The organism is Sphingosinicella sp. LHD-64 (assembly GCF_031157375.1).
GTDB lineage: Bacteria > Pseudomonadota > Alphaproteobacteria > Sphingomonadales > Sphingomonadaceae > Allosphingosinicella.
On record NZ_JAVIFV010000007.1, the window covers coordinates 53963 to 106240 of the forward strand.

Sequence of the window (52278 nt, forward strand, 5' to 3'; positions counted from 1 at the left end):
GCCCTTCGCGTTTCTCGATCTGCGGAGCCTGCGCGGCACGCCCGACCATCCGCTTCGTCCGCCGCTTTCGATGCGCTTGCCGAAATATGAGGAGGAGATGATCCCGGACCTCACGATCCCCTATGATGGGATCGTTTTCATCGACCGAATGGCGCGAGCGACCCGGATCGCCGATGCGTAGGGAGCGAAATTCGGAAGGGCCGGTGGCAAGCTACCCACTTTCGGAGGCGGGCCTCAGGCACTCAGCCGCTGGCGCACCTGCATGCCCGTGATCAGCTCGCTCGCGCGCTCGAAGGTCATCGGGCGGCCGAACAGATAGCCCTGGATCTGCTGGCAGCCGAGCTCGCGCATGCGGGTGAAGTCGTCGGCGGTCTCGACGCCTTCGGCGGTCACCGTCATGCGGAAGGAGCGGGCGAGCTGGACGATCGCCTGGATGATCGCGACCGTCTCCTTGTTGTTGGCGGATTCGCGCACGAAGCTGCCGTCGATCTTCAGTTTGTGGAACACCGCCTTGTTCAGATAGCCGAGCGATGAATAGCCGGTGCCGAAATCGTCGAGCGCGATGCCGACACCCAGCGCGCGCAGGCGCTTCAGCACGTCGAGCGCGGCGGCGCTGTCGCCGAGGAAGATCGATTCGGTGACCTCCAGCTCCAGCCGGTTGGCCGGCAGCCGGTGCCGGCCCAATGCCTCGTGGATCGTGTTGGGCAATGCGGGGAAGATGAGCTGCTTGGCCGAGATGTTGATCGCGACCGAGATATGTTCGGGCCAGCAGGCCATCGCCCGGCAGGCTTCGTCGACGACCCAGTCGCCGAGCTCCAGGATCAGGCCCGATTCCTCGGCGATCGGGATGAAATGGTTGGGCGGCACGATGCCGCGGGTCGGGTGGTGCCAGCGGATCAGCGCCTCGAAGCCCATCAGGCTCTGGTCGGCGGCATTGATCAAGGGCTGGTAGAGCAGCCGGAACTGGCCGAGCGCGATGCCGCTCTTGAGATCCTGCTCGAGCTTGATCCGGTCCTCGGCCTCGCTCGCCATCTCGGCGTTGAAGAAGCAGCAGGTGCCGCGGCCCCGGGCCTTGGCCTGATAGAGGGCGAGGTCGGCCTTCTGGATCAGGTCGTCGACGCTCTGGCCGTCGATCGGCCCGAAGGCGCAGCCGATCGACACGCCGATCCGGACCTCGGCCTTGTCCATGTGGAACGGCTCGGCCACCGCTTCGATCACCCGGCGGGCCAGCGTCTCCACCATCTGGCGGCTTTGTGCGTCCTTGATGACGATCGCGAATTCGTCGCCGCCCATCCGGCCGACATGGCCGATCGTCCCGACTTCCTTCAGCAGCCGCTGCGCGACCGACTTCAGCACCGCGTCGCCCTTGGGATGGCCGAACGTGTCGTTGACCGGCTTGAAGCCGTCGAGGTCGAGGAACAGGATCGCGCACGGCGTGCTGCCCTGGCTCGCCCCCGACAATGCCTCGCCCAGCAGCTGGCGCACCCGGCCGCGGTTCGGCAGCGTCGTCAGCACGTCCATATTGGCGAGGTTGGTGAGGCGCTCCTGGGTCTTGCGGACCTCGGTCACGTCCTGCCCGACACCCCGGAAGCCCTGATACTGGCCGGCGACGTCGGAGATCGGATCGCCCGACAGGCTGATCCAGCGCGTGCCACGCTGCGTCTTGAGTTCCATCTCGAGGTTGGCGAAGGGCTGCCGCGCGAGCAGGGTGCGGCCGAGCGCACTGTTGCCGCCGAGCGCGGCGGGGAGCGAATGGCCCATCACCTGGTTGGTCGATCGGCCGAGCAGCGCCGTCATCCGCGCCGAGATGTAGACGACCCGGTTCTCCGCATCGACCTGCCACAGCCAGCCGACGCCGCGATGCTCATATTCGTTGAGCAGGTTGCGCACCGTTTCCCATTGGGTGCGCACGCCCGCGTTGCTCTTGAGCTGAGCGAAGGTCCAGCGGGTAAGCCGCGTCACGCCGAACACGCAGACGCCCGCGACGAGCACGAAGGTCAGCGCGTGCTTCAGGTCGAGCGAGCCGCTGCCGAGCATATAGGCGACGCAGAAGGACAGGGTGAGCGTGCCGACCCAGGCGATCGCGGCGGCGGGAATGGCCGCCAGCGCGATCGCGGCCGCGATCATGGCGGTCATCGCGCCGCCGATCACGACCTGCACGGCCGGCGGCTGGGTGGCGAAGGCGTAGGTGGGCAAGGCCGACCAGAGCCCGGCCAGGATCATGGCCTCGGCGATGGCGAGCCATTTCGAGCGGGGCCGCGCGGTGCGGCTGCCGGCCCAGGCGGCGACGTCCATCGCCCGCCGGCACGAGGCATAGTTGGCGAGCACGATGAGCGCGACCCAGGCAATCACGAGCTCGGTGCGCACCGATCCGAACATCGCCCAGGCGGTGATCGCGGCGGCGACGCTGGCGGTCACCGCGAAGAAGGGCGCGAACAGGGCGCGCGCCTCGACCTGGCCGTTGTGGAGATGGGCGTCGCGCAGCCGCCCCGTCGCCAGCGCGAAGGCCGGCGAGTCGACGTCGACCTCGGCGGCGCCGAAGTCGTTGGGATCGTCGTGGAATTCGGAGGCTGGGCTCATGGCGATCCGAAGTGGCCGGGCGAGGAGTCGCCTCTACGCCCGGACGCTTGACGGATCGTTAAGTCTGCCGGTTTTTCACGGGGCCTGCCGGCCTTGCGCCCCGAGCAGCCGGTCGACCGCGCCGGAGGTGACGCTGTGATAGGACGGCCGGGTCCGCACGTAGATGCGCCTGGCGATCGGCCGGCCCCAGTCTTCCGCCCCCCACAGCGTCTCGAACAGCGGCAGCACGAACTTGCGCCGCCCCTGCCCGGCCAGGAACCGCTCGACCGCCGGCACGGCCGGCGGGTAGCGGTTGGCGAGCGCCAGCTGCAGCCAGGCGAACAGCGTCTCCGAATTGCCGCTCGCGGTCAGGTTAAACGCCCGGTCGAGCGCGGCCAGACGCTCCGCCGGCATCTCGCGTGGCAGGCCGTTGAGGAAGCGCAGCCGCTCCGCCGTCGTCCAGCCGGAATAGGGCACTGCGCCCACATCCCCGCCGGCATTATAGGCCGCGAGCGCCCGGTCGACTGCCGCGAACGCCGCCGGATCGGGTCGCGCGACATTGTCGGGAAGGCCCGGCTGGTAGGCCCAGCGGTCGAGCTGGAGCCGCTGCTCCAGCGCCGCATCGCCGCGGATCAGGTTGGCGCGCAGGTCGCTTAGGAACCGCGCCGTCGTCATCGGCTGGAAGGCGTGCCGGTCGAAATAGGAGGTGAGATAGGCGTCGAACCGCGCGCGCCCCACCGTCCGCTCGATCGTGCGCAGGAAGGCGGCGCCCTTGTCGTAGACGATGCCGCTCGACTCGGCGCCGCTGTCGTCGCGCAGCCGCGTCCCCGGCGCGTCCGCCCCCAGCTCCACGAGCGCCTTTTCGATCTCGGCGAAGCTCAGCGCCTCCTCCTGCGCCGCCCGCTGTCGCCCGTAGAGCGCCTCCATGATCCGGTTCTCGAAATAGGAGGTGAAGCCCTCGTTCAGCCACCTGTCCGGCCAGGTCGCGTTGGTGACGAGGTTGCCCGACCAGCTGTGCGCCAGCTCGTGCGCGACAAGGCCGTTGAGGCTTCTGTCGCCGGCGAGGAAGGTCGGCGTCAGGAAGGTCAGGGTCGGATTCTCCATCCCGCCATAGGGGAAGCTCGGCGGCAGCACGATCACGTCGTAGCGGCCCCAGCGATAGGGTCCGTTGAGCCGCTCCGCCGCCTCGACCATCCGCTCGGTGTCGGCCAGTTCCGCCGCCGCCCGGTCGAGCATCGCCGGCTCGGTCCAGACGCCGGTGCGCGGGCCGAGCTCGCGGAACGCAATGTCGCCCGCCGCGATCGCGATCAGATAGGGCGCGACCGGATGGTCCATGCGGAAGCGATAGGCGCGCCGCCGGTTCCCGGCATCCTCACCCTCGGGCGTCAGCCGCTCGCCCGACATCACCACCTTCATCGGTTCCGGCGCGGTGATCCGCGCCTCCCAGGTCTGGCGGATGCCGGGGCTGTCCTGGGTCGGGATCCAGGTCCGGTTGAGGATCGCCTGCCCCTGGCTGAACAGGTAGGGATGCCGCCCGCCCGCGGTCTGCTGCGGGGTCAGCCACTGCAGCGCCTCGGCGTCCGGCGCGCTCCTGTAGCGGATGCGGACCTGCGTCGGCGCCGCGCCCTCGCCGAACCGGATGGTGAGCGGCTGCCCCTTGGCCGCGTCGTTGGCGCCCAGTGCATATTGGAGCGGCTGCCCGGCCGCATCGGTCACCGCCTCGATCTCCAGCCCCCTGGAATCGAGGATGATCTCGTGCGCGCCCTGGGCGGCCTGGATGTCGAGCGTCGCCGTCCCCGCCATCCGCCGGTTCGCGAAGTCCGCGTCGAGATCGAGCGCGACACGGGTCACCCGCGCCACCTCCGGGCGGGCATAGGTCTGCGTGTCGCGCGCATCCGCCCCGGTCAGGATCGGCGCCACCTCCCGCGGCCCCCGCGCCTCGGCCGCCGCGTTCTGGTCGTTGCCGGTCCCGCTCGTGCAGGCGGCCACGGCAAAGGCGAAAGCGAGAGAGAGCAGGCGGCGCATGGGGAAAACTCCGGAGCGGGACACGGGCAGGGCAGGCCTGGCTAGCCCAACGCCGCCGCCGGGAAAAGGCCGCATCGCCCGCCGCTTAGGCTCCGGCGGGATGCAAAACGGGCGCTGCGGGCCGCCCCCCACGCCCCGCAGCGCCCGCCTCCGGCCGGCCGCAAGCCACTGGACCCGCACGCATCCTCCCCGGACGCGCGTCCCCGCGGGAGCAGGGCCGGCCGGAGCCCTGCGCTTGCGCCCATCAGTGCCGGTGGCGCCGCGCAGGCTCGCTTGCACACGATTGCGCCCCAGGCCGCGCCGCCGCTCAACGCAGCCGCGACGAATCTGCACCCCGGTGCGACGAAGCCGTAGCGCCCGCGGCTAACTGCGCCGGCGCGCAGCGACGCCGCAGTTAGACAAGAGAGCGCGAAGGCCGGACGGCCCGCGTCCTGAGCGAAGTCGAAGGGCGACAGGACCGACGTCACGAATTCACTTCGTGACGGCCCTCCCGCCCTCAAATTTGCAAAATAGGATTTGTTCTGTCTTTGTTCCAGATTTTGGAGGAACTGATGGACGAACAGACCCCTTTCCCCGCCGGCGAGTCGGACCCGGCACCGGCCCCCGAGCGGACTGCACCGCCCGCCGATCCGCGCCATCCCGATCCCGAGATCGCCGCCCTGCTCGATTTCGCGCCGGTCCGCCGCCGCTGCCGGCGTCACGACGGCTGGTCGGAGCAGGTGCAGCGCGACTTCATCGTCGCGCTCGCCACGCACGGCAATTCCGAGCGCGCCGCGCAGGCAGTGGGCCGGACGATGAGCGGCGCCTACAAGGTCCGCACCTCGGCCGGCGGCGAGGGCTTCGGCGAGGCCTGGGACAAGGCGGTGGCGCTCTACCTGCAGCGCCATCCGGCCGAGCCCCGGACCGGCCGCTGGCGACCCGCGGATGGCAAGGCGCCGCCACCCCCCGAGCCCGAGCCTGAGCCTGAGCCTGAATCCGATCCCTCGCTCTGCCCGGACGGCCGCACCAAGGCGGAGGTGTTCGAATCGATCCTCCAGAAATACTGGCGCAAGGTCGCGGCGGAGCGCGAGGCGCGGCTGGAGGGCCGGATCACCGAGGCCGATTTCTACGTCCGCCAGCTCACCGTCATCGAGATCGCGCTCGATCTCGGCGGCTATGCGCGCGATCTGCTGGGTGAGCTGGAGCGCCGCGGCCTCAACGTCTTCCGGATCGCCGCGACGCCGATGAGCGTGCTGCTCGATCGCGTGCGCCTGGAATGTTGGGCGGAGATGGGCGAGCCCGAGCGCCCGCCCCTGTCGCCGCTCGGCGAGCATGACGACGAGGTCGCGACCGGCGTGCCCACCTCCTACTTCCCGCTGCGCGACGGCGACCATGAGGGCTGGCAGCAAAGGCAGGACGCGCAGCACGCGCGCGCCGCCCAGGCGCAGACGGCGTGGGAGGAGAAGGCGCGGGCGGACGCGGCCGCCTGGGCGGCGCGCGAAGGCGCGGCGGAAGGCACCCGGCCATGAACTTCTATGTCCCCCATCATGCCGGCGCCAGGGGCGACCGGCTCTGGCACTGGGCGCGCGCCGATCTCGCCAAACACGGCCTCGCCACCACCCGCCGGCGCATCCGCGCCCTCATCTGGTATGACGACGAGGGCGAGGAGCACTACGTCATGGTCGGCGGCGAGACCCCCGGAGGGGAAGACGACGATCCGGTCATGACGATCCTCGAATCCGGCGATCTCGACGATCTCGTCTTCGTCTGCACCCTCTCCCGGCTGGCGAACGGCGAACCGCCCTTCGCGCTCAGCCTGGGGCGGGATTGGAAGGTGGTGGATTTCGATGACGGGGCTTCGGCTTAAGCATCTGGAATTCACCGCCCGCCTGGCCTTCGTCATGCTGGACCTGATCCAGCATCCCCTTCTTCGGGCGCCGACGAACTTGTCTCACGTCAATGTCTATGTTATAACACACGTATGAACACGCAGCTCAAGATCACGAAGATCGGCAACTCGGCTGGCGTCGTGCTGCCCAAGGATATCCTCGCGCATCTCGATGTCGACGTAGGTAGCGTCGTCGAACTGACCCGCACTCCGCGCGGGATTGAACTCAGTGCGCCCGAACCCGACTTCGATGCGCAGATGGCGGTCGCGCGCGCGGTGATGGCGCGGCGCAAGCGCGCGCTGCGCGAACTCGCCAAGTAGGAAGGTGGCCAAAGACTGGCTCTGGGTCACCGTCGAGGTGGCCATGGCGGCACATGCCGAGCAGTTGGCCGAACATGGCGGCGGCGAAGGCGTGCGCGACGCGACCCTGTTGGAAAGCGCGATGGCACGGCCGCAGAATCTCGCGGCCTATGGCGAGCCCGACGCGGCCGATCTCGCCGCCGCCTATGCGTTCGGTATCGCCCGCAATCATCCCTTCGTCGATGGCAACAAGCGGACGGCGGCGGTGGTCAGCGAAACCTTCCTGGTGCTGAACGGCTACAGCCTCGGCGCGAGCGACGCCGAGTTGGCCGTGGCTTTCATTGCTCTGGCGGCGGGTGAATTGAGCGAGGCGGAGACGGCGGATTGGTTTCGTAGGCACATAGGTGGAGATAAGCGAGAATATTGACTAGATATCGGGTCCTGAACAGTATGACAGCACGCTGAGGTTCGTCGCATGGGAGAGCGAGGCACAAGTCCAGCTAAGGCGGCCAGAAATGTCATTCAGCGTTTGTTGCAGATGCGCCAGCTATGGGAGGACGCGTCCAACCATTATTTTGATCCGGATCGATTCCAACTTGCACTTCAGAACTGCATAACGACAAGCCGCACCGTTACCTTTATTTTGCAATCAAACAAGGCCGCCATGACTGGCTTTGATGAGTGGTACGCGGAGCATGTCAAACGGTGGAGCGCTGATCCCATCATGTCGTGGGCCCGTGACGCGCGTAACTCAATTGAGAAGCGGGGCGATCTAGAAACCTACAGCCAAGTTCGTGCAACAATCATCGCCAGCTATGTTGGGAACCCGGAGTCGGCCTGGCTTAAGCAGTCTCTATTTGCGACACCTCAGCATATTTATCGCGGTGTACCGAAGAAATACATGGTCCCGCATGTAATAGAGAATGGCACACTACTTATCGAACGCCGTTGGGTGGATAGTGCCCTTCCGGACATGGAGATACTTGAGGCACTCGCGCATGTGTACGGTCAACTCGCCGATACAATAATAGACTACATTAAATGCAATCGACTTCCCGCCCCTCCCGAATTGGGAAAGACGCGTCCAACCGCCATGCAAGCGCTGGCGATGGACAGGGCTATCTACTTATCAATGATGGATGGCTCGGTTAGGGGCTTTCGCTACTATAAACGCCCATTGAAGCTGCCCGATAAACAGACCAGAAAGAAGGTGCTCGAACGCTATGGCGGCGCCCAATGGAAAGGGTTGCATGAAGCAAGAACTTTCAAGGAAATTGCTGGAATCTATTTCAAAAATGCGCGGGCCATCCTCAAGCGCGATGGCCACCACCGCAATTTCATGTTCTTCCTTGAAGGAGAGAAGATCATACAGATGATCCCATATGATCACCCCGATAGGGCATCCCGATATGTCCTTATGCACGATCTTTCGAAGCTCGCGAAAATTTCGGGTGCGGATGGGATGATGATGATTGGAGAAGCATGGACCGCGGAAGCCAGTAGATTGCCCCCTTCTGGCTTTGCGGTCGACGCTGATGAGCGCGGCGAAGCTCTGGTCATGCACTGTGCAAACGCGGAGGGCGCGTCGTTCAGCTATCACGCTGACTTCCAGCGAAAGCGGCCAGGTTCGAAGAAGGTCAAGAGCATTGGCGAGACGATTTATATGGAGGATGAAGCGGCTTTCATCGTTCTGCCGTTCCTTCGGGAATGGGGTGTACTGGATATGGATAAGGTCGCTGCGGCTGCAAATCGGATGAGCGAGGCCGGCATCAGATCGCCGATGGACGATCCTCGTTCGCCTTGAACGATATTCTCGCACGGCCTATGTACGATAATGTCGTACAGGAGACCCAAATGCCCGCACGCGCTAACAAGCCGGTCAGCGTCACGCTTGGCCCTCTCGGGGCACGGGCGGAGGCGCGTGTGAAGGCGGGGGACTATTCCTCGCTGTCCGAAGTGGTGCGCGCGGGCTTGCGCGCGCTGGAGCGCGAGGAGGCGCTGCTCGATCGCCTCTTCCAACCGATCGATCATGATGATCCCGCCGATCTGGCCTGGGTGAGGGCGAAGATCGACGAGGCGCTGAGCGACCCGCGCCCGCCGATCCCGGCGGAGGAAGTGTTCGCGCGGCTGAACGACCGGATCGCGGACTACAAGGCCAAGCGTGGCGCTTGAAATCGTCTTCGCGCCGGGCGCGGACGACGATCTGTTCGCGATCTATGTCTATGTCGCCGAGGCCGCGGGCTTCGTGGTGGCCGACAGCTACGACACGCGCCTGCGCGCCGCCGGCATGAAGCTCGCCGATTTCCCGGCGCGGGGCACGCCGCATGACGATCTCTCGCCGGGCCTGCGCAGTGTGCCGTTCGAGCGGCGCGCCACGATCTACTATCGGGTCACTGCGAAAGCGGTCGAGATCGTGCGGGTGCTGCATTCGGGCCGCGACGAAGGGCGGGCGTTCAGGAACTAGCCGCCAGTCCCGGGACACGGCTGCCAGTTGGCGCGCCCCCTTCCCCCTGCTAAGCGCGCCCGCGACATGACCGAACTTTCCCGCATCCGTAATTTTTCCATCATCGCCCATATCGACCATGGCAAGTCGACGCTGGCCGACCGGCTGATCCAGACGACGGGCGGGCTGACCGCGCGCGAAATGACCAGCCAGGTGCTTGATAACATGGAGATCGAGCAGGAGCGCGGGATCACGATCAAGGCGCAGACGGTGCGGCTCGACTACACGGCGGGCGACGGCGAGCGCTATGTGCTCAACCTGATGGACACGCCGGGGCACGTCGACTTCGCCTATGAAGTTTCGCGAAGTTTGGCGGCCTGCGAAGGCGCGCTGCTGGTCGTCGACGCGGCGCAGGGGGTGGAGGCGCAGACCCTCGCCAACGTCTACCAGTCGATCGAGCACGACCACGAGATCGTCCCGGTGATCAACAAGATCGACCTGCCGGCGGCCGACGTCGAGAAGGTCAGGAAGGAGATCGAGGACATCGTCGGCCTGCCGGCGGGTGGTGATTGGCGAGATGGGGGGGCGGTGCTCACCTCGGCGAAGTCGGGCATCGGCATCGACGAGGTGCTGGAGGCGATCGTCGCGCGTATCCCGCCGCCCGCGGGCGACGCGGCCGCGCCGCTGAAGGCGATGCTGGTCGACAGCTGGTACGACCCCTATCTCGGCGTCGTCATCCTGATCCGCGTGATCGACGGCACGATCAGGAAGGGCCAGCAGATCAAGTTCATGCAGGCCGGCACGACGCACCTGGTCGACCGCGTCGGCGTCTTCCGCCCGAAGATCGAGAACCTGCCCCAGCTCGGCCCGGGCGAGATCGGCTTCATCACCGCCCAGATCAAGGACATCGGCGAGACCCGCGTCGGCGACACGGTCACCGACGCGCGGCGGCCGGTGGCGCAGGCGCTGCCGGGCTTCAAGGAGGTCCAGCCGGTCGTCTTCTGCGGCCTCTTCCCGACCGACGCGGCCGATTTCGAGAAGCTGCGCGACAGCCTCGCCAAGCTGCGCCTCAACGACGCCAGCTTCTCGTTCGAGATGGAGACGAGCGCCGCGCTCGGCTTCGGCTTCCGCTGCGGCTTCCTCGGCCTCCTCCATCTCGAGATCATCCAGGAGCGGCTGACCCGCGAATATGACCTCGACCTCATCACCACCGCGCCGTCGGTCGTCTATGAAGTCCATCTGAGCAAAGGGAAGGACACGACTTCGACAGGCTCGGCCCGAACGGTGGGGCAGGATGCGGCGGGGCTGGACGTGGTCGAGATCCACAACCCCGCCGACTGGCCGGACCCGACCCGCATCGCCGAGGTCGAGGAGCCGTGGATCGAGGCGGTGATCTACGTCCCCGACGAGCATCTCGGGCCGATCCTGAAGCTCTGCCAGGACCGGCGCGGCATCCAGAAGAACCTGACCTATGTCGCCGGCCGCGCCCAGCTCACCTACGAGCTGCCGCTGAACGAGGTGGTGTTCGACTTCTACGACCGGCTGAAGAGCATCAGCCGCGGCTATGCGAGCTTCGACTATCACCAGATCGGCCACCGCGACGGCGACCTCGTCAAGATGAACATCCTGGTCAACGGCGAGCCGGTCGACGCCCTCTCGATGATCGTCCACCGCGGCGCCGCCGAGGCGCGCGGCCGCCAGCTCTGCGAGCGGCTGAAGGACCTTATCCCGCGGCATCTGTTCAAGATCCCGATCCAGGCCGCGATCGGCGGCAAGGTCATCGCGCGCGAAACGATCGCCGCGCTCCGCAAGGACGTCACGGCGAAATGCTATGGCGGTGATATCACCCGCAAGAAGAAGCTGCTGGAGAAGCAGAAAGAGGGCAAGAAGCGGATGCGGGAATATGGCTCGGTGAGCATCCCGCAGGAGGCGTTCATCGCGGCGCTGCGGATGGGGGAGGAGTAGCTTCCTCCTCGCCACTTCTTATCAGCCGCGAGACCAGGTCGCTTAGCTCGCTTGCGCGCTTGGATTGGCGGAAGCCAAGTTCATTCTTGATGATCAGCAACTCTTGGCGGTCAAATCGGCCCTGGCGAGCGTGGACTTCAAGCTGGTCTATCGAGAGGTGCGCCAACGGCCGGCCAATCCTGCCTCCGCTGCGCTTCATCTCACCCCGCCACCCAACCGGCTTGCCGGAATGAGTGGGCCATCGATGACGCGCTTCAGCAGATCGGCCTGCTTCGGCTCCAACTCCACGAGCAGGGTCAGCACGTTGAGCACGTTGATCAGCTCGCTCGTATATTCGGGCAACCAATGCTCGGGCTGGAGGTCACCGAGCGGCGAAGGCTTGCGCTTATCGCCGATCAGCGGGCGCTCGCGGTCCTTCCTACGATAGCTGAACCATTGGCGCAGCACATTCTTGCCCGAAACCTCATAGGCCCAGACCTCCGGCGCGACATTGTCGATATGGCCGGTGCCGACCTTCAACCGGCGCGCGGCGGCGTCATAATCGAGGCTGTCAGGAAAGCCGTCGGGCGTCGAGGGGATCGCGCCGCCCTTGGGAACGGTGGGCGGGTTCGTGGCCACGCGCGGCGCCCCGGCCGGATGGCCGCCGGCGAAACGGTCGCCGAACGTATGGAGCCAAATCACCTCGCGACCCAGCTTCGCGGCTTCGGCGAACAAGGCGGCGTCGGCGGTCAGCGGCACGCGCAGGCCGGGCTGGATCAGGTCGTCCCGGAAGCGCTCGACATAAGCCGGATGCGCCAGCAGCGCGGCGACATAGGCGAAGACATCGACCGGATCGACCGGTGCGCCATAGGTCTTGGCGAGCTGAGTGAGCACGGTGGGCGAGATGTTGGGATCGGTTGCTGCGGCGTCTTTCCAGAGGGCGAAGACATGGCCTCCACGACCACTATAATGATGCTTGTCAGGCGGCAGCGCGGTCATCGTCAAAGCTGGGCCAATCGATGGAGCCAAATCCATTGGCGCGGTCAGATAGACTTGATCTTTGCCCCACGCATTCCAGATTTTCGGTCGCGGATCGCTGATGACTCGCGCGTCTGCGATCAGAAATTGCCGGTCGAAAGACCGGAAGCCATATCGAGCAAATTCCTTTTGTGGCTCCGTTTCATTGATGATTTGGACAAGACGGGCAGGTCGATTGCCGAGTGCTTCGCTTACGACTTTTCGGATGTATCGACCCGCAACCTTGTATTCACCTGTCTTCTTGTCCTCCGCATCGTAGGATGGAACAAAAGTTCCTTTCTGGTCGGATCAGACTCCGACAGAAGTGTGTGCCAGCGACGCTCCAAAGTACTGGCATCCGACGCGATTACCCAGGTTCTTCCAGCTGTAACGCCCGGCCCGCTATAACCAACAATGGTATCGAGAGACGCAAAACTCCCCCAAGCGCCTTCAGCGATTGGCAGGAACGGCGCGCGCCAGTCAGCTAGACAGTCGCGCCAGCCTTTGCTGTCTAGCGCGATCCCCTCTAGCTGGTCGAATTTCTCCTCCCGCCGTCCCTTGGCAAGTGCCCGGAAGCGCACCTTGGCCGAAATATTGGGGTCGCTGGCCGGTGAGCGGGAGGCGAGGACGATGCAGACTGGGTGCTGAACGCCCTGAAAAATGCGGGTCGAAACCTCTGGCTGATGACCTTCCGGCGAGCAATCGATCACCCAGATTTCGTCGCACTGACGCCGCAGGCTCTCGCGCATCTTCTGGAAACCCGGACCGTTCAAATAGCCCGTCACGGTGATGTAGCAGACCATGCCTGACAGCGTTTCCTCGACTGGCGGCTCCCTATCGCGCGCGCCGCTGCCCTGTTCGAACACCTTCCACGCCGCCCAGCGCCAGAAGTAGATGTAAAGATTGCGCAAATGCTTGGCGTGGGCGCTTACCTTCCATGCGGCGGGCGGTATCCAGTCTTTAAACGGGGCCGCCTTGTTGCCGCTGCCGTTCTCGATCCAGCTTCCCTTGCCCTTGGCCTTCTCCTTGTACGGCGGATTGCCGATCACGACCGTGATCGGCTGCTCGCGCTTGATCTTGTTCGCCTCGGCGCGAGACTTCGAGATTTCCTTGTAGATGCCGGTGCCGGCTTCGATGTCCGCATAGGGATCGCTCAGCGTATCGGTGACGAACAGGCCGGGGGTGCCCTCCGCTTCCAGCGCGATCATCTCGGCGAGCAGGCGCAGCTCGGCGACGGCATAAGCGCCGAATTGCAGCTCGAAACCATAGATGCGTTTCGCCGCGCTGCTGATCGCGCCCGGCACCGCACCCGCGCCTTCATCCTTTTCAACGCTTTTGGCGATAGCGCGCAGGATGGCGAGCAGATAGGTGCCCGATCCCATCGCCGGATCGGCGACATGGACCTGATTGCTCGCCAGCCCCTGCGCGATGCCGAACCGTTTCGACGATCGCAGTGCCTCGTCGCACAGACGGACCATTGCCTGAACGACCTGCGGCGGCGTGTAGTAGGAACCGGTAAGCTTGCGCAGCCGGTTGTCGTAAATCTCGAGGAAGTCCTCGTAGAAATAAAGCCAGGCTTCGGGATCACCCTTGGCGATGACGTCCCAATCGACCACGTCGAGCACCCGCACCATCGTGTCGAGTGACGGGCCGAGCGACAGATCCTGTTCGGTCAGCAGGCGCAGCGCCGTGCCGATCAGTGTGTCGGTCTTGCCGAGCGCCTTGGCGACGCCGTCCAGCCCGTCGGCGAGGGTGAGCTTGCGTGACTTGGCCATGAGCAGGCCGAAGGTGATGGCCTGCGCATAGCCGTCAGCGAACTTGGCGTCGTCGGCATCGGGGAAGAGGAGAGCTTTCCAGTCCTCCTTCAGATCGGAGAGTTTGGCATTCCTGATGCCGAGCTGTTCGATCACCTCGTCGCGCAGGAATCGGCAGAGGCGCGCGGCGGTGGAGGCCAGCTCCTTCGGGCCCTTGGGCGGGATCGGGTGCCAGCTCAGGAAGTCATCGATCAATGGCAGCAGCGATTGCGGCGCGCCGAGCTGGTTGCCGGAGGTTTCGACGTCGCCATCCAGCTTGACGACCTCGCCGATCAGGCCGCCGTTGCGCCACAGCGAGAAAGCGTTGCCATCGGTGTAGATCAGGTTGGGCAGCGCCTTGAGCTTGTCCCACTGATCCTTGTCATGCTTGTCCCTGAACTTGCGCGGATCGGCGCCCTTGCCGGGTGCCTTCACCTCGACGAAGCCGATCAGCGCCTTGCGGCACTGGACGGCGAAATCGGGCCGGGTGCGTAGATCGGACAGAGATTTCTCGCCGACAAGCACGATCGCACCGGTCGTGTGGCCGCATTCGGCGGACAGCGCCGCGAACAATTGCTCGATGGGGTTACGTAGCTGATCCTCGGGCTGGCCGCCCTGATTCAGCTTGGCCCGGGCCGCGTCCCCAAATTCGCCCACAGCTTTTTTGATGCGCTCGGCTTGCGTCATCTGCCCTCCCAGATAGTTTGCTTCTTACAGGGGAGCGGGATGACCGCAACAGCGTGACGGGCCGAGATGCAGGCGACAGACGACTTCACCGCGGGACCGAGCCAGCTCGGTTTCGACCTCGGCGACAAGCCGGCGCCGGCGACCTACGAGCCGAACCTCGACGAGATTCGTGAGGACTTGGCCGCGATCCTCGATTCCGCCCGGAACGTCACCTCCGATGAACTGTGGGACGAGCGCACCTATCGTTACAACAAGGTGGTGTTCCCGCAAATGTCGCGCTGGCTGCCGGACGAGGAGCGTGACCAGCTCTGCTTCGAATTCGCTCAGGAGATCGAGCGGATCGAGCAATTGATGGCGGCCTAGCCGAGACTCAGGCTCGGCCACCCGCCCTCGTGCGGTGACGGGAAGGAAGAATCTTACGACGCCCCGTCTTCCCCACCCTCGCGCAGGACCCTCTCCCTCCACGCCGCTGCCTCCCGCGCCGCATCCTCCTCCCACGCCACCTGCGCGGCGGCATCCGCCGCATGCCGCTCCCGATACGCCTGCTCCTGCGCCTCGACATACTCCTTGTCCCCGCCGCGGATCGCCTCGCTGCGGCCAACGCTGACCAGGCCGAGGTCGACGAGGAGGTCGCGGGCGGTGGCGCGGGGGCGTTCGGGTTCGCCGGCGTTGTCCCAGAAGGCGCGGCGGGCGTCGTCGAGCAGGCGGGAGAAGGGGGTTTCGGCGATCTGCGTGAGGCTGAGGCCCTCGTGCCGGAAGCCCATGACGGCGTCCCAGCCCTCGCCGCCGCTCATCAGATCGAGGCTGACCTCGATATGGGTGAGCTGGCGCGCGTAGAAATCGGCCGCGGCGATCCGGCCTTCGAGCCGCGCCTCGCGCTCGGCGGCGAGCTTCAGGATATATTTGCGCACGATCGACCGGATGGCCTCCGCGCTCAGGCGGACCTCTTCCGGGGTCAGCGAGTCGGGGCCCGGCGCATCGGCATCGCGCGCACCGGGATCGGGCGACGGGGCGTCGGCGGCCGCGGCGGCGTTGAGGCCGGCGCCCATCCGCATCCGGCCCTTCTCGCGGGAGATCGCCATCGCCTTGTCCCAGGCGGCGCTGAAGCCCTCGGCGCCCTTCGCCTTGCGCAGCTGCTCGGCGCCGTTGACGCTCCGGCTTACCACCTTCGCGGCGCGGCGGGGCGAGCCGGTGATCGCGAGGGCGGCGATGAAATTGCGCTGCACCTCCGCCGTCCAGCCGTCGACCCGCTCGATCCGGCGCGGGACCGGCGGGAAATCGAGCAGGTCGCCGAGATCGGTGAAACCCTCCGCGCCGGCCTCGCCCAAGGCGCGGCAGCGATCGCAGATGACGGGGATGGGGACGGGATCCATGGCCGGTTCCTTCTCGGGAAAATGGGAACAGAACCAGAACAAATCCTATTTTGCAAGTTTGGGGAATCGGGGGGTGAAGCCGCAGAAAACGGCGCGGGAGTAAATCCCGCGCCGTCAGCCGTGTCGCCTGCGGCGCACGCTGGCCGGCCTTCGCCGGCTCTTCGCCCAGGCACGGCGGCGTTGCACGCCGGCGCGCTTGGCCTCGGCGGCTGCGGCTACGGCCCCGCCCGTTTCCGGTCCCGCCAGTCCAGCACCTCCCACCCCGCGTCGGTGGCGACGCGGACGAGGCGGTCGTGGGGGTTGGTGGCGAAGGCCTCGTCGGACCAGGCGTGGACCGGCGCGTCCGAGACATGATCGGAATAGAAGCGGATGTGGACCGCCTGGCGCTCCAGCCCCTCGCGCTGGAGCCAGGCCTCGATCATGTCGAGCTTGCCGAGCCCGTAGCAATTGGCGCCGTCGATCTTCGCCACGATCCGGCCCTTGCGGTCGGGGAGCGTGTCGGTGGCGATGACGTCGTCGAAGCCGAGTCGCTCGGCGATCGCGGCGGCGTAGAGGCGGTAGGAGGCGGTGGCCAGGACGAGACGGCGGCCGGCCGCCTTGTCCTCGGCGATGCGGGTGCGCGCGCCGGCGAGGATGTTGGTCTCGACCTGCCGGTCGGCGAAGCTGCGGACCACCGGCTCGAGCTGCTGCGGCGTCGGGCGGCCGACGAGCAGGCGGTAGTTCCATTCCTTCAGCCGGCCGCGGTCGACCAGCTTCAGCGCATAGGGGATGAGGGTGAGGCCGACCACCGGCAGGAAGACAAGGCGCCAGGGCGACAGCTGGCGGACGGCATGGGCGAGGAACAGGCCGAAGGTCGGCCGGCGCGTCACCGTCTTGTCCATGTCGTAGATGGCGAGCGTCGTCGTCATGGAACTCCCGTCAGCATAAAAGCGTAACGACTGTCCATGGTTGCTTGCCGCCTCCCGGGAATTAAAGCAGTCTCCCGCCGATGAGCGAGACTGCGGACATCAGCCATGACGCGGGGGGCCGCCGCCGGGTGCTGCGCTTCGCTGGCAACCTGACGCTGCTCCGGGTCCGCAAGGTCAGCGAGGAGCTGAAACAGGTCCAGGACGAGGCGCTCGACGTCGACATTTCCGACGTCGAGCGGATGGACACGGTCGGCGCCTGGCTGATCCACAAGCTGCAGCGCGACCATGGCGCGCGGGTGATCGGGGCGAGCGCGGAGCAGCAGCTCCTGCTCGACCAGGTCGCCAAGGCGGACACGCCGATGCAGGTGCGCGCCGAGCACGAGCAGCCGATGCTGCGGCTCGTCGCCGAGGTCGGCGAGGCGACGAAGACCGCCATGTCGACGATGCTCGGCCTGATCGGCTTCTTCGGATCGCTCTGCATGTCGGCATGGCACCTGATCCGCCATCCGCGGCGGTTCCGGTTCAACGCGGTGGTGACCAGCTTCGACATGGTCGGCGTGCGCGCGCTCGCGATCATCGGGCTGATGAGCTTCCTGGTCGGGGTCGTCATCGCCCAGCAGGGCGCGGTGCAGCTCCGCCAGTTCGGCGCCGAGGTCTACACGATCAACCTGATCGGCCGCCTCACCTTCCGCGAGCTCGGCATCCTGATGACCGCGATCATGGTCGCCGGCCGATCGGGCAGCGCCTTTGCCGCGCAGCTGGGCTCGATGAAGCTGGCCGAGGAGGTCGACGCGATGCGCACGATCGGCGTCTCGCCGATGGAGGCGCTGGTGCTGCCGCGGGTGCTGTCGACGGTGCTGCTGATGCCGCTGCTCGGCTTCTACGCGTCGATCGTCGCGCTGATCGGCGGCGGCCTGCTGTGCTGGATCTCGCTCGACATTCCGCCGATCACCTATGTCCAGCGCATCCGCGAGGTCGTGCCGATGACCGATCTGTGGTCGGGGCTGATCAAGGCGCCGGTGTTCGGCATGATCATCGCCATGGCCGGCTGCTATCAGGGCCTGCAGGTGCGCGGCGATGCCGAGGAGGTGGGCATGCGCACCACCGCCGCGGTCGTCCAGGGCATCTTCCTGGTGATCGTGCTCGACGCCTTCTTCGCCGTCTTCTTCACCGAGATCGGGTGGGTCTGATCTTGGCGAAGGGCGATCCGGTCATCGAGGTGCGCGGCCTCAAGAACGTGTTCGGCGAGCAGGTCGTGCACGAGGGGCTCGACCTCGACGTGCGGCGCGGCGAGATTCTCGGCGTGGTCGGCGGCTCGGGCACCGGCAAGTCGGTGCTGATGCGCTCGATCATCGGCCTGCAGACGCCGGCCGAGGGCGAGATCCAGGTGTTCGGCGAGCAGATGGTCGGCCGCGACGAGGAGGAGGCCAAGCATATCCGCCGGCGCTGGGGCGTGCTGTTCCAGGGCGGCGCGCTGTTCTCGACGCTGACCGTCGCCGAGAACGTCCAGGTGCCGATCAAGGAGTTCTTCTCGGGGCTCGACCGGCAGCTGCTCGACGAGATCGCCGCCTACAAGATCTCAATGACCGGCCTACCGCCACTGGCGGCCACACGCTACCCGTCGGAGCTGTCCGGCGGCATGCGCAAGCGCGCCGGCATCGCCCGCGCGCTGGCGCTCGATCCGGAGCTTTTGTTCCTCGACGAGCCGACCGCGGGCCTCGATCCGATCGGCGCGGCGGCGTTCGACGAGCTGATCGGCGAGCTTTCCCACGCGCTCGGCCTCACCGTCTTCCTGATCACCCACGATCTCGACACGCTCTACGCGATCTGCGACCGGGTGGCGGTGCTCGCCGACCGCAAGGTGGTCGCGGTTGGAACGATTCCGGAATTATTGGCTTTGGATCACGAATGGATTCAGGAATATTTCCGCGGACCGCGGGGGCGCGCCGCCGCCGCGGGAGCGCATGAGGAACAAGAGGCGGGAGCCTGATGGAGACACGTTCGAACCAGATCCTCGTCGGCAGCGTGGTCCTCGGACTGATCGCGGCGCTCGTGGTGTTCATCGTCTGGCTGAGCTCGCTCGGCGAGGGCGGGCAGAAGGTCTATGACGTCTTCTTCCAGCAGTCGGTCGAGGGGCTCGCCAACGGCTCGGGCGTCACCTTCCGCGGCGTGCCGGTCGGCCAGATCGAATCGATCAACCTCGAGCCGAACAGTCCGCAGTTCATCCGGGTGCGCATCCGGGTGAGCGACACCACGCCGGTGCTGCAGGGCACGACCGCGACGATCCGCGGCGTCGGCTTCACCGGCGTCTCGCAGATCCAGCTCGATCCGCCCGAGCAGCAGGCGGGCCAACGGGGGCAGCCGGCCGAGATCCGTTGCCCGGAGCAGAATCCCGAGTCCGAATGCCCCTACGGCTTTCCGGTGATCCCGACCCGGCCGGGCGCGCTCGGCCAGCTGCTCAACACCGCGCCGGAGCTGCTCGAGCGGGTGAGCACGCTCACCGAGCGGCTGACCGAGCTGCTCTCCGACCGCAACCAGGAGAGCTTCGCGGCGATCCTCGACAATGTCGAAGGCATCACCCGTTCGTTGGACGAGCGTTCGCCGGAGATCGCCGCAACGCTCGCCGAAGCACGGGTCGCGATCCAGCAGGCGGGCCGCGCGGCAGAGCAGTTCGGCCAGCTCGCCGAATCCGCCAACACCCTGGTCAACGAGGATGGACGGCCGCTGGTGACCGACCTCAGGCGGACGCTGCAATCGGCCGACCAGAGCATGCAGCAGCTCCAGTCGGCGATCGGCGAGGCGCGGCCGGGGATCCAGAACTTCTCGACCCAGACCCTGCCCGAGGTCGGCCAGCTGATCCGCGACCTGCGCGCCACCTCGCAGTCGCTGCGCGACATCACCGACCGCCTCAACCAGCAGGGCGTCGGCGGCGTGATCGGCGGCCAGCGCCTGCCCGACTACCGGCCCGGAAGAGGAAACTGACCATGCGCCTGAAGCCCCTCGCGGCCGCCCTCCTCCTGCTCCCCCTCGCCGGCTGCTTCGGCGGCGGGGGCGGGCCCGACCAGCTCCTGACCCTGACCGCGGCGGAGAGCCGGCCGCCGGCAAGTCCGCGCACCGCCGGCCAGGGCGCTGCGGTCACCGTCGCCGAGCCGAGCGTGCCGCAGGCGCTGCGGACCAACCGCGTGCCGGTCTATGTCAACGAGACGACCATCCAGTACCTGACCGGCGCCGCCTGGGTGGAGTATCCGGGGCCACTGTTCGCGCGGCTGCTCGGCGAGACGATCGCGGTGCGCACCGGCCGCGTCGTGCTCGATCCCGGTCAGTACAGCCACGATCCCGGCACGCGCGTCACCGGCAATCTCGTGAAGTTCGGCCTCGATCCCGCGGCAATGGAGGCGGTCGCGATCTACGACGCCGCGATCGCTCAGCAGGGCGGGGGTGTCAGGACGAACCGCTTCGAGGCGCGGGTCCAGGTCTCGGAGGCAACCGCCGAGGCGGTGGCGCCGGCGCTCAACCAGGCGGCGAACCAGGTCGCCGAGCAGGTCGCGGCCTGGGTGGGGCAATAGCCTCCCATCACCCTGTTCCCTTTTCGTCACCCCGGCGCAAGCCGGGGTCTCGTCGGGTGAAGAACCCGGCGTTCGTCCGTCCTGAGATCCCGGCCTGCGCCGGGATGACGGTCAGGCCAGGCTCTTGCTCGCCTGTTCGAACACGTCCTTGCTGAGGCCCGGCGTCGCGACGATCCGTTCCAGTTCGGCCTTCATCAGCCCGGCGCGACCGTGGTCGAAGCGGCGCCAGCGGCCGAGCGGCGGGACCAGCTTGGCCGCGGTCTGCGGGTTGAGCTTGTCCTCGGCCAGGATCATGTCGGCGAGGAACCTGTAGCCGCGACCGCTGACGTCGTGGAAGGCGCGCTGGTTGACCGAGAAGGCGCCGACCAGCGCCCGCAGGCGATTGGGATTGGCGAGGGTGAAATCGGGGTGGTTCGCCAGCGCCTCGACCTCGGCCGGAGCATCGTCGCGCGTGGAGAGCGCCTGCACGGTGAACCATTTGTCGATCACCAGCGCATTGCCCTTGTAGCGATCGTAGAAGGCCGCCAGCGCGGCATCGCGCTCGGCCGAAACGCCGTTGACGAGCACGCCCATCGCGCCCTGACGGTCGCTCATATTGTCGGCCTCGTCGAACTGGCGCATGGCGAGCTCCGCCGCGTCGTCCGCGCCGGCGGCGGTGATGTAGCCCAACGAGATGGTGCGCAGCCGCCGCGCGCCCTTGGCGGCGGGGTTGTATTCGTACCGATTGGCCGTGCTCGCCGCATAGGCGCCGCGCCACAGATCGTCCAGCTCGGTGCCGAGATCGGCGCGCAGCGCCTCGCGGGCGCGGTTGATCGCCTCCGGGTCGACCTGCGCCATCCGGTCGCCGATGAAGGATTCGCTCGGCAGCAGCACCGCCTCGGCGATGAAGGCGGCTTCCAGCGTCTCGTTGGTGAGGGTGCGGCGCACCGCCTCGATCACCGGGCCGTGGTCGCCCGCGCCTGAGCTCACCGATGCGATCAGCGTGTCGAGCATCAGCTGCTGCATCGCCTCGTAGCGCGCGAAGGGATCATTGTCGCAACCCGAGAGGAAGGCGAGATCGGCGGCGCTGCGGTCGGTCTCCAGCACGATCGGCGCGGAGAAGTCGCGGTTGATCGACAGCACCGGCCTGGCCGGCGCCCCGTCCAGCGCCACCTCGGCGCTGGCATCCTCGAAGATGATCAGGCGTTCGTCGACGGCCTTGCCGGTGTCGCCGTCCATCAGCGCGACCTTGAGCGGGATCGGCATCGGCCGCTTGGCCGGCTGGCCCGGCGTCGCCGGCACTTCCTGCTCGAGGTGCAACGTCAGGCCGTCGCCGCCATTGGCGAGGCGCGCCTTCACCTTGGGCGTGCCGGCCTGGCTGTACCAGGCTCGGAAATGGGTGAGATCGACGCCGGACGCGTCCTCCATCGCCTTGACGAAATCCTCGCAGGTCACCGCCTGGCCGTCATGCCGGTCGAAATAGAGGTCGCAGCCGGCACGGAACTTCTCGGGGCCGAGGATGGTGTGCATCATCCGGATGAGCTCGGCGCCCTTGTTGTAGACGGTCGCGGTGTAGAAGTTCGAGATTTCGATATAGGAATCGGGCCGCACCGGATGGGCGAGCGGACCGGCATCCTCCGGGAACTGGGCGGCACGCAGCATCCGCACGTCCTCGATCCGCTTGACCGCGCGGCTGCCCATGTCGGCGCTGAACTGCTGGTCGCGGAAGACGGTGAAGCCCTCTTTCAGGCTAAGCTGGAACCAGTCGCGGCAGGTGACGCGGTTGCCCGACCAGTTGTGGAAATATTCGTGCGCGACCACGCCGGCGATGCCGTCATAATCCTGGTCGGTCGCGGTGTCCGGATCGGCCAGGATGTAGCGCGAGTTGAAGACGTTGAGGCCCTTGTTCTCCATCGCGCCGAAATTGAAGTCGGCGACCGCGACGATGTTGAACACGTCGAGATCATATTCGCGGCCGAACACCTCCTCGTCCCACTTCATCGCCGCCTTGAGGCTGGCCATGGCATGGTCGGTCCGCTCGAGATCGCCATCGCGGACCCAGATGCCGAGATCGACGGTGCGGCCGGAGCGGGTGGTGAAGCGGTCGCGATTGGCAACGAGATCGCCGGCGACGAGGGCGAACAGATAGCAGGGCTTGGGGAAGGGATCGTGCCATTCGGCCCAGTGCCGTCCGCCCTCGGATTCCCCCGAAGCGACAGGATCGCCGTTGGCGAGCAGCACCGGGAAGCGCGCCTTGTCGGCGGTCATCTTCACCTGGTAGCGGCTGAGCACGTCGGGCCGGTCCGGGAAGGGCGTGATCCGCCGGAAGCCTTCGGCCTCGCACTGGGTGCACAGCATCCCGCCCGACTCGTAGAGACCCATGAGCTGGGTGTTGGCGCGCGGGCTGATCTCGACCTCGGTCTCGATCACCGCGCTTTCGCCGTTGACCGGCACCTTCAGCACCTCCTCCTCGAACCAGTAGTTGACCGGCGCGCCGTCGACGGCGACGCGGAGGATGCGCAGGCCCTGGGCGTCGAGCCGGACCGGAAGATTGTGGTCGCCCTGCCGCGCGACGGTCAGACGGGAGCGGACCACCGTCCGTTCGGGGTCGAGATCGAAATCGAGCGCGATCTCCGGCACCAGCCAGTCGGGCGGACGATAGTCCTCGCGGCGAATCGTGTGCGGGGCGGCGGGTGCGGAGAGGGCATCGGGCATGGGCCGAACTTAGGCCGCCCGCCCCGCCGGCGCAATCGAAGGGCCGTTAGACGGTGCCAGGCTAGCGGGCAGCGGTCGCGGGCGCCGCCAGGCCGGTGCGGCAGCCGCGGCTGCGGTGCAGCCCGCGCAGGAAGCCGCGCCGGGCGATACCGGCGTCGACCGCGGCCTCGAGCCGGCGCTGCTGATCGGCGGCGCCGCTCAATTCCCGGATCAGGCTGCGGAACGGCACGACCGAATTGACAACCATTCGGCCGCCCGCGGCGGCGATCCGCCCGGCCTCGCTCCCCTGCGCTTCGGCCGGCATATCGAAATCCGTGCCGAGCACGCCGCTGAGCTCGATGATCGCCGCCGAGATCTGTGCGCAGGTCCTCGCGCCGTCGAGCCCGTAAGGATCGGCGGCCGCGCGTTCGAGCACGGGCGGGACCTCGGTCCGCTGGATTCCGACATCGCGCGCGGGCTGGGTCGCGATCTGCCCGGCGGAGTTCTGGTTGGGCCGGTTCTCGTGGGTTGTCTGGGCGAGGCCGGCGGCGGCGAGGGGCAGGGCCAGGACGGCCGCAGCGATCTTGAAGCCGGATCGGAACATGGGGCGACTCCCTGTCTGGATTCGCCGACTATTCGTTGCGGAGACGGATTTTTCCAGCCGTTTCCGCCTGGGTCAGCGGCGCTTCAGCCAGGCGATCAGCTCAGGGAGCGGGATGACGTCATTGAACGAGATGCCGCACGCACGCCCGCTCTGCCACCGGACCACGCCCGGGACCGGACGGAAATCGTCGAGCGTCACGACCACCGCCGCCCCGGCCTCGAACGCGCCGTCGGTCTCGATCTTGAGGCCGCTCTGGGAGATGTCGCGGGTCTGGACGCGGAAGAGCCGCGCGCCGGCGCGCAACGTCGCCGAGCGATCGACCTCGATGCGCGGCGCGCGGGTGCGCCAGCCATTGTCGAGCACGGTCGGGTTGGCGAGCAGCTCCTCGATGTCGACCTCGGTGTCGAAGGCGATACCGGCATTGGAGTCGCGCACCCAGGCGATCTTGCCGCTGACCTGCTGGTTGGTCTTGAGCTCGACCGTCACTGCCTGGCCGATCGCGACCTGGCTGTAGACATGGGCCATCAGGCCGCCGGCGGAGATGTTGCGGATGAGGCAGAGCTCGCGGCGGCCGTCGACCATCAACGTGCCGACGCGCAGGATCTTGAGATGGCGCTCCGCGTGCCGCCGCTCGGGCGGCGACGGAACCTGGTTCGAGAAGGAGAAGCTCGTCTCCACGATCTCTTCTTGTGCCAGCATCTGATGACCCACCTGATGACCCGCCCTGGGCGCGATTGCCCATCTTGCACGGACACACTTCCGCCCTTCCTCCCACCTTGGCCGGAAACATATTTAAGAAGTCCTTACCGATACCCTCGTTTTTACCGCATTCCCTGGAGGCGCCGCATCGCGGCGACCGGGGAAAGCGCGGCATTCCAGGCGGCTGCAATCTTCACGGCTTGCTTACCACTGCTGCGCTAGGCCGGCCCGGCGATGACTGCCCAACCCGAGACCGCGCCGGCGGCGCGCCATGATCCGCGGCCGCGATCCGCGGTCAGCACCGGCGTGGGGCTTGCCGGGCTTGCCGGGCTGGCGGGCTGGACGGCGGTGGCGCGCGCTTACGGGATGCAGGGGCCGCTGGCGGCGCTGACCGCGCTCTTCGCCTGCGGCGTGCCGATGGTGCTCTGGTCGCTCCTCGTCGACAAGGTCCACCGCAATCCCAGCACCGGAATCGACTGGGCGCGCGCCCCGCGAGCGCTGAAGGAAAGCCTCGACGTCAGCCTGGTGAAGATCGCCGGGCTCTGGGGCATTTGGGGGGTGATCGGCGCGCTCTACTGCATCGCGCGCTGGTATTGGGACGGCGCCTATCTCTTCGCCATGCAGGTGATCGGGGTCGCGGCAATCCCGATGGCGCTCCTCTCGATCCCCTATGTGATCTGGCTCGATCGCCGCCTCGCCGAGCCGAAGGACGGCGCCTGGCATTTCGGCCAGCTGCTGATCGGGCGCGTCGATCTCGTCGACCGGCAGGAGCTGCACGACTTCTTCCGCGCCTGGGCGGTGAAGGGCTTCTTCCTCGCCTTCATGATCTCGATCGTGCCGGGCAACTGGCAGCAGGCGGTCGCGGCGGAATCGGGCTGGATCGCGGCCAATCCGGTCAACCTCGCCCACTGGCTGATCTCGGCCATGTTCATGATCGACGTGACCTTCGCCACGGTCGGCTACGTTCTGACGCTGAAGCCGCTCGACGCCCATATCCGCAGCGCCAACCCCTATGCCGCGGGGTGGACGGCGGCGCTGATCTGCTACCCGCCGTTCATCATGATGAACTCCGGCGGGCCGCTCGACTATCATATGGGGACGGCGGGCTCGGACGGCTGGACCCACTGGCTGGCCGCCTATCCGCTGGCCACCGCCCTGATGGGCCTCTGGTTGGTCTTCCTCACCGCCGTCTATGCCTGGGCGACGGTGGCGTTCGGCCTGCGCTTCTCCAACCTCACTCATCGCGGTATCCTGACCCACGGGCCCTATGCCTGGACCAAGCATCCGGCCTATGTGTCCAAGAACCTCTACTGGTGGTTCGCGGTGCTGCCGTTCCTCGCCGTCAGCGGCAATCCGGTCGACATGATCCGCAACACCGTCGTGCTCGGCCTGGTGAGCGGCGTCTATTACTGGCGGGCGCGGACCGAGGAGCGCCACCTGATGGCCGATCCCGCCTATCGCGACTATGCCGAATGGATGGCGCGCAACGGCCCGATCCCGCGCCTGATCAGCCGCCTCAGGCCGCGCCGGGCGCCGCCGGCGCCGGTCGCGGCGGAATAGTCGCCGGGCGCATTGCGGGAAGCGGGCGTGCGCCGTAAACCGCCGCGATGAGCGATCCCGTCCCCCCGAAGCGCGTCTTCCACCCGGCGCGCGAAGAAGCCGAAACCGCCGCGCAGGCGACCGTAAGCCCGCAGACGGTTGATCCGGCCTACCGTCTCGCCTTCCAGGACATGGACTTCCTGCTGCGCGAGGATCTGAGGCCGGTGCGCTTCCAGCTCGAACTGCTGAAGCCCGAGCTGCTGCTCGAGGAGGCGAACATCGCCTCGACCTTCGTCTTCTATGGTTCGGCACGCATTCCCGAGCCGTCCAAGGCCGACGCGCTGATCGCCGCGGCGTCCACCGAGCACCAGAAGCTCGTCGCCGAGCGGCTCAAGGCCAAGTCGCATTATTACGACGAGTGCCGCACGCTTGCGCGGATCGTCAGCCGGGTGAAGCCGGATGCGGAGGGGCGGCGCCAGTTCGTCGTCTGCTCGGGCGGCGGCCCGTCGATCATGGAGGCGGCCAATCGCGGCGCCCATGACGAAGGGCAGGAGACGATCGGCCTCAACATCGTCCTGCCGCACGAGCAGGCGCCGAACGAATATGTGACGCCGCAGCTCTCCTTCCGCTTCCATTATTTCGCGCTGAGGAAGATGCACTTCCTGCTGCGCGCCCGCGCGGTGGCGGTGTTCCCGGGCGGGTTCGGGACGTTCGACGAGGCGTTCGAGCTGCTGACCCTGGTCCAGACCGGCAAGGTGAAGCCGATGCCGATCCTGTTCTTCGGCCGCGACTATTGGAACCGGGTGGTCGACTTCCAGGCGCTGGTCGACGAAGGCGTGATCGCCCAGGCCGACCTCGACCTCTTCACCTTCTGCGAGACCGCGGACGAGGCCTGGGGCCATGTCTGCAATTATTATTCGGCGATGGCCGAGGATCTGGGCTGCTGCTAGCCATGGGGCTCTCCTCCCTGTTCGGGCCGAAGCTGCCGATCGACGGGGAAGAGCTCGAATTCCAGCTCGCGACCTTCAAATGGCTGCTGCGCGAATTCGGCGCGCCCGCGCAGGACGGGTTGATCACGGCGACGCCGGCCTTCTTTCCGTCGGCCGGGCGGCGCGGGGTCGAGGTCCTGTTCGAGGAGGTGCGCGCGGCGGCCGGCATGGCCGACTGGCCCTGCGACCTGCGCGAGGGTGACCGCGACCGGGAGGTCGATGCAGGCAATGCCCATCTGATTCGGCACGCGGCCGCGCCTGCGCCCTGCGGTACGTTCCACATTGCGGAAGATCTGCCCGGACGGCCCGCGGTCATCACCTACAATCCGGGGCTGGTGAACGACACCGGCGCCATGATTGCGACCTTCGCCCACGAGCTCGGCCACTATCTGATGGCGACGGCCGAGGGCACGCCGCCGGGCGGCTGGGACCTGCACGAACTGCACACCGATCTCGCCGCGGTCTATCTCGGCTTCGGCATCTTCCTCGCGAACAGCGCCCGCAACTTCAGGCAGTTCCACGGCGCCGGGGAGATGGGCTGGTCGTCTGGCGGTCAGGGCTATCTGAGCGAGGGTGCGCTGGTGACGGCGCTGGTCATCGCCGAGCGGCTGGCCGGCCGCGATGCGACGGCGGCGGCACCCCATCTCAAGACCTATCTGAAGGGCGAGCTCAAGCGCGCGGCCAAAGCGCTCGCCAGGAGGCATCCGGACATGGCCGGAGCGGTCGCGGCGATCGACCTCAGCCAGTTCGCCGGCGATTAGGACGGATCGACATTCAGTTTTGTACCCTCTCCCTTGAGGGAGAGGGAGTTTCATGCTGAATGTCGATTGGTCCTAGATCTCATTGCGCGTTGCCCGGCGCGGCTTCGGCGGCGTTGCCCGCGGCCGGGGCGGCCGCATTGTCCGCGGGCGCGGCCGCGTTGCCGGCCGGTGCGGCGGCATCGCCGCCTTCCGCCGGGGCGTCCGCGGCCGGAGGCGGCGGGATGGTGAGCCGGCCGCCATGCTGGTTGAGATACAGCATGATGTCGGCGCGGTCCTGCGGGTCGGAGAGGCCGGCGAAGGTCATCTTGGTGCCCTGGGCGAAGTTGCGCGGCGACTTCAGCCACGCGCTCATATTCTCCCAGTCCCAGGTGCCGCCATGGTCGGTCAGCGCAGAGGAGAAGGCAAAGGCACGGCTCGGGCTGGCGATCGCCTCGCCCATCACGCCGAAGAGATTCGGACCGAGGCCGTTGGCGCCGCCCTGGTTCGTATTGTGGCAGGCCGCGCACTTGCGGAACACCGCCTCGCCGCGCGCCGCGTCGGCGGTCTGGAGGAAGTGGGCGATCGGCTGCTCGGCCTCGCCGGCCTCGCCGCCTTCTTCCTCGACGCCCGCAATCGGATAGCCCATCGTCTCGGGGCGTTCGGCCTTGAAGATCTCGCCGGTCACGAGGGTGCCGCCCAGCAGGACGATTCCGGCACCCAGCGCCCAGCCCGCAATCGTGTTGAAACGATCGTTCATGCCCCTCTTTGGACCTCCAGAAGACGCGCGTGCTCCCCGCCGCGCTCGAACAAGCAATGGCGCCCCTTTATGCGGCGATTGCGCGCACCGCAAGCCGGGGCTTGGCGCCACCGCTTTCGCGGCCCGATTCGCCTCTGGCAAGAGGGGCGGCGACCTGTGCGTGCCGGCGTGCACTTATGCCCGTTATCCTCGTTATCCACAGCGCGAATCCGCTTGGTGCGACTCGGATTCCATGACAGCTTCGTGTCGTGGCCAAGGGCGATCCGCCGGCAACGGTTCGGAGCGTTTCGAGGCTGCAGCCCGAGTGAACGGGCCTCCTGTCCCACCAGACGTGGAGGTTCTGGCCACGAAGGCGGGGCGGCTGACGAAGCCGCCGCATGGCGGAAGCTGCGGGCTTGCCCTTTGGCGGATGCGAAGGCGGCAGGCTTCGTGAAGCGCCCGATCGGAACCGGACGCCTTCGGGCGGACGGAACCGATTTCAGGCCGGCCCTCGAACCTTCGGGATCGAGGCCAGCCCGGCGGAAGGCGGGACTTCAACGTCCGCGCACCGTCACCGGGATGAAAGGAACTTCGGTTCCGGACATGTCGGGCAGGACCGGGCCTCAGAATCCGGGAGCTGCGAAGCGACAGGACCCGAGGCTTCGGCGGAGGGACTTGTCAGGCGGACCCGAGGTTTCGACCGAGGGCCTGTCGGAACCGCACCAAGGCTTCGGCGGCGGCGCGGGGTCGGCAGTGAAGAGCGGGAGCGCAGGTTTCCGGTCATCCGCCAAGCGGCGAACCGCCAGGGCTTCGGCCCTGACGGGGAGCCCGAAGGGAAAACCGAAAGGGAGCCCGGTCTCCCGGAAGGACCCCTGAAAGCCGATGTTCGGGCCCCCGGCCCGGCGCGGTTTTTCGAACCAGCCCGCGCGGACTGCCTCGCCTCCCAGGCTTGGTTTTCCCCCGCGACGGGACCGTGGGGGCCGGCGGCGACGTCGGCCCCCATTGCTGTCAAACAGGTTACGCCGTTTCACCGTATTCGCCCGCGCTTGATCCGGTGCGCCTGGCGCGCGATAGTCGCGCTGCGCACGAACAGGGGGCAACATGTTCTCACGCAAGGATTCGGTGCCGGCGGTCCGGCCGGGCAAGTCTTCGCAGACCGGGCTGTCCTTCATCGGCCCGGAAGTGGTGATCGACGGCAATCTCACGACCGGTTCACAGCTCCATGTCGACGGGCGAATCGACGGCCATGTCCGCTGCGGCCAGCTCGTCCAGGGCGCAAGCGGCACCGTCGCCGGCGACATCGTCGCCGACGAGGCCCGAATCGCCGGCCTGGTCGAAGGCACGGTCAACGCCAAGACGCTCATCATCGAGGCGAGCGGGCGGGTGACCGGCGACGTGACCTACGAGACGATCAGCATCGCCGCCGGCGCGCAGATCGATGGCCGTCTCGCCCGGCGCTCCGCCCTGGCGGGCGATGCATCGACGATGCTGATCGCGACGCCGACGGACCTGCCGCGTCCGAAGGGTGCGGCTTCGACGACCGACATGTTCCCGGGCGGCGACAAGCCGGCGCTGGTCGTCGACTAGACACCCGGAGGGAGGCCACCACTCCGTTCGCCCGAATGGTGTTTAAAGGTGAAAGGAACGCAATGGCGAAGCATGTCGCGACGATTGAGTGGCGGTCGGACGGCCAGTTCGCCAGCGGTCGCTACAGCCGCCGCCATGAATGGCGCTTCGACGGCGGTGCGGTCGTCCCCGGCTCGTCGTCGCCGGACGTGGTGCGCATCCCGATGTCCGATCGGGCCGCGGTCGATCCCGAAGAGGCGCTGGTCGCCTCCGCGTCCTCCTGCCACATGCTCTCCTTCCTGTGGGTCGCCCAGCAGGCGGGATTCGAGGTCGAAAGCTACAGCGACACCGCCGAGGGGACGATGAGCCGGGTCGCGCCCGGGCGGATGGGCATCACGCGGATCGCGCTGAGGCCGCGCATCGCCTTTGTCGGGCGGGCGCCGACGGCGGAAGAGCTGGCGCACCTCCATCACGAGGCGCACGTGCAATGTTTCATCGCCAACTCGCTCAAGACCGAGATCGTGATCGAGCCGGCGGACTGAGCCGCTTCAGGCTCTCCCTACAGGCCCCACCAGGGCAGCCGCTCATAATAGCCGGCGACTTCTTCATAGTCGCGCGGCTGCGGCCGGTCGGCGCGGTCGAGCCGGAGCGTCGGCGCCTGCTGGAATTGCTCCGGCGTCACGTCGATCACATAAGCGTCGAGGTCGACGTCATAATGGAGCATCTCCCACGGCAAGGGATGCACCCGCTCGCTGAGCCCGATCAGGCCGCGCAGCGACAGGACGGCATAGGCGACCTTGCCGCTCTGCTTGTCGATCATAACGGAATGGATGGCGCCAAGCCGCTTCTCCGCGCGGTTGTAGACCGGCGTCCCTTCCACCCGACGGGACGAGACCAGCGCGTGCCGCTGATCGAGCGCGTCCGTCTCATTGAGCAGGGTGTTCGTCTGTTGAGACATGGTCCGTCTCCTTCGTTCCCCCAGCGTTCGCCAGTATAGCAAGAATGCCGTCCGAAGGCACGGATTTTCAACGATTTGTTCGCGCGGTCCGTTCAGGCCCCGGCGTCGGCGAGCATGCGGGCATCCGCCCCGTCCCAGAGCATGCGCAGCCCCTTGGGCAGGGCACCACGCACCTTGGCGATCTGGCCGTCCGAGAGATGGCGGCTCAGTACGCCGAATACCGCGGCCACCGCCTCGTCGGGATCGACCGGCCGGATGTCGCTCAGCCATTCGGCGACCTCGGCGGTGAACTCCTCGGGCGTCCGGCAGTCGCTCGGCTGCCGGCCCGGCGAGAACTGGTCGTAATAGACTCCGCGCACCAGCAGCGGCAGCTGCGCGCCCAGGTGGGCGGCGAGCTCGAGCGGCAGCCGGTCGCGCAGCTTGTGCAGCACGGTCGACAGGACCTTCCAGGCGACCTGCCGGTCCGGGCCGAGCCGCTCCATGATCTCGCCGAGCCAGATGTTGGTGGTCTGCAGCGTCTTGTCGAAGACGTCGAGGCCGGTGGCGCTCATCATGAGCCTCCTTCGCTAGTCCTCGCCGGCATCAACGAGACAGCGGACGGCCCGTTCCGGCCAGGGTGCGCGCGCCAACCCTGTTCGCACACGCCTGCGCGGAAAATGGTCAGGCGGGCATCAGCTCGGGATGGGCGCGCAGGCGCACGATGTCGCGTGACGGCGGCAGGCCGAACAGGCGGCGATATTCGCGGCTGAACTGGGACGGGCTTTCGTAGCCGACCTCGAAGCCGGCGCTGGCGGCGTCGAGCGCCTGGCCGAGCATCAGCCGGCGCGCTTCCTGCAGGCGCATCTGTTTCTGATATTGGAGCGGGCTCATCGCGGTGACCGCCTTGAAATGCGCGTGCAGCGCCGACGGGCTCATCCCCGCCTCGCGCGCCACCGCCTCGACGCTGAACGGGGTACGGAAATGGCGCTTGATCCAGGTGATCGCGCGGCTGACCTGGGCCAGCCGGCTTTGCATCGTCGCGATGTGGCGCAGGACGAGGCCTTCCTCGCCGGTCAGGAGGCGGTAGAGTATCTCGCGTTCGGCGAGCGGCGCCAGCACGCCGATGTCGCCGGGCCTGTCGAGCAGCCTGAGCAGCCGCACCGCCGCGTCGAGCAGCGCGGGATCGGCGTCATGGACGACGAGGCCGGGCGCGAAGCCGGGCGGCGGCGCGCTGACCCCGCACTCGATCATCAGCTGGCCGAGCGTGACGAGATCGAGGTCGAGCCGGACGCAGAGATAGGGCGCGTCGGGCGTCGCCTCGATGACATGACCGAGCACCGGCAGGTCGACCGTCACGATGAGGTAGCGCGAGGCATCGTAGCAATAGATTCGGTCGCCGAGGGTCACGCGCTTGGCGCCGCTGGCGACGAGGCAGAGCGACGGCTGGTAGATGCCGGGGCTGGGCAGGCTCGGCCCGGAGGATCGGATAAGGGTGAGGCGATCGACCGGCGTCGCGTGGATGCCGTCCACGGGGGCGTGGCGCGCGATCAGGCCGGCCATTTCAGAGAGCGTGTCCATGAATGCGCCCTTCCGCCTTCCGCCTCGCGCGCGCAAGCGGAAAGCACCCGCTTCGGAGGATCGTGCAAGGATCGCGGCGCATCCGGCTACCGCTGCCGATCGCCGCGGCACCACATCACGCCCATCGCATTCCAGGGAGACGAATCATGACGGACATTTCCGACAAGGTCATTCTGATCACCGGCGCCTCGAGCGGCATCGGCGAGGCGACGGCGCGCGAGCTGGCCGCCCGCGGCGCCCGGCTCCTGCTCGGCGCGCGGCGCACCGACCGGCTGGAAAAGCTGGCCGCGGAGCTTGGCGGCGCGGTCGCCTTCCGCCGCCTCGACGTTTCGGACCGCGCCGATTTCGAAGCGTTCGTGGCGGACGCCGAAGCGCGCTTCGGCCGGGTCGACGTGATCGTCAACAATGCCGGCGTCATGCCGCTGTCGCCGCTCGCCGCGCTCAAGACCGACGAATGGGACCGGATGATCGACGTCAACGTGCGCGGCGTGCTGAACGGCGTCGCCGCCGGCCTGCCGCGCTTCGTGGCGCAGGGCTCCGGCCAGTTCGTCAACGTCGCCTCATTGGGCGCGCATTATGTGGTGCCGACCGGCGCCGTCTATTGCGCCACCAAGTTCGCGGTCTGGGCGATCACCGACGGCATCCGCCAGGAGCACAAGGACGTGCGCGCGACGATCATCTCGCCGGGCGTCGTCGAAAGCGAGCTGGGCAGCGACATCACCGATGCGACCGCATCGGCGGCGATGGAGGAGTTCCGCGCCGTCGCGATCACCCCCGACGCCATCGCCCGCGCGATCCGCTTCGCGATCGAGCAGCCGGACGACGTCGACGTGAGCGAGATCATCGTCCGCCCGACCCGCGGCGACTTCTGATCAACCGGTGTCCGATCGGGCGCCAGTCCGGCTCCGGGGTGCCCGCTCCGGAGCCGGAGGATCGTGCAAGAATGGCGGCGCATCTGTCTACCGCGGACGCACGGGCGCAAGGCATAAGCAGGATGACGGTCCAAGTCCGGACCGGGCGGCCCCGACAAGGCCGCGATACCCGACATCGACAGGCATCGAAATCCTTGCGCGGCGCCGTGCCGCGCTGGCGGGCGGGTGGGGACAAAAAGGGAGACGGGACGATGAAGCAGCGTCATCTGGGCAGCACCGGGCCGGTGGTTTCGGCGATCGGGCTGGGATGCATGGGCATGTCCGATTTCTACGGGCCGGCCGATCGGGGCGAGAGCCTCGCCACCCTTGCCATGGCGGTCGAGCGCGGGATCACTCTCATCGACACCGGCGACTTCTACGGCATGGGCCATAACGAGATGCTGATCGGCGAGGCGCTGAAGAGGCTCGAGCGCGACCGGCTGACGCTGAGCGTCAAGTTCGGCGCGCTGCGCGATCCCGACATGGGCTGGTTCGGCTATGACGGCCGGCCCAAGGCGGTGAAGAACTTCGCGGCCTATTCGCTGAAGCGGCTCGGCACCGACGTGATCGACATCTACCGGCCGTCGCGGCTCGATCCGGAGGTGCCGATCGAGGACACGGTCGGCGCGGTCGCCGAGCTGATCCAGGCCGGCCATGTCCGCCATATCGGCCTCAGCGAAGTCAGCGCCGAGACGATCCGGCGGGCCCATGCGGTCCATCCGATCAGCGACCTGCAGATCGAATATTCGCTGATCTCGCGGGGGATCGAGACGGAGATATTGCCGACCTGCTGGGAGCTCGGCATCGGCATCACCGGCTATGGCGTGCTCTCGCGCGGCCTGATCAGCGGCCATTGGTCGAAGGACCGCGCCGGGCAGGACTTCCGCGCGATGTCCCCGCGCTTCCAGGGCGGAAATCTCGACCACAACCTCGCCCTGGTCGAGGCGCTGCGGCGGGTCGCCGAGGAGAAGGGCGTCAGCGTCGCCCAGATCGCCATCGCCTGGGTGCTCTCGCGCAGCGGCTGCATCGTGCCTTTGGTCGGCGCGCGGCGGCGCGAGCGGCTCGACGAGGCACTGGGCGCGCTCGAGGTCAGGCTGACCGAGGAGGATCTCGCCGCGATCGAGACGGCGGTGCCCAAGGGCGCGGCGGCGGGCGAACGCTACCCCGCCGCCCAGCTCGCGCACATGGACAGCGAACGCTGACCCCTTTTCCGGACAAGGAACCGACCAATGAACACCGACTATTACACGCTCGGCCGGACCGGCCTTCGGGTCAGCCGGCTGGCGCTCGGCACGATGACCTTCGGCACCGACTGGGGCTGGGGCGCGGACAAGGAGACGGCGCGCGCGTTGTTCAACGCCTATGCGGACGCCGGCGGCAATTTTTACGACACCGCCGACGGCTATACTGGCGGGATCAGTGAGACCTGGCTTGGCGAGTTCATCGCCGAGCGGTCCTTGCGCGACCGTGCAGTGGTGGCGACCAAGTTCACCTTCAACGGCGAGCCCGGCAACCCCAATGCCGGCGGCAACGGGCGCAAGAACATCCTGCGCGCGGTCGACGCCTCGCTGAAGCGGCTCGGCACCGACTATATCGACCTCTACATCCTCCATTGCTGGGACCGCCTGACGCCCGCCGAGGAGGCGATGCGCACGCTCGACGATCTCGTCCGCGCCGGCAAGATCCGCCATGTCGGCCTCTCCGACGTGCCGGGCTGGTATGCGGGCCGGGCGCAGGCGGTGGCGGAGCTGAGGGGCTGGGAACCGGTCTCGTCGATCCAGCTCGAATATTCGCTCGTCCAGCGCAACATCGAGCATGAGTTCGTGCCGTTCGGCGCCGCCCATGGCGTCGGCGTCACGGTCTGGAGCCCGCTCGGCAGCGGCCTGCTTTCCGGCAAGTACAAGCCGGGCGCGCAAGGCCAGGGCCGGCTGGAGACGCTGCGCGGCTCGACCAATCCCGGCTTCCAGAAGTTCACCGAGCGCAACTGGCGGATCGTTGCCGAACTGGAGGCGGTTGCGAAGGAGGCCGGCCGGTCGATGGCGAGCGTCGCGCTCAACTGGGTGGCGAACCGGCCGGGCATCGCCTCGGTGATCCTCGGCGCGACGAAGGTGGATCAGCTCCAGGCCAATCTCGCCGCGCTCGACTTCACCCTCGATCCGGCGCTGACGGCGCGGCTCGACGAGGTGAGCCGGCCGGACACGCCCTTCCCCTACAGCTTCTTCGGGGACGAGACGCAGGGCATGATCACCGGCGGCGCGGCGGTCGGCGACAAGCCCGACGGCTATCGCGCCAATGTGCGCATCCCGGCCGGGGCGGGCGCCGGGGTCACCTAGCGCCCGACGGGCGGATTGGCCGCGGTGATTGCCTCTCCGGCGACGAGGAACTCGCGCGGCGGATCGCCGGCGGCGACGCGCAGGGGGCGGCCGCTCCACAGCGACAGGAAGGCGTGGATCTCGGTGGGCAGCGCATCATCGGGCGCGGCGACGTCGAGCGGTTGGCGCGCCTGGCCGGCCGGAGCGGCCGGCGCGGCGAGGTCCGTACAGCCCTCGGCGAAGCTGCGTGTGTCGCCGACGGTGCCGTCGGCGGCGACGGTCGATCTGAAATGGCCGCCGAGCGGGAAGCGGTCGCGCTGGGTCGCGGGGCTGATCTGATAGACGTCGACCGGCGCGCTCGCCGACGCCGGCGGGATGACGAAGACGTTGAACGGCTGGCCGCCGCAGGCCTGGTTCTCGAGGCCGTCGGTGGCGTCGCGCGCGGCCGCCATCCGCGCCTCGAGCGGGTTCAGCGCTGGCCGGTCGGCGCCGAGGAAGACATCGCGCGAGGTGACGCGCGTGCCGAGGATGTCGGCGCGGTAGACCGCGACCGGCCCGCTCTCGCCGCGGGCGTAGAAGATGATCCTCATGCCGTTGCCTTCGGGCGTGGCGATCCAGCCAGCGATGCCGGCGCCTTCGGGATCGGAGACTCGGCTCAGCATGTCCTGCGTGCCGATGATGCCGGCGCGGGCGAGTGCGATGAGCAGCTGGCCGCGCTGGCCGGCGGCGGCGAGCTCGGCCCGTTGGGCGCCCGTCAGCGGCCCGGCGGGCGGCGTCAGGCGCGGCCGTTCCGGCTGGGCGGCGGGTTCGGCGGCCGGCGGCTCGGCGGGTTCGGTCTCCGGCGGGTCGGCCGGTGCCCCGGTGGCCGGCGGCTGCCCGGCAGGCGCGGCTGCGGGTTCCTGCGATGTGTCTTCAGGGTTGTCGTCGAGCTCGGACACCGCGGCGTTGAGATCGGAGAGACCCGTCGCCGGCGGCGTGTCCTGGGCGGGCGCGGCCATCGGCACGAGTGCGGCGGTGAGGAGCAGGGGAAGGAGACGCATGCACATCCTCGAAGGCGGTGAACCATCGACGGGATGGACCTCGGCGGCGTGCCGATCAAGCCGCGTCCCGCAGGCGCCTTCAAAGCGCGGGTTTGAGGATGGTTCCGGTGGGCTGCTTAACCGACGGTGAGCTCACCGCCGAAGTTGAGGCCGATGCGACCGTCGCGGATCCAGCGGACGAAGGCCTGGATCGGGCTGCACGCCTCGAACCGGATCGTCACGTTCTCGCCGAGGCGCGGCAAGAGGTCGCTCTCGATCATCGTGCCGCGGCTGGAGATGTTCACCACCGGCACGACATAGACGGCGCCGCGGAAGAAGAGCGTTGCGCAGTCGACGAGGCCGCCATGCCGTTCCTCGCTGCGGTGGTCGGCGATGCGCGGCTCGAGCCGCGTCACCATGTCGCCGGACAATTGAAAAGCGTGTGTCGCCATCGTCCCATCCCAGGCTGATCGGGACAGTATCCGCAAAAACATTTACCGAAAGATGAGCGCGACTCCCCGCGTTAACCCTGTTTTTCCCGGGTGGCGGCGGGCGCATCCAGCGGATTCCAGCGTGGCGCGTGCTTGTTCAAGACCACCTCGTCATTGCGAGGAGCGAAGCGACGAAGCAATCCAGTCTGGGTCGGAGGCGCCACTGGATTGCTTCGCGGAGTTTATCCTGAGCGCCGCCGCAGGCGGCGTCGAAGGGCTCGCAATGACGTTGGTTCAGGTCAAGCCCGCCGATCAATCCTCCATGTGGCCGACGGTCGCGGCGGCCGGATTGCTGCCGGCGCCGTCCTGTTCCCAGAAATAAGGCTGACGCTGGCGGTTGCCGGTGACCGTCTCGTCGAGCGTCGCGGCGTCGTAAAGCCGGCCGTTCAGCATGATCTGGACGATATTGTCGGTGTTCTGGATATCCTCGAGCGGATTGGCGTCGAGGATGAGGAGGTCGGCGAGCTTGCCGGCCTCCAGGCTGCCGATGTCGGAAAAGCCGTACATCCGCGCGCCGTCGATCGTGCCGTGGCGCAGCGCCTCGAGCGGGCTCGCGCCGCCGCGGACGTGGCTCCAGATCTCCCAGTGGGCGGCGAGGCCCGGCTGCTGGCCGTGGCCGCCGATCGCGATCGGCACGCCGGCCTGGTACAGCCGGTGCGATTCCCGGGCGCTGTACTGGTCGGAGAACTGGTCGGCCGGAGCGATCACCGCGCGCACGCGGCCGGCGAGCGCCTCGGGCGGCGAATGGCGGGTGAGGAGCGGATGGTTCCACACCTGCTGCGCCTGGCTCCAGTAGGGATCGCCGGCGAGCCCGCCATAGGTGACGACCAGGGTCGGGTTGTAGCCGACGCGGGTCTGGCTGAAGAGGCTCACCAGATCGTTGTAGAGGCGCCGCTGCGGGATATTGTGCTCGACGGTCGAATTGCCGTCCTGGATCAGGGTGACGTCGAGCTGGAACAGCGAGCCGCCCTCGGGGACGACGAGGATGTTCTCGGCACGGGCGGCGGCGGCGACCTGCTGGCGCTGGTTGCGACGCGGCTGGTTGTAGTTCTTGATCGAATGCGCACCTTCGATGCGCAGCCGCCGGATGTGGCCGAGCGCGTCGTCGTAGCTGTCGATGAGGGCGTAGCGGCCGGGCGAGCGGGCGCCGTAGACGATCTCGCCCGAGGAGAAGGTGCGCGGGGCGAGGATCACGCCGGCGCGCTGCATCTCGCCGGCGACGAAGATCTCGCTCGCCGTGCTCGACGGGTCGTGGACGGTGGTGACGCCGAGCGCGAGGTGGGAGAGCGCCGACCAGTTCTGCTGCGGGATCAGGTCGTCCTCGCCCTGGCCGCCATGGGCGTGGCCGTCGATCAGGCCGGGGATGATGGTGCGGCCCGCGACGTCGACGGTGCGCGCGCCGGCCGGGATCTGGACCGAGGCGCGCGGGCCGACGGCCTGGATGCGGTTGCCGTCGACGACGATCACGCCGTCCTCGATCACGCCGCCGTCGTCGCCCGCCATGGTGACGATGCGCGCGCCGACGAGCGCGGTGACCCCCTGCGGCCGGTCGGCGGCGACGGTGATGGCGAGCGAGGTGCCGTCGGTCGGCACGCGATAGGCCTCGCCGCCCGGCGCGGTGCGCAGGAGGGAGGAGGCCACGGCGCTGTAGAGGTTCGGCCCCGTCGTCCAGGTCAGCGTCTGGCCGCCGCGGGTCCAGCCGGCATAGCTGCCGCCGTTGGCGGTCGCGCGGGTGACCGGCATCTGGTTGCCGCGCGCCGACAGGTTCAGCATGCCGACGCCGTTGAAGAAGGGCGTGACGAAGACGTTGTAGTCCTCGATGAAGGCGAGCGTCCCGCCGTCCGGCGAGATTTCGTAGCCGGTGACCATCTCGCCCTGCGCATGGTTGCGCCGGTTGCCGCCGGAGAGGTCGACGCTGATCAGCTTGCGCTTCTGTTCCTCGTTGACCTCGACGAAGACGCGGTCCGAGGCGGCGCCGAACTGCGGGTTGCCGCCGCTGGAGAGGATCCGGGTCAGTTCGCCGCCATTGGCGGGCACGCGGTAGACGCCGGTGGTCTCGGACCAGCGGTTCGACGTCAGCCCCTGCGACGCGCTCGATTCGAACACGATGGTCGATCCGTCCGGCGAGAAGCGCGGGCGGCGGTAGTGGCCGGGTTGCCGCGTCACGGTGGTGAGCCCGCTGCCATCGGCGGCGACGGTGCGGACTTCGCCGAGCCGCTGGTCGTTCCACGACACGAAGACGATCCGGCTGCCGTCGCGCGACCAGGACGGGAAGAGCTGGAAGTCGCCGTCCTCGGCGGTGAGCAGGCGCGGGCTCGCATTGCCGGCCATGTCGCGGATGTAGAGCCGGCCCAGCGTTTCGAAGACGACGCGGCTGCCGTCCGGCGACACCGAGGCGAAGCGCGGCATCCGGGTGGTGAAGCTGTCAGGCGCGACCGCGACCGACGGGATTTGCGGATCGATCACGACGCGGGTGTCATTGACCTGGAACGGAATCTCCGCCGCAGCCGAGCCGTCGACGTTGACGCGGCGCAGCTTGCCGCCGGCCCAGAACACGATCGTGTTGCTGTCCGGCGTCCAGCCCATGTTCGGATAGACGCCATGGACCGCCCAGGTCTCCTGCACGTCCTGGTCGAGATCGGCATAGACCTGGCGCTGCTCGCCGGTGCGCAGGTCGCGGACGAACAGGCGGCTGAGGCCCCCCGTGCGATGGACGAAGGCCAGCCAGCGCCCGTCCGGCGACGGCTCGGGCCGGACCGCGCCGCCGGGACCGCCGGCCACCTGGGTGCGCTCGCCGGAGGCCAGCTCGTAGCGCTCGATCGCGAACACCTCCTGGTTGGCGTCCTGCGCATATTCGAAGATGTTGCCGGGCGTCGTGTTGCGGCTGAAATAGATGTAGCGGCCGTCATGGCTGAACGCGGGCTCGCCCAGCTCCTTCTGGAACTGCGGGTTTGGGCGTTCGATCAAAGCGACGCCCTCGCCGGTGCCGCTGGCATGATAGAGCCAGATCTCGCCGGTGCCGAGCGAGCGCTGGGTGGTGAAATGCTTGCGTGCGGCGATGTAGCGGCCGTCCGGGCTCCAGGTCGGGTTGTTGAGCAGGCGGAAGGTCTCGCTGGTGATCGCCCGGGCGCCGGTGCCGTCGGTCGCCATCACCCAGATGTTGTCGCCGCCGCCGCGATCCGAGGTGAAGGCGATCTGGCGCCCGTCGGGCGAGAAGCGCGGCTGCATGTCGAAGGCGAGGCCGGAGGTGATCCGGCGCGGCATGCCGCCCTCGATCGGCATCGTGTAGATGTCGCCCAGGAGATCGAACGCGATCGTCCGCCCGTCCGGGCTGACGTCGACGTTCATCCATGTGCCCTCATCGGTGTTGATCTGCACCTGCCGCGTCCGCTGGCCCGGTGGCGCGTTGACGTCCCATTTCGGCTCCTCCCTGTCGCCGCGCTGGGCGACGGCGACCGTGGCTGTGGTGGAGACGAGCAGGAGCGTAAGCGCGGCAAAGCTGCGGATCATGGCGTGGAAACCCCCTTGTAGGACTCGGCGCGGATGTGGGACGGCGCGGACGGTGCCCTATCCGGCTGAGACACGCAAGGCTGCGGCTAGAACAGCCGCGTCAGCCAGTAGAAGGCGGCGCCGATGATCGCGGCGGCGGGCATGGTGACGATCCAGGCGATGACGATGTTGCCGGCGACGCCCCAGCGCACCGCCGAGGCGCGGCGCGCGGCGCCGACGCCCATGATGCAGCCGGTGATCGTGTGGGTGGTCGAGACCGGGATGCCGAGCCAGGTCGCCGAAAACAGCATGATCGCGCCGCCCGTCTCCGCGCAGAAGCCCTGGTGCGGGGTCAGACGGGTGATGCGTGAGCCCATCGTGTGGACGATCCGCCAGCCGCCGAACAAAGTGCCGAGCCCCATCGCCGCCTGGGCCGAGAGCACCACCCAGAAGGGCACGTAGAACTCGCTGCCGAGCAGGCCCTGCGAGAAGAGCAGCACGGCGATGATCCCCATCGTCTTCTGCGCGTCGTTGCCGCCATGGCCGAGCGAATAGGCGGCGGCCGAGACGAGCTGCATCCGGCGGAACGACTTGTCGGCGGTCGGCGCGTCGACCCGGCGGAACAGCCAGGAGGTGAGGATCACCAGCAGCAGGGCGACGAACATGCCGAGCGTTGGCGACAGGAAGATCGCGACCGAGGTCTTGAGGACGCCGGACCCTTCGACCACCGCCAGGCCGCCCTTGGAGATGCCGGCGCCGAGCAGCCCGCCGATCAGCGCATGGCTGGAGCTGGAGGGGATGCCGAGCGCCCAGGTGATGAGGTTCCAGACGATCGCGCCCATCAGCGCGCCGAACACGACGGCGGGATCGATGATGTCGGCCGAGACGATGCCCTTGCCGATCGTCTCGGCGACGTGGAGGCCGAAGAACAGGAAGGCGATGAAGTTGAAGAAGGCGGCCCAGGCGACCGCGACCTGCGGGCTCAGCACCCGGGTCGAGACCACCGTCGCGATCGAATTGGCGGCGTCGTGCAGGCCGTTCAGGAAATCGAACAGCAGGGCGACGCCGATCAGCGCGACCAGCAGGTAGAAGGGGAGCGCGCCGTCCATCAGGCGTGGTCGATCACGATGCCCTGCATCTCGTCGGCGACGTCCTCGAGCCGGTCGAGCACCCGCTCGACATGGCTGAAGATCTCGCGGCCGATGAAGAAGGTCATCGGCCGCTTCGCGCCGTGCGCCTGATAGATCGCCTTGAGGCCGGCGGCATGGAGCTCGTCGGCGCGGCCTTCCAGGTGGACGATCGCCTCGGTGATCTGGTGGAGCCGGTGGGCGTTGCGGCCGACATGCCTGAGGAGCGGCACGCCCTCTCGCACCAGCCGCGCCGCCTCCGCCGCGAGTTGGCTCATCTCCAGCAATTGCGGCTCGAAACTCTCGACCTCATAGAGGGTGATCGCCTTGGCGGTCTGCCACATCTCGTCGAGGCTGTCGTCCATCGCCGAGGCCAGAGCGGTGATCGCGCTGCGGTCGAACGGGGTGATGAACGAGCGGCGCACCGCGACCAACACGTCGCGGGTGACGTCGTCGGCGGCATGCTCGTGCTGGGCGATGCGGCGGCAGGATTCGGCGACGCTCTCCTCGCCCGAGAACATCGCCACCATCGCGTCGGCGCCGGCGACGAGGATGTCGGCGTGGCGGCGGAACATGTCGAAGAAGCGGTCCTCCTTCGGCATGATCGCGCGGAAGATGTTGAGCATGCCCCACCCCTTGGCTCTGTCTTCGGACCTCTCCGGTCGCGCGACCGGCACATTGGCCCCTGCCGGCCGGAACGAGAGGATCAGCGCGCGCAGGCTCCGCTCGGCGACAGAGCCGGCGGCCTCGGCAATGCTGAACCAGCGTGCCGAACGCTCGTGGCGCTCGGGCCAGTCGTCGAGCTGGCGCGTCACCTTGAGCGGAAAGACGCGCACGTCGACGGGCATGACCTGCCCGGCGCGCTTCTCCTTCACATAGCGATAGGTGCCGACCGGCACGTCGCCGACTTCGCCTTCGACCCCGGCTTCCTCATGCGCCTCCAGCAAGGCCGCTTCCTGAGGCGAAAGCTTGGGGTCGGGGTTGCCCTTGGGAATGATCCAGCGGCCGGTGTCGCGCGAGGTGATGAGCAGGATGCTGACCGCGCCCGACGATTCGACCCGGTAGGGCAGGACGCCGAACTGCTCGATCGCGGGGGCCGGGGCTGTAACCATGTGGTCATCTAGACGTCACAATTCCGTAACGCCAGACGTGCCGCGGCGGTGCCTACTCTCCGAATGCCGCCTTCAGCTCGTCGAGCCAGGGATCGGCCGTGCCGTCGCTCGGCGCGCGCCAGTCGCCGCGGGGGCTGAGCGCGCCGCCGGCGGAGACCTTGGGCGAGTTGGGGATGGCGCTGCGCTTGTATTGCGAGAGCTGGAAGAAGCGGAAGAGGAAGATCTCCAGCCATTTGCGGATCGTGGCGAGGTCATATTCGCGCCTGAGGTGGTCGGGATAGTCGAACGGCCAGAGATGCGCGCCGGCGTCCTTCCAGGCCTGATGGGCGAGGAAGGCGACCTTGGACGGCGGCTGGCCGCTCCTCAGGATGTGATAGAGGAAGAAGTCGTGCAGCTCGTAGGGACCGATCCGGTCCTCGGTCGATTGCAGGCCGCTCGTCTCGTCAGCCGGCACCAGCTCGGGCGAGATTTTCGTATCGAGGATGGCCTGGAGGACGCGGTTGGTCTCGGCATCGAACTGGCCGGTCTTGATCACCCAGCGGATGAGATACTGGATCAGCGTCTTGGGCACGCCGGCGTTGACGCCGTAGTGGCTCATCTGGTCGCCGACACCGTAGGTCGACCAGCCCAATGCGGTCTCGCTAAGGTCGCCGGTGCCGACGACGAAGCCGCCGCGCTGGTTGGCCAGACGGAAGAGATAGTCGGTGCGAAGGCCTGCCTGCACATTCTCGAAGGTGATGTCGTAGACCGGCTCGCCCTGGGCGAAGGGATGGCCCATGTCGGCGAGCATCTGGCGGGCCGCCGGCTTGATGTCGATCTCCTCGCCAGTGATCCCCAGCGCGTTCATCAGCGCCCAGGCATTGCCCTTCGTTTCTTCGCCCGTCGCGAAACCGGGCAGGGTGAAGCCGAGCACGGTCGAGCGCGGCAGGCCGAGCTGGTCGCAGGCCTTGCAGGCGACGATCAGCGCATGGGTGGAATCGAGGCCGCCCGAGACGCCGATGACGAGGTGCGTTCCCGCCGTCGCCTCGAAGCGGCGGACCAGGCCCTGCACCTGGATGTTGAACGCCTCGTAGCAATCCTGGTCGAGCTGGTCGGCGCGGTTGGGAACATAAGGGAAGCGGCGCAGGACCCGCTCGAAGCCGATGTCGGCCATAGCGGGCCGGTGCGCGAAGCCGACGCGGCGGAACTTCGTCTCGGGGTCGCCATGGGCGTGCGCGGCGTCGTTGAACGTGCCGGTGCGCATCCGCTCGAGACGAAGGCGCTGGACGTCGATGTCGGCGACCGCCAGTTCGGCGCCGCGGTCGAAGCGGCCGGTGGCGGCGAGCAGTTCGCCGAGCTCGTAGATCGAGCCCTGACCGTCCCAGGCGAGATCGGTCGTGCTCTCGCCCGGCCCCGAGGCCGAGAAGACGTAGGCGGCGGCGCAGCGGGCGGACTGCGACGCGCAGAGCAGCGCCCGCTCGTCGGCCTTGCCGATGGTGATGTTGGAGGCGGAGAGGTTGCAGAGGATCAGCGCGCCGGCGAGCGCGCCATGGGTGGAGGGCGGCAGCGGCGCCCAGAAATCCTCGCAGATCTCTGCATGGAGGACGAAATCGGCGAGATCGTCGGCGGCGAAGATGAGGTCGGCGCCGAAGGGGGCATGCTGGCCGGCCAGCTGGACTTTGAGGCCGGCGAGGCCGACGCCCGAGGCGAACCAGCGCTTCTCGTAATATTCGCGGTAATTGGGAAGAAACGTCTTGGGTACGACGCCGAGGATGACGCCGCGGGTCAGCACGACCGCGCAATTGTAGAGCCGGCCATTGCGGCGCACCGGCGCGCCGACGAGGAGAACGGTGCCAAGCTCGGCCGTTTCCTTCGCAAGCCGGCCGATCCCGGCCTCGACCTGGTCGAGGAAGGCGTCCTGCAGGTGCAGGTCGTCGACGGCATAGGAGGAGATGTTGAGCTCCGGGAAGATGGCGAGATCGACGCCGCGCTCCGCCGCCGCTTTCGCCAGCGCGACCGTCTGGTCGACGTTGAAGGCGATGTCGCCGGCCGAGGCGGGCGGGCTCGCCGCGGCGACGCGCACGAAGCCGTGGCGGTGGATCGCACTGAACGGGAGCGTCTTCTTCGCCTCCGCCACTAGAGCATCTCCGTCATCATCTCGATGCCGACCTCCATTGCCGCGATCCTCGTAGCACCGCGGCCGATAGTACCGAAATGCTCTTCGCGATGCGCCGTCACCCGTCCCGCTCGCGCACAGGCGAAGTGGACCAGCCCCGGCTCGTCGCCTTTGTCGGCAAAGCCGGTGATGGCAAGCGCGAGGTTGGCGCGCGACCGGGCGAGCGCACCTTCGGCCATGGCGACCGCCACTGGCTTCGACACCGCGCCTTCGCGCAAGATGAGGTTGGTCGGCACGCCGAGCAGCTCCGTCTTCGCTTCCTCGCTATAGGTGACGAAACCGCGGTCGAAGACATGGGCGACGCCGGGCACATCGGTCAGCAGTGAGGCGAGCATCCCGCCGGTGCAGCTCTCGGCGGTGGCCAGAACCAGCTTCCGCTCGCACGCCTTTTCGAGTAGCCGCCGCGTCGCCTCCTCGAGCGCCACAGGCAACACGGGTGACAGCGTTTCGGCCTCGCCCAAAATAATCTCTCCTGCCTCGAGCCGCTGCGGGGAACCGGTCCCCTGCGCCGATTGTTCCGAGGACGCAATCAGGAGGTAAGTCGCATGGCGAAGACCAAAGCGAACAGCCGCTCCGACAGCAGCGGCCAGGAGGGAACCCAACCGCTCATGAAATGGACACGCAACCGCACCATCATTGCCGCCGCGGGCGCCGCCGTGGCGGCTGCCGGCGCCGCACTGTTCACCTTTGGCCGCCGCAAGGTGGAAAGTGGCGAACGCGACGCGGCAGCCCACAGCACCGGCAAGGTCGAGCCGAGTCACGGCGCCACCCGCTCAGCCGGCCCCGATGCAATGCGCGACCCGCCCAAGGACTGGGAGAAGGTCGACCAGGCCTCCGACGAGAGCTTCCCGGCAAGCGACCCGCCTCCGGTCGGGTCGCGAGTGGATTGAACTCAATGCCGTCACCCCGGCGAAGGCCGGGGTCTCAACGAGTCGCGTCGTGTCCTCTTGTCCTGAGATCCCGGCCTTCGCCGGGATGACGATCAGTCGCGGTCCTTGAGGTAGTAGCGCTCGATCTCGGCGAGACTGTCGTCGAGCTCGTAGACGATCGGCTGGCCGGTCGGGATTTCGAGGCCGGTGATCTCCTCGTCGGGGATGTTCGACAGGTGCTTGACCAGCGCGCGCAGGGAATTGCCGTGGGCGGAGATGAGGACGCGCCGGCCGTCCTGCAGCGCCGGCGCGATCCGCGACTCCCAACAGGGCAGCACGCGCGCGATCGTGTCCTTGAGGCTCTCTGTCGAGGGAATCGCGATGCCGGCATAGCGGCGGTCGCTGGTGAGGTCGAATTCGCCGCCCGGTTCCTGCGCCGGGGGCGGGATGTCGAACGAGCGGCGCCAGATCTGGACCTGGTCGGCGCCGTGCCTGGCCGCGGTTTCCGCCTTGTCGAGGCCGGTGAGGCCGCCATAGTGGCGCTCGTTCAGGCGCCAGTCCTTCTCGACCGGGAGCCAGAGCCGGCCCATCGCCTCGAGCGCGATGTTCAGCGTCTTGATCGCCCGGGTCTGGAGGCTGGTGAAGGTGAGGTCGAAATCCAGCCCACGCACCGCGAGCAACTCGCCCGCCGCCTTGGCCTCCGCGACGCCCTGCGCGGTCAGGTCGACGTCCCACCAGCCGGTGAAGCGGTTTTCGAGATTCCAGGCCGACTGGCCGTGGCGGACGAGAACGAGACGGGGCATCAGCGCCGATACTCCGCGACCCGATCGATCACCGTATGGAGCGCGTCGAGGCAGGCGCGGGCGAGCAGTCGGCAGCGCTCCGGCGACCAGCCGTAGACCGGGTCGGGCAGGTCGTCATTGTCCTTGAACGGCATCTCCAGCGTCATCGAGACCGCGCCGAACCGCTCGGCGAGCTGGGCGGTGGACATGGAGAGGTTGGCCTGGCCGGCGGCGGGGATCTCGTAGCCCTTCGAGGTCTGGAAATCGGGCGTCGCCGCCACCAGCGCCTCGCTGAACGCGTCGAACAGCGCCTGCTGCTCCGGCTTGAGGGAGGGGATACCCTCGAAGCCGGCGAGGAAGTTGGCGGCGATCGCCTCGTCGCCATGGACGTCCATCGCGAAGTCGACGCCGGTCTTCTTCATCTCCTCGAGCACATAGTAGACTTCCGGGCTCTTCTCGAGGCTCGGCGCATGCCATTCGCGGTTGAGGTTGATGCCGGCCGCGTTGGTGCGGAGGTGGCCGCGCCTCGACCCGTCCGGATTCATGTTCGGGACGATATGGAAGGTCGCCTTCTCGCGAAGCCGCCGGGTGACCGGATCGTGATCGTCGAGCAGCCGCTCGATCGCGCCTTCCATCCACCATTCGGCCATCGTCTCGCCGGGATGCTGGCGCGCATAGAGCCAGACCTGCAAGGGGCCGCCGGACAGCTCGAAATAGTCGAGCTCCTGGCCGTCGAGCGTCTGGCCGAGCGATCGGTAGGCGAGGCCCGGGAAGGAGGCGACGGAGGCGACCAGCTCGTGATGGCGCTCCATCGTGTAGGGCGCGAAATAGGCGAACCAGACGCTGTCGGACGCGGGCGTTGCCGAGATGGCGAGGGTGCCGTCCCGATAGGCGGTGTCGACCCGCTCCCACTCCTCGCGGTCATAGGACATGCAGGCGCGATAATTGTCCCAGCCGTGCGGATAGGCCGCGCCGGCGCAGTTGAGGAGGTTGAGGGTGAGCGGGCGGCCGCCGGCCCCGGTCACGCGGAAGTAGAACCACTGATAGAAGTCGGACAGGTGATCGGTGACGATCTCGAGGTCGATGCGCTCGCCATCGATGGCGACCACACGGATGTTGCCGCCGTCGAAGGCGCTGGAAACGGAAAGGGTCATTGCGTCCTTGATTGGTAAAAGGGGGAGTCAGCGGACCCTGATAGTGCGGCCGGACTCGCCGGGGAAGTCCTGAAACAGGGCGACGGCGAGCCGATCCGTCGCTTCACGGGCATCGGAGAACGGCGCACCGATTCGCGCCTCCATCTGCGCTCGACCTTCCCAGGCGACGGTGGCATCGGAGCGGCGCTGGATGCGCACGGAGAGCTGGGTGACGATGATGGGGCCGGACCGGCCGAGCGGGATGGTGCCGCCGACGCCCACGCCGACCCCGCCGCCGCGCCACCCGCCGGTGCCGCCGCCGACGCCGATGCTGAGCCCCGAGCGGCTGCGCGCCTCGCGGCTGCCCTGCTCGACGCCGACCACCGCGACCTGCTCGGAGCGCGCATTGCTGCGGGTGACGTTCCAGCCCAGCCGGATGAGCTCGCGCTCGACCGGCGCGGCGAGCTGCTGGAATTCCAGGGTCCCGGCCTCCGAACGGTCGGCCGGCTCGATGACGATCTCGCCGCGCGCGATCGGCTGGCCGAGATGGAAGCGGGTGACGGAGGCGCCCGACGCCGCGCCGCCCGTGTCCGTGGCGCAGCCTGCCATCAGAGCCGCCGCCATGAAGATGGAACCGAATCGCGCGATCGTTTTTTTCATCACCCACCTCCTCGGCAGCGAACGAAACTGTATAGGACCTGTAACGATCCTAAGCGGTTTTTCGCTGCATCCAACAGCGAAGGAAAGGAAAGTTCGTGAGCGACGCGCGCGTACCGGTTCTCGTGACCGGCGGGGCCGGCTATATCGGCAGCCATGCGGTGTTGGCCCTGCTCGATGCAGGCTGGCCGGTGGTGGTCATCGACGACCTGTCGACCGGGTTCGAATGGGCGGTGCCGAAGGCCGTGACCTTCGTGCGCGGCGACGTCGCCGATCAGGACCTGGTCGCAAGGATCATCGCCGAGCATGATATCGGCGCGATCATGCATTTCGCCGGATCGATCATCGTGCCGGAGTCGGTCGCCGACCCGCTCAAATATTATGGCAACAACACGGTGAAGAGCCGGGCGCTGATCGAGAGCGCGGTGAACGGCGGCGTCCGCCACTTCATCTTCTCCTCGACCGCGGCGACCTACGGCATTCCGGAGACCGTGCCGGTCCGGGAGGACATGCCGACCCAGCCGATCAATCCCTATGGCTGGTCGAAGCTGATGACCGAGCGGATGCTCGCCGACACGGCTCACGCCCATGACATGAACTATTGCGCGCTGCGTTACTTCAACGTCGCCGGCGCCGACCCCCGGGGGCGCTCCGGCCAGTCGACCGCGGGCGCGACCCATCTGATCAAGGTCGCGGTCGAGGCGGCGATCGGCAAGCGCGGCCATGTCGACGTGTTCGGCACCGACTATGACACGCCCGACGGCACCGGCGTGCGCGACTATATCCATGTCAGCGATCTCGCCGCCGCCCATGTCGCCGCGCTGGAGAAGCTGATCGCCGAGCCGGAGGCCAGCCACATCATGAACTGCGGCTATGGCCGCGGCTTTTCGGTTCTCGAGGTGCTCGACAGCGTTGACCGGGTGACCAACCTGACGATCGAGCGACGCCTGTCGCCGCGCCGGGCCGGCGATCCGCCGCTGCTGATCGCCGACAATGCCCGCATCCTCGGCACCGTGCCGTGGCGGCCGGCGCGCGACGATCTCGACACGATCGTCGCCGACGCGCTCGCCTGGGAAAGGGCGCTGGCCGAACGGCACCGCTAGCTGGTCTTGCCTTATCGCGTCATTGCGAGGAGCGAAGCGACGAAGCAATCCAGTGTGGCGCCCGAGGCTGCGCTGGATTGCTTCGCTGCGCTCGCAATGACGGTTTCAGACTCGGGGAAGGATTTGCCAATCGGCTGCCGCTTTCGAGAATAAGCATGCCGAACCGGCTGCGCACCGGTCACGATCGTGCAAAGTTGCGCGGCCGCGCTTTCCCGCATTGCAGCGAAGCCGCCCCGGTGGTTGTTTCCCAACCCCACGATTCGTCAACAGGGGAACCCAGCAATGAAACTCGCTTCCACGCTTTTCCTCGCCGCCGGCCTGGTGGCTCTCAGCGCCTGCGGGGGCGGCGCCGAGACCAACGTTGCGGCCAACAACACCGCTGACGAGCTCTACAACCTGACCGACGAGGATCTCGGCGGCGACAACCTGCTCGACGCCAATGCGGTGCTCGGCAACGCGGCGGACGCGAACCTCGCGGCACCGCCGGTCGACGCCAATGCGACGGCGGAGAATGTATCGAACGGCCTCTAGGCTCCTTTTACCGCGGAGGTCTCCCTAGGTTGAAGCGGTAGCCTGGCCCCCGGTCTCTCCAGGAGATCGGGGGCTTTTTTGGCTTTGCGGAGCCCGCGCGTGTAGGTCTCCCGCGTGCACTCTTGCATGGAAGGCTCCTGCCATGAATGCCTGGATGCTGCTTGCCGCCGCGATCGTGCTGGAGATCTGCGCGACCAGCTTGCTCAAGGCCTCGGCCGGCTTCACGCGGCCGCTCTACGGGATCGGCTCGATCGCGCTCTATACCTTGTGCTTCTGGCTGCTCGCCTTCGCCTTCACGCGAATCCCGGTCGGCGTCGCCTATGCGATCTGGTCGGGCGTCGGTATCGTCGGCATCGCGCTGATCGGCGTCTTCCTGTTCCGCCAGCCGCTGACGCTCTCGCAGATCGGATTCATGGCGCTGGTCGGCATCGGCGCGGTCGGGCTCAGCCTGGTGACGCCGGCCCAGGCGATGCACTGAATCATCGCGCCAGCTCGACCTTCGGGAAATCGCGGGACCAGATTTCGAGCTGGTCCAGCAGCCGGCTGAGCTCCGCGCCCTTTTCGGTCAGCGCATAGGCTTCGCCGCGCGCACCGGTCGGACGGCAGATGAGGCCATAGCGCTCCAGCGCGACGATCCGCTCGGTCAGGACCTTAGGGGTTGCCGTGGGCAGGCAGGCCGCGATCTCGCCGAACCGTTTTGGCCCCTGGGCCAGATGATAGAGCGTCAGCGCACTCCAGCGATGGCCGAGAAACGCAAGCCAGGCCTCGACCGTGCATTCGCTGGCAAGGCGGAAGAAATCGGCATCGAACAGCTCCTCGGGCGGCGGCGGGAGCTCGGGCTCGACCACGGCTAAGGCTGGCATCGTCATCTGGCTACCCGTTTGGAAAGGAGCGGTCCGACGTGCTGTGTCGCGCAGTGGATGCGAATCGGCAAGGGAGTAGATCGATGACCAGACGCGAATTTTTGACCACGAGCACGGCGGCGGCGGGGCTGATCGGCAGCGGGCTGGGAACGGCCGCGCGGGCCGAGGCGCCGCGCGAATGGCGGCCGGCGGAATTCCATGCGGCGCGGCGCTTCCTCGACACGCAGTTCGGCCGCATCGCCTATGTCGAACGCGGCATCGGGCCGGCCGCCCTGTTCCTGCATGGCTGGCCGCTCAACGGGTTCCAGTGGCGTGGCGCGATGGCCGGGCTTGCTGATATCCGGCGGTGCGTGGCCGCGGATTTCATGGGCCTGGGCTATAGCGACGTCCCGGCCGATGCCGATCTGTCGCCGATCGCCCAGAGCGAGATGGTCGTCACGGTGATGGACGTGCTCGGCATCGAGGCGGCCGACATCGTCTCCAACGACAGCGCGACCGCGATCGCCCAGCTGCTGGCCGCCCGCCATCCGCAGCGGGTGCGCTCGCTGCTCATCACCAATGGTGACGTCCACACCAACAGCCCGCCGGCCTTGCTCGAGCCCGCGCTGGCAGCGGCGCGTGCCGGCGAGCTGATCCGCAATTTCGACCGCCAGCTTGCCGACAGTGCGTTCGCGCAATCGAGTGAGAGCGGCATCACCCTGGGTCCGGTCTACACCGATCCACGCATCCTCACGCCCGAGCTGCTCGAAACCTATCTGCGCCCGCTGGTCACGGGCGAGAAGCGGCGCAGTCAGGCGCAGGGTTATGGTATCGCCTTCGTTCCCAATCCGCTGCTCGCGATCGAGCCGGCGCTGCGCCGGTCGGCGATTCCGGCGCGGATGGTCTGGGGGACCGCCGATATCCTGTTTCCTCCTGAGTGGGCCGCGTGGCTCGACCGGACCCTGCCGGGCTCGCGCGGAGTCCGCTACGTGGAGGGCGCAAAGCTGTTCTTTCCTGAAGAATTCCCGGACACGATCGTCGAAGAGGCCCGGTCGCTCTGGGAGGGCATTTGAGGATGGCCGTCATGTCGAAACGGGCGGACCTCGTTCGTCGCAGGATCGGCAACCCATGAAGCCCACTGACACGATGAGGAGACCCGCGATGACCAAGATGATCTTCCTGAGCCTGCCGGTGCAGGACCT

The 52278-nt window shown here is 67.7% G+C and carries 51 protein-coding genes (1 of these 51 running past the window's edge); 27 read left to right on the plus strand and 24 right to left on the minus strand.

Features of this window, described 5'->3' with window-relative positions:
• On the plus strand, positions 1 to 181 hold the 3' portion of the coding sequence (locus RCO27_RS18965; protein WP_309004291.1) for an erythromycin esterase family protein. It extends 1298 nt beyond the left edge of the window; 181 of the gene's 1479 nt are visible here — the last part of the coding sequence; the start codon falls outside the window, past its left edge; the stop codon is at positions 179 to 181.
• Positions 182 to 234: 53 nt separating this feature from the next.
• Here RCO27_RS18965 and RCO27_RS18970 read toward each other — a convergent pair whose 3' ends face one another.
• Together RCO27_RS18970 and RCO27_RS18975 are read right to left on the minus strand one after the other, a co-directional pair.
• Entirely contained in the window at positions 235 to 2580 is a 2346-nt protein-coding gene (locus tag RCO27_RS18970; protein WP_309004292.1) for an EAL domain-containing protein, read from the minus strand.
• Between the two features lie 75 nt (positions 2581 to 2655).
• Positions 2656 to 4584 carry a M1 family metallopeptidase gene (locus RCO27_RS18975; protein WP_309004293.1) on the minus strand — a complete coding sequence of 643 codons (1929 nt, stop codon included), beginning with the start codon at positions 4582 to 4584 and terminating at the stop codon, positions 2656 to 2658.
• A gap of 551 nt (positions 4585 to 5135) precedes the next feature.
• Between RCO27_RS18975 and RCO27_RS18980 the strand changes: the two genes are divergently transcribed.
• From RCO27_RS18980 to lepA, 8 genes are all read left to right on the plus strand, one after another.
• Positions 5136 to 6092: a hypothetical protein gene (locus tag RCO27_RS18980; RefSeq protein WP_309004294.1), complete on the plus strand. Its 957-nt coding sequence runs from the start codon at positions 5136 to 5138 to the stop codon at positions 6090 to 6092.
• Complete coding sequence (locus tag RCO27_RS18985) at positions 6089 to 6430, plus strand: hypothetical protein (RefSeq protein WP_309004295.1); 342 nt, start codon at positions 6089 to 6091, stop codon at positions 6428 to 6430. The genes RCO27_RS18980 and RCO27_RS18985 overlap by 4 nt, the downstream gene beginning before the upstream one ends.
• 114 nt (positions 6431 to 6544) lie before the next feature.
• A complete protein-coding gene (locus tag RCO27_RS18990; RefSeq protein ID WP_309004296.1) occupies positions 6545 to 6772 on the plus strand; it encodes an AbrB/MazE/SpoVT family DNA-binding domain-containing protein in 228 nt (75 codons plus the stop codon).
• A gap of 43 nt (positions 6773 to 6815) precedes the next feature.
• Positions 6816 to 7178 (plus strand): type II toxin-antitoxin system death-on-curing family toxin, encoded by a 363-nt coding sequence (locus tag RCO27_RS18995; protein WP_374990398.1) that lies wholly within the window; start codon positions 6816 to 6818, stop codon positions 7176 to 7178.
• A 48-nt stretch (positions 7179 to 7226) separates the two neighbouring features.
• Positions 7227 to 8555: a hypothetical protein gene (locus tag RCO27_RS19000; RefSeq protein WP_309004298.1), complete on the plus strand. Its 1329-nt coding sequence runs from the start codon at positions 7227 to 7229 to the stop codon at positions 8553 to 8555.
• Between the two features lie 50 nt (positions 8556 to 8605).
• Positions 8606 to 8923 carry a type II toxin-antitoxin system ParD family antitoxin gene (locus tag RCO27_RS19005; protein ID WP_309004299.1) on the plus strand — a complete coding sequence of 106 codons (318 nt, stop codon included), beginning with the start codon at positions 8606 to 8608 and terminating at the stop codon, positions 8921 to 8923.
• Positions 8913 to 9215, plus strand: coding sequence for a type II toxin-antitoxin system RelE/ParE family toxin (locus tag RCO27_RS19010; RefSeq protein ID WP_309004300.1), 303 nt, complete (start codon positions 8913 to 8915; stop codon positions 9213 to 9215). The genes RCO27_RS19005 and RCO27_RS19010 overlap by 11 nt, the downstream gene beginning before the upstream one ends.
• Positions 9216 to 9281: 66 nt before the next feature.
• On the plus strand, positions 9282 to 11159 hold the full coding sequence (gene lepA, locus RCO27_RS19015) for a translation elongation factor 4 (protein ID WP_309004301.1): 1878 nt from the start codon (positions 9282 to 9284) through the stop codon (positions 11157 to 11159).
• Positions 11160 to 11354: 195 nt separating this feature from the next.
• On the opposite strand, the gene RCO27_RS19020 is transcribed toward lepA, so the two are convergent.
• Both RCO27_RS19020 and RCO27_RS19025 read right to left on the minus strand, forming a co-directional pair.
• Positions 11355 to 12383 (minus strand): type ISP restriction/modification enzyme, encoded by a 1029-nt coding sequence (locus tag RCO27_RS19020; RefSeq protein WP_309004343.1) that lies wholly within the window; start codon positions 12381 to 12383, stop codon positions 11355 to 11357.
• Complete coding sequence (locus RCO27_RS19025) at positions 12368 to 14635, minus strand: N-6 DNA methylase (RefSeq protein WP_309004302.1); 2268 nt, start codon at positions 14633 to 14635, stop codon at positions 12368 to 12370. The genes RCO27_RS19020 and RCO27_RS19025 overlap by 16 nt, the downstream gene beginning before the upstream one ends.
• 66 nt (positions 14636 to 14701) lie before the next feature.
• On the opposite strand from RCO27_RS19025, the gene RCO27_RS19030 reads away from it, so the two are divergent.
• Complete coding sequence (locus tag RCO27_RS19030; protein WP_309004303.1) at positions 14702 to 14998, plus strand: hypothetical protein; 297 nt, start codon at positions 14702 to 14704, stop codon at positions 14996 to 14998.
• A 53-nt stretch (positions 14999 to 15051) separates the two neighbouring features.
• On the opposite strand, the gene RCO27_RS19035 is transcribed toward RCO27_RS19030, so the two are convergent.
• Complete coding sequence (locus RCO27_RS19035) at positions 15052 to 16008, minus strand: hypothetical protein (RefSeq protein ID WP_309004304.1); 957 nt, start codon at positions 16006 to 16008, stop codon at positions 15052 to 15054.
• Between the two features lie 215 nt (positions 16009 to 16223).
• The gene (locus RCO27_RS19040) at positions 16224 to 16916 is read right to left on the minus strand and encodes an HAD-IB family phosphatase (RefSeq protein ID WP_309004305.1); all 693 of its coding nucleotides are present in this window, start codon (positions 16914 to 16916) and stop codon (positions 16224 to 16226) included.
• 80 nt (positions 16917 to 16996) lie between these two features.
• Here RCO27_RS19040 and RCO27_RS19045 point away from each other — a divergent pair, with 80 nt between their 5' ends.
• From RCO27_RS19045 to RCO27_RS19060, 4 genes are read left to right on the plus strand one after another with little or no spacing between them, the layout of a single operon-like run.
• Complete coding sequence (locus RCO27_RS19045) at positions 16997 to 18106, plus strand: ABC transporter permease (protein WP_309004306.1); 1110 nt, start codon at positions 16997 to 16999, stop codon at positions 18104 to 18106.
• Positions 18097 to 18906 carry an ABC transporter ATP-binding protein gene (locus tag RCO27_RS19050; protein ID WP_309004307.1) on the plus strand — a complete coding sequence of 270 codons (810 nt, stop codon included), beginning with the start codon at positions 18097 to 18099 and terminating at the stop codon, positions 18904 to 18906. The genes RCO27_RS19045 and RCO27_RS19050 overlap by 10 nt, the downstream gene beginning before the upstream one ends.
• Complete coding sequence (locus RCO27_RS19055; protein ID WP_309004308.1) at positions 18906 to 19898, plus strand: MlaD family protein; 993 nt, start codon at positions 18906 to 18908, stop codon at positions 19896 to 19898. The genes RCO27_RS19050 and RCO27_RS19055 overlap by 1 nt, the downstream gene beginning before the upstream one ends.
• 2 nt (positions 19899 to 19900) lie before the next feature.
• Complete coding sequence (locus tag RCO27_RS19060) at positions 19901 to 20482, plus strand: ABC-type transport auxiliary lipoprotein family protein (protein ID WP_309004309.1); 582 nt, start codon at positions 19901 to 19903, stop codon at positions 20480 to 20482.
• A gap of 111 nt (positions 20483 to 20593) precedes the next feature.
• Here the strand turns inward: RCO27_RS19060 and pepN are convergent, their stop codons facing one another.
• The 3 genes from pepN to RCO27_RS19075 all read right to left on the minus strand — a co-directional run bounded on the left by pepN (position 20594) and on the right by RCO27_RS19075 (position 24458).
• Positions 20594 to 23176, minus strand: coding sequence for an aminopeptidase N (pepN, locus tag RCO27_RS19065; protein WP_309004310.1), 2583 nt, complete (start codon positions 23174 to 23176; stop codon positions 20594 to 20596).
• A gap of 61 nt (positions 23177 to 23237) precedes the next feature.
• Positions 23238 to 23759 carry a hypothetical protein gene (locus RCO27_RS19070; RefSeq protein WP_309004311.1) on the minus strand — a complete coding sequence of 174 codons (522 nt, stop codon included), beginning with the start codon at positions 23757 to 23759 and terminating at the stop codon, positions 23238 to 23240.
• A 72-nt stretch (positions 23760 to 23831) separates the two neighbouring features.
• Positions 23832 to 24458 carry a PilZ domain-containing protein gene (locus RCO27_RS19075; RefSeq protein ID WP_309004312.1) on the minus strand — a complete coding sequence of 209 codons (627 nt, stop codon included), beginning with the start codon at positions 24456 to 24458 and terminating at the stop codon, positions 23832 to 23834.
• Between the two features lie 234 nt (positions 24459 to 24692).
• Between RCO27_RS19075 and RCO27_RS19080 the strand changes: the two genes are divergently transcribed.
• From RCO27_RS19080 to RCO27_RS19090, 3 genes are read left to right on the plus strand one after another with little or no spacing between them, the layout of a single operon-like run.
• Positions 24693 to 26018: a protein-S-isoprenylcysteine methyltransferase gene (locus RCO27_RS19080; protein ID WP_309004313.1), complete on the plus strand. Its 1326-nt coding sequence runs from the start codon at positions 24693 to 24695 to the stop codon at positions 26016 to 26018.
• A 47-nt stretch (positions 26019 to 26065) separates the two neighbouring features.
• Entirely contained in the window at positions 26066 to 26947 is an 882-nt protein-coding gene (locus RCO27_RS19085; protein WP_309004314.1) for an LOG family protein, read from the plus strand.
• Positions 26948 to 26949: 2 nt separating this feature from the next.
• Positions 26950 to 27747, plus strand: a complete 798-nt coding sequence (locus RCO27_RS19090; RefSeq protein WP_309004315.1) for a hypothetical protein — start codon at positions 26950 to 26952, stop codon at positions 27745 to 27747.
• 79 nt (positions 27748 to 27826) lie between these two features.
• On the opposite strand, the gene RCO27_RS19095 is transcribed toward RCO27_RS19090, so the two are convergent.
• Positions 27827 to 28483 (minus strand): c-type cytochrome, encoded by a 657-nt coding sequence (locus RCO27_RS19095; protein ID WP_309004316.1) that lies wholly within the window; start codon positions 28481 to 28483, stop codon positions 27827 to 27829.
• 1080 nt (positions 28484 to 29563) lie between these two features.
• Between RCO27_RS19095 and RCO27_RS19100 the strand changes: the two genes are divergently transcribed.
• Positions 29564 to 30049 carry a polymer-forming cytoskeletal protein gene (locus RCO27_RS19100; RefSeq protein WP_309004317.1) on the plus strand — a complete coding sequence of 162 codons (486 nt, stop codon included), beginning with the start codon at positions 29564 to 29566 and terminating at the stop codon, positions 30047 to 30049.
• 62 nt (positions 30050 to 30111) lie between these two features.
• The gene (locus RCO27_RS19105; RefSeq protein ID WP_309004318.1) at positions 30112 to 30570 is read left to right on the plus strand and encodes an OsmC family protein; all 459 of its coding nucleotides are present in this window, start codon (positions 30112 to 30114) and stop codon (positions 30568 to 30570) included.
• Between the two features lie 17 nt (positions 30571 to 30587).
• Here the strand turns inward: RCO27_RS19105 and RCO27_RS19110 are convergent, their stop codons facing one another.
• The 3 genes from RCO27_RS19110 to RCO27_RS19120 form a co-directional block, all read right to left on the minus strand.
• Entirely contained in the window at positions 30588 to 30986 is a 399-nt protein-coding gene (locus RCO27_RS19110) for a PRC-barrel domain-containing protein (protein WP_309004319.1), read from the minus strand.
• A gap of 92 nt (positions 30987 to 31078) precedes the next feature.
• Positions 31079 to 31537 (minus strand): DUF2267 domain-containing protein, encoded by a 459-nt coding sequence (locus RCO27_RS19115; RefSeq protein WP_309004320.1) that lies wholly within the window; start codon positions 31535 to 31537, stop codon positions 31079 to 31081.
• Positions 31538 to 31646: 109 nt separating this feature from the next.
• The gene (locus tag RCO27_RS19120; protein WP_309004321.1) at positions 31647 to 32543 is read right to left on the minus strand and encodes an AraC family transcriptional regulator; all 897 of its coding nucleotides are present in this window, start codon (positions 32541 to 32543) and stop codon (positions 31647 to 31649) included.
• Positions 32544 to 32689: 146 nt separating this feature from the next.
• On the opposite strand from RCO27_RS19120, the gene RCO27_RS19125 reads away from it, so the two are divergent.
• The 3 genes from RCO27_RS19125 to RCO27_RS19135 all read left to right on the plus strand — a co-directional run bounded on the left by RCO27_RS19125 (position 32690) and on the right by RCO27_RS19135 (position 35787).
• Complete coding sequence (locus RCO27_RS19125; RefSeq protein WP_309004322.1) at positions 32690 to 33415, plus strand: SDR family oxidoreductase; 726 nt, start codon at positions 32690 to 32692, stop codon at positions 33413 to 33415.
• 251 nt (positions 33416 to 33666) lie between these two features.
• On the plus strand, positions 33667 to 34656 hold the full coding sequence (locus RCO27_RS19130) for an aldo/keto reductase (protein ID WP_309004323.1): 990 nt from the start codon (positions 33667 to 33669) through the stop codon (positions 34654 to 34656).
• Between the two features lie 27 nt (positions 34657 to 34683).
• Positions 34684 to 35787: an aldo/keto reductase gene (locus tag RCO27_RS19135; RefSeq protein ID WP_309004324.1), complete on the plus strand. Its 1104-nt coding sequence runs from the start codon at positions 34684 to 34686 to the stop codon at positions 35785 to 35787.
• Here RCO27_RS19135 and RCO27_RS19140 read toward each other — a convergent pair.
• The 7 genes from RCO27_RS19140 to RCO27_RS19170 all read right to left on the minus strand — a co-directional run bounded on the left by RCO27_RS19140 (position 35784) and on the right by RCO27_RS19170 (position 45623).
• Complete coding sequence (locus RCO27_RS19140) at positions 35784 to 36806, minus strand: hypothetical protein (RefSeq protein WP_309004325.1); 1023 nt, start codon at positions 36804 to 36806, stop codon at positions 35784 to 35786. The genes RCO27_RS19135 and RCO27_RS19140 overlap by 4 nt on opposite strands.
• Before the next feature lie 116 nt (positions 36807 to 36922).
• Positions 36923 to 37237 (minus strand): PilZ domain-containing protein, encoded by a 315-nt coding sequence (locus RCO27_RS19145; protein WP_309004326.1) that lies wholly within the window; start codon positions 37235 to 37237, stop codon positions 36923 to 36925.
• A 291-nt stretch (positions 37238 to 37528) separates the two neighbouring features.
• Positions 37529 to 40786: an amidohydrolase family protein gene (locus RCO27_RS19150; RefSeq protein ID WP_309004327.1), complete on the minus strand. Its 3258-nt coding sequence runs from the start codon at positions 40784 to 40786 to the stop codon at positions 37529 to 37531.
• A gap of 86 nt (positions 40787 to 40872) precedes the next feature.
• Entirely contained in the window at positions 40873 to 41874 is a 1002-nt protein-coding gene (locus RCO27_RS19155) for an anion permease (protein WP_309004328.1), read from the minus strand.
• Entirely contained in the window at positions 41874 to 43004 is a 1131-nt protein-coding gene (locus tag RCO27_RS19160; RefSeq protein ID WP_309004329.1) for a DUF47 family protein, read from the minus strand. The genes RCO27_RS19155 and RCO27_RS19160 overlap by 1 nt, the downstream gene beginning before the upstream one ends.
• Before the next feature lie 52 nt (positions 43005 to 43056).
• Positions 43057 to 45120 (minus strand): NAD(+) synthase, encoded by a 2064-nt coding sequence (locus RCO27_RS19165; RefSeq protein ID WP_309004330.1) that lies wholly within the window; start codon positions 45118 to 45120, stop codon positions 43057 to 43059.
• A complete protein-coding gene (locus tag RCO27_RS19170; protein ID WP_374990399.1) occupies positions 45120 to 45623 on the minus strand; it encodes a CinA family protein in 504 nt (167 codons plus the stop codon). Before RCO27_RS19170 ends, RCO27_RS19165 begins: the two co-directional genes overlap by 1 nt.
• 81 nt (positions 45624 to 45704) lie before the next feature.
• Here RCO27_RS19170 and RCO27_RS19175 point away from each other — a divergent pair, with 81 nt between their 5' ends.
• Complete coding sequence (locus tag RCO27_RS19175) at positions 45705 to 46049, plus strand: hypothetical protein (protein WP_309004332.1); 345 nt, start codon at positions 45705 to 45707, stop codon at positions 46047 to 46049.
• Between the two features lie 92 nt (positions 46050 to 46141).
• Here the strand turns inward: RCO27_RS19175 and gpmA are convergent, their stop codons facing one another.
• The 3 genes from gpmA to RCO27_RS19190 are packed head-to-tail and all read right to left on the minus strand — an operon-like array spanning position 46142 to position 48603.
• A complete protein-coding gene (gene gpmA / locus RCO27_RS19180) occupies positions 46142 to 46831 on the minus strand; it encodes a 2,3-diphosphoglycerate-dependent phosphoglycerate mutase (RefSeq protein WP_309004333.1) in 690 nt (229 codons plus the stop codon).
• A complete protein-coding gene (locus tag RCO27_RS19185; protein ID WP_309004334.1) occupies positions 46831 to 47964 on the minus strand; it encodes a M14-type cytosolic carboxypeptidase in 1134 nt (377 codons plus the stop codon). The genes gpmA and RCO27_RS19185 overlap by 1 nt, the downstream gene beginning before the upstream one ends.
• 27 nt (positions 47965 to 47991) lie before the next feature.
• Complete coding sequence (locus RCO27_RS19190; protein ID WP_309004335.1) at positions 47992 to 48603, minus strand: DUF4136 domain-containing protein; 612 nt, start codon at positions 48601 to 48603, stop codon at positions 47992 to 47994.
• Positions 48604 to 48698: 95 nt separating this feature from the next.
• Between RCO27_RS19190 and galE the strand changes: the two genes are divergently transcribed.
• The 3 genes from galE (at position 48699) to RCO27_RS19205 (ending at position 50712) form a co-directional block, all read left to right on the plus strand.
• Positions 48699 to 49703 carry a UDP-glucose 4-epimerase GalE gene (gene galE, locus RCO27_RS19195; protein ID WP_309004336.1) on the plus strand — a complete coding sequence of 335 codons (1005 nt, stop codon included), beginning with the start codon at positions 48699 to 48701 and terminating at the stop codon, positions 49701 to 49703.
• A gap of 282 nt (positions 49704 to 49985) precedes the next feature.
• On the plus strand, positions 49986 to 50234 hold the full coding sequence (locus tag RCO27_RS19200) for a hypothetical protein (protein ID WP_309004337.1): 249 nt from the start codon (positions 49986 to 49988) through the stop codon (positions 50232 to 50234).
• A 142-nt stretch (positions 50235 to 50376) separates the two neighbouring features.
• Positions 50377 to 50712 carry a multidrug efflux SMR transporter gene (locus tag RCO27_RS19205; protein ID WP_309004338.1) on the plus strand — a complete coding sequence of 112 codons (336 nt, stop codon included), beginning with the start codon at positions 50377 to 50379 and terminating at the stop codon, positions 50710 to 50712.
• A 1-nt stretch (position 50713) separates the two neighbouring features.
• On the opposite strand, the gene RCO27_RS19210 is transcribed toward RCO27_RS19205, so the two are convergent.
• Positions 50714 to 51103, minus strand: coding sequence for a helix-turn-helix domain-containing protein (locus RCO27_RS19210; protein ID WP_309004339.1), 390 nt, complete (start codon positions 51101 to 51103; stop codon positions 50714 to 50716).
• 77 nt (positions 51104 to 51180) lie between these two features.
• Between RCO27_RS19210 and RCO27_RS19215 the strand changes: the two genes are divergently transcribed.
• The gene (locus tag RCO27_RS19215) at positions 51181 to 52149 is read left to right on the plus strand and encodes an alpha/beta hydrolase (RefSeq protein WP_309004340.1); all 969 of its coding nucleotides are present in this window, start codon (positions 51181 to 51183) and stop codon (positions 52147 to 52149) included.
• Positions 52150 to 52278: the final 129 nt, after the last annotated feature.

Coding starts and splice junctions, on each gene's coding strand:
- RCO27_RS19115 (WP_309004320.1), bottom strand. CDS start 31,537: ATGAGCGCCACCGGCCTCGACGTCTTCGACAAGACGCTGCAGACCACC.
- RCO27_RS19125 (WP_309004322.1), top strand. CDS start 32,690: ATGACGGACATTTCCGACAAGGTCATTCTGATCACCGGCGCCTCGAGC.
- RCO27_RS19030 (WP_309004303.1), top strand. CDS start 14,702: ATGCAGGCGACAGACGACTTCACCGCGGGACCGAGCCAGCTCGGTTTC.
- RCO27_RS19140 (WP_309004325.1), bottom strand. CDS start 36,806: ATGCGTCTCCTTCCCCTGCTCCTCACCGCCGCACTCGTGCCGATGGCC.
- RCO27_RS19135 (WP_309004324.1), top strand. CDS start 34,684: ATGAACACCGACTATTACACGCTCGGCCGGACCGGCCTTCGGGTCAGC.
- RCO27_RS19040 (WP_309004305.1), bottom strand. CDS start 16,916: ATGACGACGACGCTCGCCATCTACGACATGGACAAGACGGTGACGCGC.
- RCO27_RS19105 (WP_309004318.1), top strand. CDS start 30,112: ATGGCGAAGCATGTCGCGACGATTGAGTGGCGGTCGGACGGCCAGTTC.
- RCO27_RS18975 (WP_309004293.1), bottom strand. CDS start 4,584: ATGCGCCGCCTGCTCTCTCTCGCTTTCGCCTTTGCCGTGGCCGCCTGC.
- RCO27_RS19210 (WP_309004339.1), bottom strand. CDS start 51,103: ATGACGATGCCAGCCTTAGCCGTGGTCGAGCCCGAGCTCCCGCCGCCG.
- RCO27_RS19090 (WP_309004315.1), top strand. CDS start 26,950: ATGGGGCTCTCCTCCCTGTTCGGGCCGAAGCTGCCGATCGACGGGGAA.
- RCO27_RS19215 (WP_309004340.1), top strand. CDS start 51,181: ATGACCAGACGCGAATTTTTGACCACGAGCACGGCGGCGGCGGGGCTG.
- RCO27_RS18990 (WP_309004296.1), top strand. CDS start 6,545: ATGAACACGCAGCTCAAGATCACGAAGATCGGCAACTCGGCTGGCGTC.
- RCO27_RS19095 (WP_309004316.1), bottom strand. CDS start 28,483: ATGAACGATCGTTTCAACACGATTGCGGGCTGGGCGCTGGGTGCCGGA.
- RCO27_RS19080 (WP_309004313.1), top strand. CDS start 24,693: ATGACTGCCCAACCCGAGACCGCGCCGGCGGCGCGCCATGATCCGCGG.
- RCO27_RS18985 (WP_309004295.1), top strand. CDS start 6,089: ATGAACTTCTATGTCCCCCATCATGCCGGCGCCAGGGGCGACCGGCTC.
- lepA (WP_309004301.1), top strand. CDS start 9,282: ATGACCGAACTTTCCCGCATCCGTAATTTTTCCATCATCGCCCATATC.
- RCO27_RS19145 (WP_309004326.1), bottom strand. CDS start 37,237: ATGGCGACACACGCTTTTCAATTGTCCGGCGACATGGTGACGCGGCTC.
- RCO27_RS19070 (WP_309004311.1), bottom strand. CDS start 23,759: ATGTTCCGATCCGGCTTCAAGATCGCTGCGGCCGTCCTGGCCCTGCCC.
- RCO27_RS19120 (WP_309004321.1), bottom strand. CDS start 32,543: ATGGACACGCTCTCTGAAATGGCCGGCCTGATCGCGCGCCACGCCCCC.
- RCO27_RS19185 (WP_309004334.1), bottom strand. CDS start 47,964: ATGACCCTTTCCGTTTCCAGCGCCTTCGACGGCGGCAACATCCGTGTG.
- RCO27_RS19100 (WP_309004317.1), top strand. CDS start 29,564: ATGTTCTCACGCAAGGATTCGGTGCCGGCGGTCCGGCCGGGCAAGTCT.
- RCO27_RS19000 (WP_309004298.1), top strand. CDS start 7,227: ATGGGAGAGCGAGGCACAAGTCCAGCTAAGGCGGCCAGAAATGTCATT.
- RCO27_RS19200 (WP_309004337.1), top strand. CDS start 49,986: ATGAAACTCGCTTCCACGCTTTTCCTCGCCGCCGGCCTGGTGGCTCTC.
- RCO27_RS19160 (WP_309004329.1), bottom strand. CDS start 43,004: ATGGTTACAGCCCCGGCCCCCGCGATCGAGCAGTTCGGCGTCCTGCCC.
- gpmA (WP_309004333.1), bottom strand. CDS start 46,831: ATGCCCCGTCTCGTTCTCGTCCGCCACGGCCAGTCGGCCTGGAATCTC.
- RCO27_RS19045 (WP_309004306.1), top strand. CDS start 16,997: ATGAGCGAGACTGCGGACATCAGCCATGACGCGGGGGGCCGCCGCCGG.
- RCO27_RS18970 (WP_309004292.1), bottom strand. CDS start 2,580: ATGAGCCCAGCCTCCGAATTCCACGACGATCCCAACGACTTCGGCGCC.
- RCO27_RS19060 (WP_309004309.1), top strand. CDS start 19,901: ATGCGCCTGAAGCCCCTCGCGGCCGCCCTCCTCCTGCTCCCCCTCGCC.
- RCO27_RS19130 (WP_309004323.1), top strand. CDS start 33,667: ATGAAGCAGCGTCATCTGGGCAGCACCGGGCCGGTGGTTTCGGCGATC.
- RCO27_RS18995 (WP_374990398.1), top strand. CDS start 6,816: ATGGCGGCACATGCCGAGCAGTTGGCCGAACATGGCGGCGGCGAAGGC.
- RCO27_RS19205 (WP_309004338.1), top strand. CDS start 50,377: ATGAATGCCTGGATGCTGCTTGCCGCCGCGATCGTGCTGGAGATCTGC.
- RCO27_RS19155 (WP_309004328.1), bottom strand. CDS start 41,874: ATGGACGGCGCGCTCCCCTTCTACCTGCTGGTCGCGCTGATCGGCGTC.
- RCO27_RS18980 (WP_309004294.1), top strand. CDS start 5,136: ATGGACGAACAGACCCCTTTCCCCGCCGGCGAGTCGGACCCGGCACCG.
- RCO27_RS19085 (WP_309004314.1), top strand. CDS start 26,066: ATGAGCGATCCCGTCCCCCCGAAGCGCGTCTTCCACCCGGCGCGCGAA.
- RCO27_RS19110 (WP_309004319.1), bottom strand. CDS start 30,986: ATGTCTCAACAGACGAACACCCTGCTCAATGAGACGGACGCGCTCGAT.
- RCO27_RS19175 (WP_309004332.1), top strand. CDS start 45,705: ATGGCGAAGACCAAAGCGAACAGCCGCTCCGACAGCAGCGGCCAGGAG.
- pepN (WP_309004310.1), bottom strand. CDS start 23,176: ATGCCCGATGCCCTCTCCGCACCCGCCGCCCCGCACACGATTCGCCGC.
- RCO27_RS19075 (WP_309004312.1), bottom strand. CDS start 24,458: ATGCTGGCACAAGAAGAGATCGTGGAGACGAGCTTCTCCTTCTCGAAC.
- RCO27_RS19150 (WP_309004327.1), bottom strand. CDS start 40,786: ATGATCCGCAGCTTTGCCGCGCTTACGCTCCTGCTCGTCTCCACCACA.
- RCO27_RS19035 (WP_309004304.1), bottom strand. CDS start 16,008: ATGGATCCCGTCCCCATCCCCGTCATCTGCGATCGCTGCCGCGCCTTG.
- RCO27_RS19025 (WP_309004302.1), bottom strand. CDS start 14,635: ATGACGCAAGCCGAGCGCATCAAAAAAGCTGTGGGCGAATTTGGGGAC.
- RCO27_RS19190 (WP_309004335.1), bottom strand. CDS start 48,603: ATGAAAAAAACGATCGCGCGATTCGGTTCCATCTTCATGGCGGCGGCT.
- RCO27_RS19005 (WP_309004299.1), top strand. CDS start 8,606: ATGCCCGCACGCGCTAACAAGCCGGTCAGCGTCACGCTTGGCCCTCTC.
- RCO27_RS19055 (WP_309004308.1), top strand. CDS start 18,906: ATGGAGACACGTTCGAACCAGATCCTCGTCGGCAGCGTGGTCCTCGGA.